This window comes from Streptomyces sp. NPDC001843 (assembly GCF_042891955.1).
Lineage (GTDB): Bacteria > Actinomycetota > Actinomycetes > Streptomycetales > Streptomycetaceae > Streptomyces.
Map to the genome: position 1 here is coordinate 340,848 of NZ_JBIATQ010000001.1, position 54,682 is coordinate 395,529.

Here is a 54,682-nt window from a genome sequence, read left to right on the forward strand (position 1 = left end):
TGCGCAGCGATCAGTGGTGGCCGTGGCCGCTCGTGATCTCCTTGTACTCCTCGACGGTCGGCTTCGGGATCTGGTTGTCCTCGCCGTAGTAGGCGTTGCTGAGCTTGGCGCGCAGCTTCTCGCCGCCCTTGATCTTCCGCTCGACGCCGTTCTCGTCGACGGCGGGGCCGATCTGGGCCGGCTCGTACTGGTGGTGGGCCGTGAGGGTGTGCAGCTGCTCCTGGCTGAGCGGCTCGTGGACCTCGATGAACTCACCGTGCGGCAGGCGCTTGATGATGCCGGTCTCCCGGCCGTGCAGCACCTTGTCGCGGTCGCGGCGCTGCAGTCCGAGGCAGATCCGCTTGGTGACGATGAACGCGACGACCGGTCCGACGAAGAAGCCGATCCGGACGAACCAGGTGACGGCGTTGATCGACAGGTGGAAGTGCGTGGCCCACAGGTCGTTGCCGCCGCCGACCAGACCGATCATGTACACCGTCACCCAGGCGACACCGAAACCGGTGCGCGTGGGGGCGTTGCGCGGGCGGTCCAGGATGTGGTGCTCGCTCTTGTCGCCGGTGACCCAGGACTCGATGAACGGGTAGACCGCGATCGCCGCCAGCACCAGGCCGAAGAGGACCAGCGGGATGAACACGCCCAGGACGAGCGTGTGACCCCAGAAGTTGATCTCCCAGCCGGGCATGTAGCGGACCAGACCCTCGGCGAAGCCCATGTACCAGTCGGGCTGGGCGCCGGTGGACACCTGGTCCGGGCGGTAGGGGCCCATGGCCCAGATCGGGTTGATCTGGGCGACCGCCGCGATGGCCGCGATGATGCCGAAGACCAGGAAGAAGAAGCCTCCGGCCTTGGCCATGTAGACCGGCAGCAGCGGCATGCCGACGACGTTGTTGTTCGTCTTGCCGGGGCCCGCGAACTGCGTGTGCTTGTGGTAGAAGACCAGGATCAGGTGGCCCACGACCAGGCCGAGCATGATGCCCGGCAGCAGCAGGATGTGGATCGAGTAGAACCGGGCCACGAAGTCGTGGCCGGGGAACTCGCCGCCGAAGAGGAAGAACGAGATGTACGTGCCGACGATCGGCATGGACAGGATCGCGCCCTCGGTGAAGCGCACACCCGTGCCGGACAGCAGGTCGTCCGGGAGCGAGTAACCGGTGAAGCCGGTGAACATGCCCAGGACGAACAGCAGGAAGCCGAACAGCCAGTTGATCTCACGCGGCTTGCGGAACGCGCCGGTGAAGAACACGCGCATCATGTGCACGAACATGCCGGCGAGGAAGATCAGCGCGGCCCAGTGGTGGATCTGCCGGACGAGCAGACCACCGCGCACGTCGAAGGAGATGTGCAGGGTCGAGCTGAACGCCTCACTCATCAGCTGTCCCTGCAGCGGGACGTAGCTGCCGTGGTACTCCACCTCGTTCATCGACGGGTGGAAGAACAGCGTCAGGTACACACCCGTGAGGATGATGATGATGAAGCTGTAGAGGCAGACCTCACCCAACATGAACGACCAGTGGTCGGGGAAGATCTTGCGCATGTTGGCCTTGGCCAGGGAGTAGATCCCGAGCCGGCCGTCGGCCCAGTCGGCGACGCGCTCGCCGGCCGGTGCCTTCCCGCGGGGGCGGGTCTGGTCGTTGGCTGCAGTACTCATCCGCGCTCCCAGAATGCAGGACCGACGGGCTCCTCGAAGTCGCCGAGCGCCTGGAGGTAGCCCTCGTCGTTCACGCCGATGCGGAGCTGGGGCAGGGCGTGACCGGCGGGGCCGAAGATCACTCGGGCACCGTCGGAGAGGTCGAAGGTGGACTGGTGGCACGGGCACAGCACGTGGTGCGTCTGCTGCTCGTACAGGGAGATCGGGCAACCGACGTGGGTGCAGATCTTCGAGTACGCGACGATGCCCTCGTGCGACCACTCGAGCTCGCGCTTGTCCTTGATGTTGTCCGGCTGGAGCCGGATGATCATCAGGGCCGCCTTGGCGATCTCGTTCTGGAAATCCTCCTGCGCCTCCTCCAGGCCCTCGGGCTTGGCGAAGGTGAGCGAACCGACCTGCACGTCCTCGGGACGCAGCGGCTGGTTGGTGTTCATGTTGACCAGCAGCTTGCCCTTGGACCACAGCGTGTGGCGGAGCTTGGTCTGGGGCAGCGGACCGAGGTCGCGCAGCAGGACGACACCGGAGAGCGGCACCAGGGTGAGCGCGCCGAGCATCGTGTTGCGGATCAGCTTGCGGCGGCCGATCACCGACTCCTTGGCGCCCTGCTTGAAGTCCGCGTGAACCTTCGCCCGGACCTCGGGCGAGGCCTCGATCGGGTGACGCTCGTCGGCGACCTCGACGTCGGACATCAGGGTGCGGGCCCAGTGGACCGCGCCCGCGCCGATGCAGAACAGCGCCGTGCCGAGACACAGGCCCAGCGCGAAGTTGAGCGCGCTGATGTGCCCGATCGGGAACACGAAGATGTTCTTGTCGGCCGGGATCGTCACGTAGGACGCGATGAAGCCGATGGTGGCCAGCATCGAGACCGTGAACAGCAGGGCGACGACGCGCTCGGACCGCTTGGCGGCCCGCTCGTCGATGTCCTGGATCCGGTGCTCGTGCGGGGGCAGCCCCGGGTCGGCGAACGGGTTCTGCTCGTCCGCTACGCCCACGGCGCCGTGCGTGGTGTCCTGCTCGGCGGGCAGGTTCTCTTCTGGAATGTCTTGGCTACTCATGACTTCTTGGCCTTTGCGGTCCGAGCGGCGACCCAGACGGCGACTGCGACAAGCACGCCGAGACCGAAGATCCACGCGAACAGGCCCTCGCTGACCGGCCCGAGGCCGCCCAGTTCCAGACCGCCGGGGTTCACCGTCTCATCGCCGTTGACCGCGTGCAGGTACGCGATGATGTCCTTCTTGTTCTTCTCCGTCAGCGTGGTGTCGGGGAAGGACGGCATGTTCTGCGGGCCGGTCTGCATGGCCTCGTAGATGTGCTTCGGGGCGACACCCTCCAGGGACGGGGCGAACTTGCCCTTGGTGAGCGCACCACCCTTGCCGGTGAAGTTGTGGCACTGTGCGCAGTTGGTGCGGAACAGCTCGCCGCCCTTGGCGATGTCCCCGTCGCTCGGGTCGTACTGCGACTTGGTCGGGACGTTCGGACCGGCACCCAGCGACGAGATGTACGCCGCGAGCTGGTCGATCTGGGCCTGGGTGTAGATGTTCTTCTTCTTCGGGACCTGCGCGCCCTGCGAGGTGGCGGCCGGCATACGGCCGGTGCTGACCTGGAAGTCGACGGCCGCGGCGCCCACGCCCACGAGGCTCGGCCCGTCCGAGGAGCCCTGGCCACCGGTGCCGTGGCAGCTGGCGCAACCGACCTCGTAGAGCTTCTTGCCCTCTTCGATGGTCAGGGACTGGGAGGACTCATCGGCCTGCGCCTTGCTCGCAGGCGCGAACGCGGCGTACAGCCCCCCAGTGGCCGCCAGCGCGAAGAGTAGGACGACGACTGCCGCCAGCGGATGGCGTCGTCGTGCGGAGAGCTTTTTCACGGATTACCCCGGTGTCAGGATCTTCTGCGTCGATGCTTCGGTGAGGTTCGGGAGCGGTCCCGGCTACTTGATCAAATAGATCGTGGCGAAGAGGCCGATCCAGACGACATCGACGAAGTGCCAGTAGTAGGACACGACGATCGCGGCGGTCGCCTGCTCGTGCGTGAACCTCTTCGCCGCGTAGGTGCGGCCGAGGACCAGCAGGAACGCGATCAGACCTCCCGTCACGTGCATGCCGTGGAAGCCGGTGGTCAGGTAGAACACCGAACCGTACGGGTCGGAGGAGAGCGAGAGCCCGTCCTTCTTCACCAGCTCGGTGTACTCGAAGATCTGGCCGCCGATGAAGATCGCACCCATGATGAAGGTGACGATGAACCAGCCCCGGAGCTTCTTCACATCACCGCGCTCGGCCGCGAAGACGCCGAGCTGGCAGGTGAGGGAGGAGAGCACCAGGATCGTGGTGTTCGTCGCCGAGAACGGAAGGTTCAGGCTGGAGGCCATCTCCTTCCAGTGCGCCGGACCCGTCACCGATCGCAGGGTGAAGTACATCGCGAAGAGGGCCGCGAAGAACATCAGCTCGGAACTCAGCCAGATGATGGTTCCGACGCTGGTGAGGTTCGGCCGGTTGACCGACGGGTGCGCGTGCCCGGTTTCTACTGTCGTTGCTGTCGCCACGACCGACATTATGTCGGTCGCTTATCCCGCCCTCACCCCCGGGGGTGCCGTTCGGAGTGTTCGCAGCCCGCGCGGGGGCCGGACGGCTCACCGAACGGTTCTCGCGAGTCCTGTCCGGCCCTGTGTTGACAGGGTGCGCAAGGGGGTAGCATCCGCCGCATCGGTCCTGTTCGTACGACGGTGTACGTCCCTGTGTATCGGAGGAACTATGCAGCCGACCGCAACGGTGCTGGTCTACAGCGACGACTCGGGCACCCGCGAGCAGGTGCGGCTGGCCACCGGACGCCGGCCGGCTCCGGACGCGCCTGTGGTGGAGTTCGTGGAGTGCGCGACCCCCGGTGCCGTCCTGCGGGAGCTGGACAGGGGCGGGATCGACGTCTGCGTCCTGGACGGCGAGGCCGTGCCCATGGGGGGCATGGGGATGTGCCGGCAGATCAAGGACGAGATCTTCGACTGCCCTCCGGTGCTGCTGCTGATCGGGCGGCCCCAGGACGCCTGGCTGGCCACCTGGAGCCGGGCCGACGCGGCCGTGACGCTGCCGGTGGACCCGGTGGAGTTCGCCGCCGCCCTCACTTCCCTGCTGCAGAAGAAGCGGCTGCTGAGCGCGTAGGGCACCCGGGGCGCGGGTTCCCCCGCGCCCCTCAGGGGTCCTACACGGCCGCCGGCTGGAGGCGTGGCGCGACCTGGGGCTCGGCCGCGTCCGGCGTGCCGTTCGCCAGCGCGCTGCCGGTGCGCCACTTGTTCCAGTCGACGTTCCAGTCGCCGAAACCGTTGCCGAACGGTTCCATCGGGTCGCCGTTGGAGTTGACAACCTTGACGATGTCACCCTGATGGATGGTGTCGAAGAACCATTCGGCGTTGGACGTGCTCATACCGGTGCAGCCGTGGCTGACGTTCGCGGAGCCCTGGGAGCCGACGGACCAGGGGGCGGCGTGCACGTACTCGCCGGACCAGGTGACGCGGGTCGCGTAGTAGACCGGCAGGTCGTAGGAGTCGGAGCTGCCCTCCGCGATGCCGACGGTGGTGCCGCGCATGCGTACGAAACTCTGCTTCTCCAGGACGACCTTGACGCCGTTGCGGGTCTCGAAGCCGGGCTTTCCGGTGGTGACGGGGATCTCGTTGATCACCGCTCCGTTCTTGTAGACGGTCATCTGGTGCGATGACGCGTCCGTGACGGCTTCGATCCGGTCGCCGGTGGTGATCTTCAGGGGCTTGGCGGTGCCGCCCCAGAGGCGGTCGCTGATCCTCACGCCGTCCAGGTTGCTGTGCACCTGGACGGTGGCGTGCGCGGGCCAGTACTCCCTGGGGCGGTAGTGGAGTTCCTTGCCGTCCACCCAGTACCAGGAGCCGACCACGGCCGGGAAGGAGTCGACCCTCAGGGCGCGCTCGACGACGGCCCGCTGGGCCTTGTCCTTGATCTCCTGGTTCAGCTTCGCCGTGATGGGCTGGCCGACCCCGAACACGCCCGAGCCGGGCCCGAAGGTGACGCCCAGGCGCTTGGTGATCTTCGGCTGGCTGGTGTCGAAGGTGACGGTGCGGCGGCCGGGGGCCCCGTCCTCGTCCTCCGTGCTGACCCGCACCGTGTAGTGAGCGTTGGCGGCCAGCGGGGCGGTGCTGTGCCAGCGGCTGCCGTCAGCGGCGAGCTCGCCCGCCACATGGCGTCCCGTGGCGTCCACGGCGGTGACGTCCGTGATGCGCCCGTCGCCCTGTGCGGTGACCTCGATGGGCTTGTCCGGGTCGGCCTTCTTGCCGTCGTCGGGGAGGCCGTTGAAGGAGATCTGGTCCGCCGCGTCGTACGGCTCGTCCGCCAGGGGGCTGCCATGTGATCCGCAGGCGGTGACGCCCGCGCCGAGGGCGGCCACCAGCAGGGCGCAGCTGATGACGGTGCGGGTGTGCGCAGAGGTGCTCATGAGCTCACGCTAAGGAGCGTCGTCAGCCCCGGCGCGCTGAGTGACCCCTACGGGGGAAGGGCCGTACGGCAAAGGGGGGAGCCCGGACCTCCTGACGGAGTGTCCGGGCTCCCGGTGCGCTCGGCGCTGCTACAGCATGTACGTACTACTGGGTGCGGTTCTCACCGCGGTAGTACTCGAACACCCAGCCGAACAGGCCGACCAGGATGATCGGTGCCGCGAAGTAGATCAGCCACCAGCCGACCGCGACACCGAGGAAGGCGATCGCCCCACCGGTGCCGAGGGCGAGCGGCTGCCAGCTGTGCGGGCTGAAGAAGCCCAGCTCCCCCGCGTCGTCCGCGACGTCGGCCTCCTTGTTGTCCTGGGCACCCGCGTCGACCCGCTGAGCGGTGAAGCTCAGGTAGAAGCCGATCATGATGCTCAGGCCGAAGGCCAGGAAGAGCGCCGTGGTGCCGGCCGGCTCCTTCGACCACACGCCGTACACGACGGCCATGATCAGGATGAAGAAGCTCAGCCAGATGAACATCCGGCCCTGGATCTTCACTTGCCGGCCTCCTTGCTGCCCGCGATGGCGCTGCCGCTGCCGTGACCGGCGTGCTCGAGCTGCTCAAGAGCGGCGATCTCGGGGTGGTGCAGGTCGAACGCCGGGGATTCGCTGCGGATCCGCGGCAGGGTGAGGAAGTTGTGCCGCGGCGGCGGGCAGGACGTCGCCCACTCGAGCGAGCGGCCGTAGCCCCACGGGTCGTCCACGCCGACCGGCTTGCCGTACTTGGCCGTCTTCCACACGTTGTAGAGGAACGGCAGGATCGACAGGCCGAGCACGAACGAGCTGATCGTCGACACCGTGTTCAGCGCGGTGAAGCCGTCGGCGGCCAGGTAGTCCGCGTAACGGCGCGGCATGCCCTCGGCACCCAGCCAGTGCTGGACCAGGAAGGTGCCGTGGAAGCCGACGAACAGCGTCCAGAAGGTGATCTTGCCGAGGCGCTCGTCCAGCATCTTGCCGGTGAACTTCGGCCACCAGAAGTGGAAGCCGGAGAACATCGCGAACACGACGGTGCCGAAGACGACGTAGTGGAAGTGCGCCACCACGAAGTACGAGTCCGAGACGTGGAAGTCCATCGGCGGCGAGGCCAGGATGACGCCGGTCAGACCACCGAACGTGAAGGTGATCAGGAAGCCGGTCGCCCAGAGCATCGGGGTCTCGAAACTCAGCGAGCCCTTCCACATGGTGCCGATCCAGTTGAAGAACTTCACACCGGTCGGGACCGCGATCAGGAAGGTCATGAAGGAGAAGAACGGCAGGAGCACGCCACCGGTGACGTACATGTGGTGCGCCCACACCGTCACGGACAGACCGGCGATCGAGATGGTCGCGGCGATCAGGCCCATGTAGCCGAACATCGGCTTGCGGGAGAAGACCGGGATGACCTCGGAGATGATGCCGAAGAACGGTAGCGCGATGATGTACACCTCTGGATGGCCGAAGAACCAGAAGAGGTGTTGCCACAGGAGTGATCCGCCGTTGGCGGCGTCGAAGACGTGGGCGCCGAACTTGCGGTCGGCCTCCAGGGCGAACAGCGCGGCGGCCAGGACCGGGAAGGCCAGCAGGACCAGGACACCGGTCAGCAGCACGTTCCAGGTGAAGATCGGCATGCGGAACATGGTCATGCCCGGGGCACGCATGCAGATGATCGTGGTGATGAAGTTGACCGAGCCGAGGATCGTGCCGAAGCCGGAGAAGGCCAGACCCATGATCCACATGTCGGCGCCGATGCCGGGGCTGCGGATGGCGTCCGACAGCGGGGCGTAGGCGAACCAGCCGAAGTCGGCCGCACCCTGCGGGGTGAGGAAGCCGGCCACCGCGATCAGCGAGCCGAACAGGTACAGCCAGTAGGCGAACATGTTCAGCCGGGGGAAGGCCACGTCCGGAGCGCCGATCTGCAGCGGCATGATCCAGTTCGTGAAGCCGGCGAACAGCGGCGTCGCGAACATCAGCAGCATGATCGTGCCGTGCATCGTGAACGCCTGGTTGAACTGCTCGTTCGACATGATCTGCAGGCCCGGACGGGCCAGCTCGGCACGCATGAGCAGTGCCATCACGCCGCCGATCAGGAAGAACGCGAACGACGTGACGAGGTAGAGCGTCCCGATCGTCTTGTGGTCGGTGGTCGTCAGCCACTTCACCACGACATTGCCGGGCTGCTTGCGCCTGACCGGCAGCTCGTTCTCGTAAGAGTCAGCCGCCGCGGCACCCTGGGGTTCGTTGAGGATGCTCACAGGTTGTTCGTCTCCCGGTTCTTCTCGTGGCTCGTCTGCGCGATGCCGGCGGGAATGTAACCGGTCTGCCCCTTCTTGACGAGGTCCTTGAGGTGCTGCTCATACGCTGCCGGGGAGACGACCTTCACGTTGAACAGCATCCGGGAGTGGTCGACGCCGCAGAGCTCGGCGCACTTGCCCCTGAAGGTGCCGTACGCGTTGGGAGTCACCTGGAAGGCGTTGGTGTGACCCGGGATGACGTCCTGCTTCATCAGGAACGGCAGCACCCAGAAGGAGTGGATGACGTCACGCGAGGTCAGGACGAAGCGGACCGTCTTGCCCTTGGGCAGCCACAGCGTCGGACCCGGGTTGCCGGTCTGCTGATTGCGGGTGCCCGGCGTACCGACGTCGTAGACACCGCCGGCGTTCGCCGGGAAGGCGTTCTTGTACCGGTCCGGGATCGCGTTCAGCTGCGGGTCGGTCTTCGCGTTGCCGGTGGAACCGGGAACGTTCTCGATGTAGTTGAAGCCCCAGCTCCACTGGAAGCCGACGACGTTGATCGTGACGTCGGGCTTCTTGGAGAGATCCAGGAGCTTCGACTCGTCCCGGGCCGTGAAGTAGAAGAGGACCGAGATGATGATGATCGGGACCACCGTGTACAGCGCCTCGATGGGCATGTTGTACCGGGTCTGCGGAGGTACCTCGACCTTGGTGCGGCTGCGCCGGTGGAACATGGCGCTCCACAGGATCAGGCCCCACACCAGCACGCCGACGGCGAGCGCGGCAGCCCAGGAGCCCTGCCACAGGGAGAGGATCCGCGGAGCCTCTTCCGTGGTCGGGGTGGGCATACCAAGGCGGGGGAAGTCCTTGTATGTGCAACCGGTCGCGGTCGCCAGGACCAGGCCCGCGGTCATTGCCTGCAGCAGCTTCCGCCGCATCGGGCGCCGCGGCGAGCGGTCGGAGCCGTTGGGACTCACGTAGCGCCTTCCCGAGAGTCTCGCCCGCGCTGTTGGCTGCGGCCTTCTCGCTGGTCGGTCGCCGCCCTGCGTCGGGCAGGGGTTTGATGTTTATGCGGACCAAACCCTACTGGACGCCTCCCGGCGGGTTGCGGGAGGGGTGCCTAGTGGGGGGAGGGGTTAGCTTGTTTGGCGGCTGCGGGTTTTGTGGCTGGTCGCGCCCACGCGGCGGAGCCGCATGTCGACACAGTCCCGCGCCCCTTTGGGGCGCTGCGCCAGGGGGCGTCATAGCGTTTGCGTATGCCCTATTTCGATGCCGCATCCTCCGCTCCTCTGCATCCCGTTGCCCGGCAGGCGTTGCTCGCTGCCCTGGATGAGGGGTGGGCCGATCCCGCTCGGTTGTACCGGGAGGGGCGGCGGGCCCGGATGCTGCTGGACGCCGCTCGGGAGGCGGCCGCGGAGGCCGTGGGGTGCCGGGTGGACGAACTGGCGTTCACCTCCTCCGGGACCCGGGCCGTGCACAGCGGGATCGCGGGGGCGCTGGCGGGGCGGCGGCGGGTCGGGCGCCACCTGATCGTGTCATCCGTCGAACACTCCTCGGTCCTTCATTCGGCGGAGGCGTTCGAGGCGGACGGCGGGTCGGTGACGCGGGTACCGGTGGGACGTACGGGGGCGGTGACCGCGGAAGCCTACGAGACCGTTCTGCGGCCCGACACCGCGCTCGCCTGTCTGCAGTCGGCCAACCACGAGGTCGGGACCCTGCAGCCGGTGGCCGAGGTGGCCGAGGTGTGCCGGGCGGCGGGCGTGCCGTTGCTGGTGGACGCGGCGCAGTCGCTGGGCTGGGGGCGGGTCGAGGGCGACTGGTCGTTGCTGACGGCCAGCGCCCACAAGTGGGGCGGCCCGTCCGGGGTCGGGCTGCTGGTGGTGCGCAAGGGGGTGCGGTTCGCGCCGCGGGGCCCCGTGGACGAACGGGAGTCGGGGCGGGCGGCGGGCTTCGAGAACATCCCGGCGATCGTGGCCGCGGCCGCCTCACTGCGGGCGGTGCGGGCGGAGGCCGACCGTGAGACGGTACGGCTGCGGGAGCTGACGCGGCGGATCCGCGAGCGGGTGGCTCAGTCGGTGCCGGACGTGGAGGTGGTGGGCGATCCGGAGCGGCGACTGCCCGGGATCGTCACGTTCTCGTGTCTCTATGTCGACGGGGAGACCCTGCTCCACGAGCTGGACCGGAGCGGCTTCTCCGTCTCCTCGGGCTCGTCGTGCACGAGCAGCACGCTGACGCCCAGCCATGTGCTGAGGGCGATGGGGGTGCTGAGCGAGGGCAACGTGCGGGTGTCGCTGCCGCCGGGTACGCCCGGGGAGGACGTGGAGCGGTTCCTGTCGGCGCTGCCTGACCTGGTGGCGGGGGTGCGGGAGAAGCTCGGTGCGCCGGTGCCCGCGGCGGCGGCGGTACGGGCGGACGAGGTGGTAGTCGACTCGCTGGGCAAGCGCTGCCCGATCCCGGTCATCGAGCTGGCGAAGGTCATCGGGGACGTGCCGGTGGGCGGCACGGTCCGGGTGCTGTCCGACGACGAGGCGGCCCGCCTGGACATCCCGGCGTGGTGCGAGATGCGCGGGCAGGAGTACGTCGGCGAGGAGCCGGCGGACCACGGTGCGGCGTACGTGGTCCGCCGGGTCGCGTGAGCTAGGGCCTGTCCGGCGCATCAGATCGCAGGAATCGGACGGTGCCTCATCGGCGCTGGTGAGCGGGGCCTGGGGCGTCCAGCTGCAAGGCGGAGGAGGGCGTCGACGCGGAGCGTCGACAACCGACGACAACGCCGCAGATGGGCGTGCCAAGCCCCGCGTCTGCGACATGGTCCGCCGGACAGGTCCTAGACGAGGTGCCGCTGGACCTCGGCGGCGGCCTCGTGGCCGTAGGCCTTGGTGAAGCGGTCCATGAAGTGGGCGCGGCGCAGCTGGTACTCCTGGGTGCCGACGGTCTCGATGACCAGGGTGGCGAGCATGCAGCCGACCTGGGCGGCACGCTCCGGAGTGACGCCCCAGGCCAGGCCGGAGAGGAAGCCGGCGCGGAAGGCGTCGCCGACGCCGGTGGGGTCGGCCTTGCGCTCCTCCTCCGGGCAGCCGACCTCGACCGGGTCCTCACCCTCCTGCTCGATGCGGACACCCCGTGAGCCCAGGGTGGTGACCCGCTGGCCGACCTTGCCGAGGATCTCCTCGTCGGTCCAGCCCGTCTTGGACTCGATGAGGCCCTTCTCGTACTCGTTCGAGAACAGGTACGTCGCACCGTCCAGCAGTATCCGGATCTCCTCGCCGTCCATGCGGGCGATCTGCTGGGAGAAGTCGGCGGCGAACGGGATGCCGCGCGTGCGGCACTCCTCGGTGTGGCGGAGCATCGCCTCCGGGTCGTCGGCGCCGATCAGCACCAGGTCGAGGCCGCCGACGCGGTCGGCGACGGTCTTCAGCTCGATCAGCCGGGCCTCGCTCATGGCGCCGGTGTAGAAGGAGCCGATCTGGTTGTGGTCGGTGTCGGTGGTGCACACGAAGCGGGCGGTGTGCAGGGTCTCGGAGATGCGGACGGACTCGGTGTCCACGCCGTGCCGCTCCAGCCAGGCCCGGTACTCGTCGAAGTCGAAGCCCGCGGCGCCGACCAGGACGGGGCGCGTGCCGAGCTGGCCCATGCCGAAGGCGATGTTCGCGCCGACGCCGCCGCGGCGGACGTCGAGGTTGTCCACCAGGAAGGAGAGGGAGACCGTGTGCAACTGGTCCGCGACCAGCTGGTCGGCGAAGCGGCCGGGGAAGGTCATGAGATGGTCGGTGGCGATGGAGCCGGTGACTGCGATGCGCACGGCGAGGACTCTCCTGCTGGACGGGAGGGCAGTTGACACTTCACGCTACCCGGTCGGGGCCGGGCCCAGGAGCGGGGAAACTACCCGATGGTAGATCTTTATTCGCCGACCCGGGCGTGCCTACGGTGCCGTCATGACGAACATCAAGCTCCACGCGCCCGTTCCGGCCGAGTTCGACGGCGGTCTGGCGGTGCTGCGCGGTGACTGCGCCCGGATGGCCCCGCACTGGGCGGTACCTGACCGGGACTCGTCCGTTCCGGTGCCCCCGTCGCTCATCCACGGCGTGACCGTTCCCTTGGCCTCGGCGCGACTGCTGGACGCCATGTCGGACTACGGCGACTGATTCGTCCGGTCCGGCTCAGGGAACCGCTCGCTCACCCGACGCGTCTCATCGCCGTCCCCCGAGGAGGGGATGCGGGATACGACGCAGCAAGGAGCGATGCGGTGAACACCGAGCGACCCGACAACGACGACGCGGCCGCGCACACCGCCGGGGAAGCCTCGGCGAAGCAGTCGACTCCGGAGCCCGTCCCGGAGCCGGAGGCCGGGTCCGAGGCGGAGGCCACGGCGGGCTCCGCACCCGAGCCGGAGGCCGCGCCCGAGCCCGAGGCCGCGTCGGAGGCCGCATCCGAGCCGGAGCCCGAGCCCGCACCGGAAGCCGCATCCGAGCCGGAGCCCCAGCCCGCGACGGAAGCCGCGTCCGAGCCGGAGCCCCAGCCCGCGACGGAAGCCGCGTCCGGACCGGAGCCCGCCCGCGAGCCGCAGGCCGTCTCCGAGGCCCGGACCGCTGCTGCCCCGGAAGCCGCCTCGGAGGTGCCCGTCGAGGAGGTTCCGCGGGAGCACGGCGAGGTCGACGACGAACGTCCCGCTCGCCGCCGCTCCCCCGTGGCCGCTGCCGCCGTCGCCGCCGCCGTGCTGCTCGTCGGCGGTGGCGGGGCGTACCTGACGGCCACCGCGAACGGAGCGTCGGACAGCGGTACGGGCTCCGCGTCCTCCGGCGGCACTCCCCCGCCGCTCGCGCTGGACGGCGGTTCGCAGGGCATCGCGCCCGGTGAGCCCAACCCGTACGGCGTCACCTACAAGGCCGAGGGCACGCTGCCCGGCGGCCCCGGCTCCGCGCCCGTGTACCGGGCGGGCGGGGAGGTCGCCAAGGACGACGTGGCCCGGCTGGCGAAGGCGCTGGGCCTGACCGGCACACCGGTGGCCGAGGGGCAGACCTGGCGGGTCGGGTCCGCGAAGGACGGGACGGGCTCGGTCCTGCAGGTCGGCAAGGAGGCGCCGGGCAACTGGACCTACAGCCGGTACGCGACCGGCACCGACAACTGCAGGAAGGTCATCTCCTGCGCTCAGGACCCCGCCCACCCGGCCGTCGACCAGGTGAGCGAGGCGGCCGCGAGGAAGGCGGCGGCGCCGGTGCTGAAGGCGCTGGGCCAGGACGACGCCAAGATCGACGCGAGCCGGATCGTGGGCGCCCAGCGGGTGGTGAACGCCGACCCGGTGGTGGGCGGACTGCCCACCTACGGTTGGACGACGGGTCTGACGGTCGGCGAGCGGGGCCAGGTGGTGGGCGGCCACGGTGAGCTGATGACACCGGTGAAGGGGGACACGTACCCCGTCCTGGGCGCGAAGAAGACGCTGGACCTGATGAACGCGACGCCTGTGGTCGGGAGCGGGAGCGGGAGCGACGACCACCGGATGGGCATCGGCGGTTGCGCCAGTCCCGTCCCGGAGAAGGACCGGCTGGAGCAGCCGTGCGGCACCTCGCCGTCGGGGACGGCCGGGTCGGCGCCGGCCCGGGAGACGGTCACCGTGCGGAAGGCGGTGTTCGGGCTGGCGGCGCACTCCGTCGACGGCCGCCAGGCTCTGGTGCCGTCGTGGCTGTTCCAGGTGCGGGGTGCGGCGGACGCCTACACGGTGACGTATCCGGCCGTCGACCCGAAGTACCTGGCGTCGTCGAGCACCCCGTCGGACGGCACCCCGTCGGCCCCGTCGACGTCGCCGTCCGAGCGGCCTGTGAAGGTCACGGGCTACAGCACCACGGGCAACAGCCTGACCGTGGCGTTCGAGGGCGGGGTGTGCGCCGACTACAAGGCCTCCGCGGCCGAGGACTCCGGCAAGGTGACCGTCACGGTGACCGAGACGCCGTGGAAGAACAAGGTCTGCATCCTGATCGCCAAGGTCTACCACCGGACCGTGCACCTGGACCGGCCGCTCGGCGACCGGAAGGTCGTCGGCTCGGACGGCCAGGAGGTCCCGAAGGAGCGGCCGGGCGCTCGCCTGCCGAAGTCCTCGTAGGCCCGACGAACGCGAGCCGCAGACACGCGAAGGCGGCGGCCCCTCGGAGGGGCCGCCGCCTTCATGTCGTGCGGGTCGTACGTCGCTCGGCTCAGCTGAAGGAGTCGCCGCAGGCGCAGGAGCCCGTCGCGTTCGGGTTGTCGATCGTGAAGCCCTGCTTCTCGATCGTGTCCACGAAGTCGATGGTGGCACCGCCCAGGTACGGCGCGCTCATGCGGTCGGTGACGACCTTGACCCCGTCGAAGTCCTTCTCGACGTCACCGTCGAGCGAACGCTCGTCGAAGAAGAGCTGGTAACGCAGGCCGGAGCAGCCGCCGGGCTGGACGGCGACGCGGAGGGCGAGGTCGTCACGGCCTTCCTGGTCGAGCAGGGCCTTGACCTTCGCCGCGGCGGCGTCGGTCAGGACGATGCCGTCGGTGACGGTGCTGGTCTCGTCCGATACGGACATCTACATCTCTCCCGGGTTGTACGGAGACTGCTTGCCGACGGTTCCAACCGGCGGGGCCGCGGATTCATTCCGGGCCGAGCTGTTTGTCTTGTCGTTCCCTCCTCATGCTCGCACATGCGGTTCGCAGCGGAAAACGCCTCACCGGCCGCCTCACCGGGATTCACGTCACATCGACGCGATGACCATCGTCAAAGTGACGTGAAGCGGGTTATGATAGATAGCGTCAATTCGACGAAAAGTGGAAAAGTAGAAAGGGTGCGTGTCGTGACCACCGCCCAAACCCCGGAGCTCGACGTACAGCCGTCGCCGCTCGCCCTGCTGCTGCTCGGCCGTGAGGCCGACCCGAAGAGCGAGCGGGGAGTCGAGTGCCCCGGCGACCTGCCCTCGCCGTCCGACCCCGACCTGGTCGAGCGCGCCCGCGCGGCCAAGGAGAAGCTCGGCGACAAGGTCTTCGTGCTCGGCCACCATTACCAGCGCGACGAGGTCATCCAGTTCGCGGACGTCACGGGCGACTCCTTCAAGCTGGCCCGGGACGCGGCCGCGCGCCCGGAGGCCGAGTACATCGTCTTCTGCGGTGTGCACTTCATGGCCGAGTCCGCGGACATCCTGACGTCCGACGCCCAGAAGGTCGTCCTGCCGGACCTCGCCGCCGGCTGTTCCATGGCCGACATGGCGACCGCCGAGCAGGTCGCTGAGTGCTGGGACGTGCTCACCGAGGCCGGCATCGCCGAGCAGGTCGTGCCCGTCTCGTACATGAACTCCTCCGCGGACATCAAGGCGTTCACCGGCAAGCACGGCGGCACGATCTGCACGTCGTCGAACGCGAAGCGGGCGCTTGACTGGGCCTTCGAGCAGGGCGAGAAGGTCCTGTTCCTCCCGGACCAGCACCTCGGCCGCAACACCGCCGTCCGCGACATGGGCATGTCCCTGGACGACTGCGTGGTCTACAACCCGCACAAGCCGAACGGCGGCCTGACCGCCGACGAGCTGCGCTCCGCCAAGATGATCCTGTGGCGCGGCCACTGCTCGGTCCACGGCCGCTTCAGCCTCGACTCGGTCAACGACGTGCGCGAGCGCATCCCCGGGGTGAACGTCCTGGTCCACCCGGAGTGCAAGCACGAGGTCGTCGCCGCCGCGGACTACGTCGGCTCGACGGAGTACATCATCAAGGCCCTGGAGGCCGCCCCGGCCGGCTCCAAGTGGGCCATCGGCACGGAGCTCAACCTGGTCCGCCGCCTGGCGAACCGTTTCGCGCCGGAGGGCAAGGAGATCGTCTTCCTCGACAAGACGGTCTGCTTCTGCTCCACCATGAACCGCATCGACCTCCCCCACCTCGTCTGGACCCTGGAGTCCCTCGCCGAGGGCAACCTCGTCAACCGCATCGAGGTCGACAAGGAGACGGAGACCTTCGCGAAGCTGGCGCTGGAGCGGATGCTGGCGCTGCCGTAGTCGCTCACAAAGGTGAGCGACCGTCGCGCTGATGCCAGTCGGTCCCCTGCCGGAAGAGGGCCGGCGCATGAGGTCCGTGCCTTGCCAGCGGCAGGAGTCGACAGATCGAGGCGGTCCCCGGTGGGCAAGTGCATCAGTCGTACCCGTGCGCGGGTGCGGCTGATCGGCCGCAGGCCAGGAATGCCGCGCCGGCCGGGGTCTTCGTGGTGAAAGGGCAGAAAGGGGTAGAAGCCGGCTGGCGATGCGGCAGGCCGTGTTGGTGTGGGTTCCGGATGGCCCGGCTGGCGCAGATGGAGTTCAGATAGCCGCTGATGCCGGCCATCGCGGTCTTTCGCCCGCTACCTCGGCATCCATCGCGGTGGCTCCTTCGCTCCCGACCGCCGCCCTTCGGTGTGCGGTGATCGAGCGAGCAGCGTGCCTGGGGCCCGCCGCAGGCGAGGACCCGGACAGCCTTCCGCTATTACGGTGCGCTGGCTTTGATCCAATCCTCGACGGCGACCACATCTGCCCACCGCGGGACCGGCTTTTCGGTGAGCATCCGGTGCACCTCGGCGTCGGTGTCGACAAAGGCATCCGCCAGGACGGCGAGGCCGAAGTCCATGTCGATGGCACGCCACAGGGTGGACAGCACCACAGCGCCCCGCATCCCGGCACCCCGTCTGTGAGGGTGCCTCCGTACGTCCCGGCTGCGCCGAGTGGTGGCAGCTGAGTGGTGACCGGTCAGGCGCACAGGATCGCGCAGCAGTAGGCGCAGTCCTTGTCGCAAGCCGGGGCCCAGGCCGCCCTCTCCGTGTGCGCCGACTGCCGCAGTTCGATACGCGCCGCCAGCACCGAGTACCTGACCGGGTGTCGGACGGGCTTCATCGGCAGCTTCGCCGCCATCCGCTGCGGGCAGGCACCGTGTCACTTCACCAGCGTTGTCCGGCTTCTGCCGAACCCGCCGTTCTCGTCCTCAGGCTCCCCTCAACGACCTTCACGGGATCGCCGCAACATCCGAGCAACCGTGTCCCAGGTCACGTCTGCTAACTCCCATTAAGGGTGAACGCCCCAGTAGCGAAGCCTTGTTGAGTGAACACGGCGGACCGTAGGAAGAACCAGGCGCGACATATCTGACCGTCCAGCCCTGCCCCCTGGCATACGCGGGCAGGGTCAGAAGGGACACGTCTTGTTAGGTAGATCCAGAAGAAAGCGCACGGTTTCACACATAGCCATCGGGGCGGCCATGCTGCTGCTCATGGGGGCCGGCGCGGCGAGTGCGGCCGACACGGGCCGCGCTTCGGGGCCGGACCCGAACGCGGCGCCTTCCAGCCGTCCCGCTGCGGGGCGCGAAACGAAGTCGGTTGCTGCTGCCGACTCCCGCCCGGTATCGGGCAAGAATCCGACGGCCGCGCCGTCGAAGAGGAAGGACGCTGCCGGGTTCCAGCAGGTCATCTCGCAGAAGGTGCAGCTGAAGAACACGGTGACCGACGCCGACGGTGACAAGTCCACGCTGACCTTCGAGGTGTGGACGGCGGATGCGGCAGGCAAGCCGAAGACGAAGGTGAAGCTCAACGACTCCGAGTACGGCGTGATCGTCTCCCCTTACGTGGCGTCAGGGTCGACCGTCACGGTGGACGTGCCGGCGGGCAAGCTGTCCATGAACACGAACTACGTCTTCCACACGTCCGCGTTCGACGGCAGCCTGTACGAGACGAGCTGGTCACCGTGGGCGCCGTTCCGAGTGGAGTTGCCCGTCGACCTGACGCTGCCCACCCCCGACTACACAGCGCCGGACCCCAGCGTGACGGTCATGAAGCCGACGGGAGTGCAGACGAGGCCACTCGGGAGCTCGGGGACGCCGCTGGTAGGCAAGTCCCCGAAGGCCGTCGAGCAGTGCAGCCCTGTCAACAGTGACGGACGGCAGGCGTGTTTCGGTACGCCGATCCCCAGGGACGAGGCTCCCAAGAAGGTCGCCAAGTCGATGGCTACCGCTCAGGAGAACGTCCCCTGGTGCAACACGGATTTCCCCAGCGTCCTTGCGACACGCAAGGACGAATGTGATGTGCGGGCCGTGCCCGTTGTGATCCGCACCGACGGCGTACCCGACGCCATCGCCTACTTCACGTTCCTGCGGCTGATCGAACTCGACGGAGCCAACAGCTTCACCGAGCACCTCACCATCGAACCGGCACAGCAGATTCCGCTGGACTTCGCCGAGATCGACCTGAAGATCGCCGAGCACCTGTGCCAGGGATCGTGCACGCCGGTCGAGCCCGGCCCCGACGCCTGGACCGAGAAGACATGGTGGACGCCTGGCGATATGCACTCGACGTCGCTGACGACGCCGTACACGTGGGACGCGTCAGTCTCCGGTCAGCAGTACCTGTACAAGCCTGATGTGAAGATCGACGCGGACATTCTGCCGTCCGACGGGAAAATCCGCCCGTTCCAGACCGGCTACCAGTGGTCGAAGGGCTACAGCGCCTCCACCGCCGACCTGGACCAGATCCGCTGCGACACCACGAATGCCGGACCCGGCACCGGTTGCGTGTTCGTCAACTCCGCACCGACGTACGCCTTCAACGCCAAGGCGTTCCCGCAGGCCGCCGCGCACGCGTGGCTGATCCAGACGTACACGCCCAAGCACCCGGGTTCTCTCTCCGCGCTCAAGCCGCTGTACTACATGGGCGACGAGGCGCAGAACAGCCGCAGCCGCAATCGGATCTGCCCCACCGGATGGGCCAAGGAGAACGGTGACGCCAGCGCCCTGGTCGACGCGGCCGACGCCCTGAACTGCGACGAGTTCGCGTTCGCGTCGTCGTACAACAGCGGGGGCATGTCGACGGCCGAGGGCGGCCTGAACCCTGCCCTGCTGCCCGGTGGTACCACCCCCACCGGCGCTGCGTGCATCGGCACCTACGCCAAGAAGCTGGGATCGGCCGTGCACCTGTTCAGCCTCAACGGCACCGACCCGACGTTCAAGGAGGTGTGCGGCCGGTCGGCCATCTCCGGCATGCACAACCAGGAATCCATGGGTAACCACTTCGCGAGCTTCATGCGCGAGATGCGGATCATGGACAAGGACGCGTACTGGCTGGACACCCGCATGACCCCGGGCAACACCTGCCTGTACGGCAGCGCAACACCCGTCATCTGCAAGCTGACGGCGCAGTAGCAGTCGTTGCACCCGGCAGGCACCGGCCCCCTCCCCCCCCCAACATGAGTGGCGGCCGGTGCCTGCTTGCCGTCACACCATGGGCAGCAGGAGCCCGGGAAGGTCACCGGCCTGAACGGCCTCCTGATCGATGACCAGGCCGCAATAATCGCCGACAGCGGTGAACACCGCCGCAGGCAGCCGGGGCCCGTGCTCCTCGTAGTACGCCACCACGGCGGCTTCCCCGACGTCGCCGATGGCCGGGAACACCGCGCCCGCCGCCTGGAGCGCCCCGTCCAGCCCGGAGGCCTCCCCGGTGTCCTCTCCGAATTCGGCCTGCCGGGCGCGCCCGTCACCTGGCACATGAATGATCCTCGGCGGCGGGCTCCAACGATTCATCGTCACGCAGACGATCTCCTCGTCCGGGCTCGGCCGCATCGACTCCACCTTTCGAAATCCGGTGTACCAGGTCGCCATGCCCCAGTCCTCCAGTACGTACACCCACTCCCCGTATGTGCCGTACATGGCGCGGTTCGCGTCAGGTGACTGATCACCTCGGCGTCTGGCCGGCACGGTGATGTCCCTGCATGGTGTGCGAGCGACCAGCTCGTCGAAATCGGCGCCCAGCGCGATGAGGAACTCATCCGCGTCCACGCCGCGGGCGCAGGTGAGCGATATCCCGCCGCGCATCCCAGGCAAAGCAGCGGATCTGTCGGTGGTGCTGTGTGCGCCAATCCAGGCGATCCCGTTAGACATACGCATCACACTACTGACCGGCATCGTGCGGGCCCGGCGTATCCGCTGCAGTGGGCACCCGCTGTATCGCGCGCCCTCTCGCCACGGCGGCAGCTGATGCGGACCCCGAGACCCGCAACCGCCTCGTCTCCGAACTGGTCACCCTCAGCACGCGCCACGGCCAGCAGCACATGGCGCACTGGATGCGGCTCATCCAGGCCCTCGCCCAACCGCGACCTGACCGTCAGCGCTCCGGCAGCCGAGCGCCCCGGCATTCCGCGATCCGCAGAGCGTCCTGCAACGCCTCGGCGAGCCGTACTCCCGCGAAGCGCAACTCCCGTGGCCCGGCGTTCGCTTCGGCGAGCAGTGGCTTGGCCTTCCGCAGCACAACCGCGGCCGAGGCGAGCAACTGGGCCTCCAGTTCGTCGGCCATCACCGAGAGCCGGCTGCCGGGGTCGTCCGTGCTGAGGTAACAGGGCGCACCCTCCGGTGTGGTCCAGGGCAGCAACCGCAGTGTTTTGCCGTATCCGTCCCGCATCATCGCGTCGACTCCTCCATGATTACCGTGTGCTTCACCATGGTCACTCTGTGATGCGGCAGCTCAACAGCGGCTCGTCGTCCCAGCGTTGAGAACGGGACGAACGATGACAAGGAAGGCGCGACCCATGACATTCCGGCCCCAGGCCCTGACCCCGTACCTGTCCGCCCGCCACTACTTCGGCGCCGAGCAGCGCCGGCATCGCGAGGTCGCGGGCCTGTCGCTCGTACAACTCGCCGGCATCGTGAACTCCAGCAAGAGCACGCTCGCCCGGATCGAGACGGCGGAGTTGATGCCGCCCCCGGACCTGCCGGACCGGCTGGACGTCGCGTTCGGGTCGGACAGGCACTTCCACGGGCTGTACCAACTGGCCAAGCGCGAGGCGCATCCGGACCAATACCGGCGCTACATGGACTTCGAAGGGCAGGCCAAGGTCATCGAGCAGTACGGGGCCCAGGCGCTGCCCGGTCTACTGCAGACCGAGGCATACGCACGGGCCTTGCTGCGCTGTCAGCAGGATCTAAGTGAAGAGCAGGTCGAGGAGCGAGTCACAGCCCGGATGTCGAGGCAGGAGAGGCAGCGCTCGGCCGAGCCCCCGCTCCGGTGGGCGATCATCGACGAGTCCGTTCTCCGACGCCCGGTAGGCGGACGGGAATGCATGTACGAGCAACTGGCCTTGCTACTCGACCAGGCGGATACTGCGGACAGTAAGGTGCAGGTCATGCCGTTCAGCGCGGGTCCGCACTCGCTGATGGGCGGAGCGTTGACCCTGCTGACACTGCCCGGCGGCTCAACGGTGGCTTACGAAGAGGGCATTGACGCCGGTCACCTCTACGAGGACGCGGAAGCGGCAAGCAAGTGGCGGCGGCAGTATGAAGTACTGCGTGCCAACGCTCTCTCGCTGCCCGAGTCAGTGCAGCTGATCCATAAGGCGATGGAGGACTACAGAACATGCGACACAGCGCCGAACTGAGTTCCGCCCGTTGGCGCAAGAGCAGCTACAGCAACACCAACGGCGGCGAATGCGTCGAGATCACCGACGACTTCCCCAGCATCGTCCCCGTCCGCGACAGCAAAACCCCCCGCGGCCCCGTACTCGTCGTCCCAGCCCCCGCCTGGGACGCCTTCGTCAGCGCCCTCAAGCGGTAGCAGAACCCGAAGGGGCCCGTCAGTCCCCCCTCGGCCGCACCAGCCCCGACTCGTAAGCGATCACCACGAGTTGCGCCCGGTCCCGCGCACCCAGCTTGGCCATCGCTCGGTTCACGTGGGTCTTCACGGTCAGCGGGCTGACCTCCAGCCGCTCGGCGATCTCGTCGTTGGAGTGGCCGCCGGCGACCTGCACCAGCACCTCCCGCTCTCGTCCGGTCAATGCCGCGAGGCGTTCCGCGCGAGCCGGGTCGCCGTCGCCCGCGTCGCCCTGGGCGAGGAAGCGGGTGATGAGGCCCTTGGTGGCCGTCGGGGAGAGCAGGGCCTCTCCCCCGGCGGCGATCCGGATGGCGTTCAGGAGTTCCTCCGGTTCCGAGCCCTTGCCGAGGAAGCCCGACGCTCCGGCCCGCAGGGCCTGCACCACGTAGTCGTCGACCTCGAAGGTCGTGAGGATGACCACGCGGACGTCGGCGAGCCTGGGGTCCGCGCTGATCAGCCGGGTGGCCGCCAGGCCGTCCGTGCCCGGCATGCGGATGTCCATGAGGACGACGTCGGCCCGGTGCTCCGTCGCCAGCCGCACGGCCTCCGCGCCGTCCGACGCCTCACCCACCACCTCCATGTCCGGCTCGGAGTCGACGAGCACCCGGAAGGCGCTGCGCAGCAGTGCCTGGTCGTCGGCGAGCAGGACACGGATGGTCATGCGGGATCTCCCGGTGCGGCGGTGGGCGTCTTGATCGGCAGGATGGCATGGACGCGGAAACCGACCCCGAAGCGGGGGCCGGTGGTGAGGGTGCCGCGCAGGGCGGTGACGCGTTCGCGCATGCCGAGCAGGCCGTGGCCACCGCCCGAAGCAACCGGCTCGTTCCCACCGGGCCGGCCGTCGTCCAGCACCGTGACCTCGATGTTCGGGCCCACGCGGACCACGCTGACCTCGGCCTTGGCGTCGGGTCCCGCGTGTTTCTGCACGTTGGTGAGGGCCTCCTGGATGATCCGGTACGCGGCCAGGTCGACGGCGGCCGGGAGTTCGGTGCCCTGGTCGGCGCGAGCGACCTCGACCCGGAGACCGGCGTTGCGGAAGGTGTCGGCGAGGTCTTCGAGGCCGCCCAGGCCGGGGGCGGGCTCGGTGGGGGCCTCCGGGTCGCCGGACTGGCGGAGCAGGCCGACGGTGGCGCGGAGTTCGTTCAGTGCGGAGCGGCTGGCCTCGCGGACGTGGGCGAGGGCTTCCTTGGCCTGGTCGGGGCGCTTGTCCATGACGTGGGCGACGACCCCGGCCTGGACGTTGACCAGGGCGATGTGGTGGGCGACGACATCGTGCAGGTCACGGGCTATGCGCAGGCGTTCCTCGGCGACCCGGCGGCGGGCCTCCTCCTCGCGGGTGCGCTCGGCCCGCTCGGCGCGCTCACGGATGGCCTGCACGACCGCGCGCCGGCTGCGGACGGCGTCCCCGGCGGTGGCTCCGATGCCGGTCCAGGCGAGGATGGCGAGGTTCTCCTGCGCGTACCAGGGCAGGGGGCCGGCGAGCATGGCGGCGCCGGTCAGCACGGTCATGGTGAGCAGGCCGGCGCGCCAGGTGGTGGCGCGGTCGGTGGTCGAGGCGACGGTGTAGAGGGCGACGACGGCGGACATGGCCACCGGGGCGCGGGGGTCGCCGGTGACGCACTCGATCAGGGAGACGGTGCCGGTGACGGCGAGGACCGTCTTGGGGACGCTGCGACGGAGGACGAGCGCACCCGCACCCACGGTGATGAGCAGCAGACTGAGCGGGTCGGGGCGGTGCACGCCCCAGTCGACGCCGTTCTCGCCCTGCGGGGTCACGAAGGACCCGACCACCATGCACACCAGCACGCCCGCCGCCAGCGCCGCGTCCAGGGCGAGGGGGTGCGCCTGCAGGCGGCAACGGGCGCGGTCGAGGGTGCTCACAGGTGCACAGTACGTTCCTGGGGGCTGTGCCCCCCAGCCCCTGTCAACCCGGAATCAGACCGTCGTCGCTCAGCAGTTCCCTGACCTCCTCCAGCGTCGCGTCGGGCGACGGCAGGATGAGGTCGGAGGGATCCAGGGAGTCGTCCGGGACGGGCTCGCCCAGGTCCCGGACCTTGGTCAGGAGGGCGTGGAGGGTGCGGCGGAAGCCGGGGCCGTCGCCGTTCTCCATCTCGGCCAGCAGCTCGTCGTCCAGCGTGTTCAGCTCGGTGAGGTGGCTGTCCGCCAGCCTCACCTGCCCCTCACCCATGATCCGTACGATCATGTCGGCCATGTCGCCCTCCAGGCTGTGGCTCTCCGCGCTCGGGCTACTGCTTGTCGAAGCGCGGGGTGTCCTGCGGCTGCTGCTGGGACTGCCCCTGGCCGGTGCCGCCCTCGATCGCCTGCTGGGGCGAGCCTCCGGCGAGTTCGGCCTTCATGCGCTGCAGTTCCAGCTCTACATCCGTACCACCGGAGATCCGGTCCAGCTCGGCCTGGAGATCGTCCTTGGCCGTGCCGGTGGGGTCGTCGAGGGCGCCGGAGGCGAGGAGCTCGTCGATGGCGCCGGCCCGGGCCTGGAGCTGCTGCGTCTTGTCCTCGGCGCGCTGGATGGCCAGGCCGACGTCGCCCATCTCCTCGGAGATGCCGGTGAAGGCCTCGCCGATCCGGGTCTGGGCCTGGGCGGCGGTGTAGGTGGCCTTGATGGTCTCCTTCTTCGTACGGAAGGCGTCGACCTTGGCCTGCAGCCGCTGGGCCGCGAGGGTGAGCTTCTCCTCCTCGCCCTGCAGGGTGGAGTGCTGCGTCTCCAGGTCCGTCACCTGCTGCTGGAGCGCGGCCCGGCGGGACAGGGCCTCGCGGGCCAGGTCCTCGCGGCCGAGCGCGAGCGCCTTGCGGCCCTGGTCCTCCAGCTTGCTCGACTGGGACTGGAGCTGGTTCAGCTGGAGTTCCAGACGCTTGCGCGAGGTGGCCACGTCGGCGACGCCGCGGCGGACCTTCTGCAGCAGCTCCAGCTGCTTCTGGTACGAGTAATCGAGGGTCTCGCGCGGGTCCTCGGCCCTGTCAAGGGCCTTGTTCGCCTTCGCGCGGAAGATCATCCCCATACGCTTCATGACACCGCTCATGGGCTTCGCGCGCCCCCTTCTGACGGACTCCAGCTCACAGATCCTGCTGCAAGACCCACAGTACGGGCCCTGCATCCATTACCGCACTGTTCGGGGACGGATGCGCTCATCCCCAAGGACGACTGCGGTCCGGCCTGCTCCGGCGTAGGGAGTAGGTGGGTCCCGGGGGTGCCCCGAGCGAACCGTCTGCAACGTCCCCTGTGTCCCCTTGGAGACGAATGGTGTTGCCCAATCGTTCCCGGCCGGGCTGGGGCTCACTCCCCTCCACCCCGTACCCTTGGGTTTTGTGTTCCGTAGCCGTGCCAAGGATGAGAAGGTCCCCGCCGACAAGGCGGTGCTGACCGACTCCAATCAGCCCCGTGACCCGCAGGCCAAGAAGGGCCGGCCCACGCCGAAGCGCAGTGAGGCCCAGGCCCAGCGCCGCAGCTTCGCCAGCACTCCGACGAACCGCAAGGACGCCGCCAAGCGGCAGCGTGAGGAGCGCCGCGCCCAGCTGGAGCGGCAGCGCCAGGCGCTGGCGAGCGGCGACGAGCGGTACCTGCCGGCCCGTGACAAGGGCCCGGTCCGCCGGTTCGCCCGCGACTGGGTCGACTCGCGGTTCAACATGGCGGAGTTCTTCCTGCCGCTGGCCGTGGTCATCCTGGTGCTGAGCGTGGTCCGGGTGCCCGCGCTGCAGAGCATCGCGCTGCTGCTGTGGCTGGTCGTGATCGTCCTGATCGTGCTCGACTCGGCCCTCAGCGGCTTCCGGCTGCGGGGGCGGCTGGCCGAGCGCTTCCCGGACCAGAACAGGAAGGGCGCGGTGGCCTACGCCCTCATGCGCTCCCTCCAGATGCGTCGGCTCCGGCTGCCCAAGCCGCAGGTCAAGCGCGGAGAGCGGCCCTGAGCGCGGACGCTTTCGAGGGGGGTGCGGCCGAGGCCTGGCTCAGCGAACTGGGCGGGCTCCGGGACGTCGTCCGGCAGGAGCTGGTCGCCCGGCAGCTCGACGAGCAGATAGCCGGGCGGTTCCCGGTCGGGCAGCGGCTGCGGGTGCTCGACGTCGGGATGGGCCAGGGCACGCAGGCGCTGCGGCTGGCCCGGGCCGGGCACAAGGTGACCGGTGTCGAGCAGGACGCGACGATGATCGCGGCGGCGCGTGAGGCGCTGTCCGGTCAGCCGGAGGGGATCCGCGACCGGATGCGGATCGTCCAGGGCGACGGGCGGGACACCGGCGTGCACTTCCTGCCGGGCAGTTTCGACGTGGTGCTGTGCCACGGGGTGCTGATGTACGTCGAGGAGCCCGATCCCCTGGTGGCCGGGCTGGCCCGGATGCTGGCCCCGGGCGGGCTGCTGTCGCTGCTGGTGCGCAACGGCGACGCGCTGGCCATGCGGCCAGGGCTGTCCGGTGACTGGGCGGGCGCGCTGGCCGCGTTCGACACGACCGCCTACCGGAACCGCCTCGGCCTCGACGTACGCGCGGACCGGCTCGCCACCCTGACGGCCACACTCGCCGGGATTGGGGCTCCGCTGCACACCTGGTACGGCGTGCGGGTCTTCACGGACACGGCACCGGACGGCGCGGAACTCCCGGCCGACCTGGACACCCTGCTGGCCGCCGAGGAGCGCGCCGGCCGAACCGACCCGTACCGGGGAGTCGCGGCGCTCCTGCACCTGTGCGGGGTACGGGGCTGAGGCTTGCCGCCGCGCCCGCCGCCGGCGGGGCGGTGGGCGCGGGTGCGGGCGCCAGGAGAGGCTGGGCGCGGAGTTTCTCGCCCCCGCCCCTACCCGTCCCGTCCCCAGGGGCTCCGCCCCTTCGACCCCGCCAGGGGGCTCCGCCCCTGAACCCCGCTGGGGGCTGCGCCCCCAGACCCCGCTTCGGCCTGAACGGCCTCGTCCTCAAACGCCGGACGGGCTGAGTGAGGCCGGGGCAGGTGCTCGTTCGGGTGAGTTCGGCGGGCCGGGTGATCAGTCCCTGGGGAGACTCGGGGCATGAATGCCTCGCGTGCTCGGATCGTCGGCGCCCTCCTGGCGCTCGCGCTCTGCACGGCGTTCGGCTCCGGCTGTTCCGCACCGGAGGCGTCGGCCGGGAAGGAGGAGGCCGCCGCCGCGGTCGCCGCGCCGGGGGCCGACCTGCAGAGCGCGTATCTGAAGGTGATCAAGGACGTGCTGCCGTCGGTGGTGCAGATCCGGGCGAGCGGCTCCCTCGGCTCCGGCGTGGTGTACGACGGCGACGGACACATCGTCACCAACGCCCATGTCGTCGGCGACGACAAGACGTTCAGGGTGACCACCGCCAACAGTCAGGACCCGCTGACCGCGTCCCTGGTGTACTCCTACCCGGAGCAGGACCTCGCGGTCATCAAGCTGGACGGGGTTCCGGGCGGGCTGAAGGCCGCGCGGTTCGGGGACTCCGAGAAGGTGCAGGTCGGACAGATCGTCCTGGCCATGGGCTCGCCGCTCGGACTGTCGTCCAGCGTGACGCAGGGCATCGTGTCGGCGACCGGACGGACCGTCAGCGAGGGGAGCGGGGGCGGGGGCACGGGCGCCACCATCGGAAACATGGTGCAGACGTCCGCGGCCATCAACCCGGGCAACAGCGGCGGGGCGCTGGTCGATCTGAGCGGGCAGGTCATCGGCATTCCCACGCTCGCCGCCGCCGATCCGGACCTCGGGGGCAGCGCGGCGCCCGGAATCGGGTTCGCGATCCCCGCGTCCATGGTGCGCACCGTCGCCGACCAGATCGTGAGGAACGGCAGGGTGACGGACTCCGGCCGGGCCGCGCTCGGCATCACCGGCCGGACCGTCCTCAACAGCTCGTTCCGGCCCGCGGGTGTGGCCGTGGTCGAGGTGCGGGGCGGGAGCCCGGCCGACCGGGCGGGTATCCGGCCCGGTGACGTCATCACCAGGCTGGGCGACACCGACATCACCACGATCACCTCGCTGTCCGAGGCACTGGCGGCGGACCGGCCGGGGCAGCGGATGCCGGTGGCCTTCGTCCGCGACGGCGGTCAGCGGACCGTGTACGTGACGCTGGGCGAGCAGTGAGCGGAGAAGAGGGCGGGTGAGTACCTGCCGCGGTACTCCCCGCCCCCGCGGGTCAGGACTCCTCGGCGTGCAGGCTCATCGGGCCGTAGATCTCCGTGGTGTCCTCGAACAGCCGTACCTGGTCCGCGCCGCCCTCGAGCAGGGCCTTGTAGTGCTCACCGACCCAGGACTCGGCATCGCCCTGGGTGGTGAACTCCTCCGGCTGCACCGCGGGCTGGACCTCCGTCCCGTCGGCCTTCTCGAACCGCCACGTCCAAGCCACCATGTACGCCTCCCTGGTGCGACCACGTGCAGAGCGAAAGCCGGATCTTGGTCCGGCTTCTGCCACGAGCCTAACCGGACGCGCAAGACCCGCGGCGACAAGCGAAAATCAGGTTCGTGGAAGTGACTCTGCTCGGCACCGGTGCCCCCGCGGGCCTGCCCCGCCCCGACTGCCCCTGCGCCGCCTGCGCCACCGCCCTCGGGCCGGACGCGCGGGCCGCCACCGCGCTGCTCGTCGACGGGCTGCTGCTGCTCGACCTGACACCCGGCGCGGCGTTCGCGGCGGCACGGGCCGGGCATTCGCTGGGCGGGGTGCGGCAGGTGGTGCTGTCCCATCCGCACGACGGACCGGCGATCGAGGTGCCGGACGGCCTGCCGCAACCCGTGCGGGTGCCGGACGGCCGGGAGTTGACGCTGCTGACGGGGCATCGGGTGCGGGCGCTGGCGATGGACGCGGGCGGCACCGGGTACGCGGTGACCGGGCCGGACGGGCAGCGGCTGCTGTACCTGCCGCCGGGCAGCGCGCCGGCCGGGCTGGAGAACGGGGCGGTGCACGGCGGGACGTACGACATGGTGCTGGCGGACGTCGTGGGGCGGCCGGACGCGCTGGCCAAGCTGCGGGCGGTGGGCGCGGTGGGGCCGACCACGGACGTCGTCGCCGTCCACCTCGACCACGACGTACCGCCCGGCGCGGAGCTGCGGCGGCGGCTGGCCGCGGCGGGGGCGCGTGCGGTGCCGGACGGGGCGACGCTGGCGGTGGGCGCGTACGAGGACGTGCCGGACGTCCCCCGGCGGACGCTGGTGCTGGGCGGTGCGCGGTCGGGGAAGTCGGTGGAGGCCGAGCGGCGCCTCGAGGCCTTTCCCGACGTGCTGTACGTGGCGACGGGCGGTTCGCGGAACGGGGACACCGAGTGGGCGGCGCGGGTTGCGGCGCACCGGGAGCGGCGGCCGGGTTCCTGGCGTACGGCGGAGACCTGCGACCTGGTGCCGTTGCTAGGGGAGGACGGGCCGCCGTTGCTGATCGACTGTCTGTCGCTGTGGCTGACGGACGCGATGGACTCCGCCGGGGCATGGGACGACGCGGAGTGGGCGTCCGGTGGGGAGCGGGCGCTGCGGGAGCGGGTGCGGGAGCTGACCGCGGCGGTGCGGGGGACGCGGCGGACCGTGGTCGCGGTGTCGAACGAGGTGGGGTCGGGGATCGTGCCGGCGACCTCTTCCGGCCGGCGGTACCGGGACGAGCTGGGGCGGCTGAACGCGGCGTTCGCGAGCGAGTGCGAGCAGGTGGTGCTGGTGGTGGCGGGGCAGGCGGTGGTGCTGCGGGGTTAGGGCGTGTCGCAGCGGTGGCCCGGGAGCTGCCGGCTCGTCACTTCTGGTGCAGCCTGGCCGGCCGGCGGGCGTTCTGGAACTCTGCGGGCAACTCGTCCTCCCCCGGATCGATCCCGCGGCGCTCCAGCTCCTCGAACCACCGGTCCCGCTGCGACTCGGGGAGGCGCCGCCCGCACCAGGGACAGAAGTCGATCGTGATGCTCGACGTGCCGCCGTCGTGGACGATCAGCCCGTACTCCTGGAACCGGGCGCTGAAGTCGACCAGCGCGTCCGGGCAGGCGAAGGGATCGTCGTGCTCGTCGCAGCGCGGGTTCACGCGGTTGGTCATCGTCTCGCAGCAGTGAGTCGTCATGACCTCGGCTCCTCCCTGACCGGCACCGTGACGGCCCGGGCCGGGACGGTGGCGTCGTCGGGGCGGCCGGCGTCGCCGCTCCGGCGGGCTGGAGTGGTCGGCCGCTCGCGTCCCCAGGCGGCCAGCGGCCCAAGGGCGTCGTTGAGGCGCATCCCGTCCTCGGTCAGCGAGTACTCGACACGGGGCGGCACCTCGTCGTAGGAGACGCGGTGCACGACGCCGTCCGCTTCCAGCTCACGCAGGTGAGAGGCCAGCACCTTCTCGGTGATCCCCGGAAGCAGCCGACGCAGCTCGCCGAAGCGACGGCAGGGGTGCTCGTGGAGCGCCCAGAGGATCAGCACCTTCCACTTGCCGCCGATCACCTCCATCGCGGCGTCGATCCCGCAGACGTGTCGCTCCGGTGCGCCCGGCCGGTTCAGCGTCGTCATGCCCGCGCCCTCCTGACGTGCTCGCTCACCCCGGGGTAACCACCCACAACCAAGTGCGTACTTGATCACCTCCGGCCCTGTGACCAGCCTAGTCGGCATGGCACACAACCCTGTTGAGAAGACTCCCGTCACCGTGCTGGGCCTCGGCGCGATGGGCACCGCGCTGGCTCGCACCTGGCTTGCCGCCGGCCACCCGCTCACCGTCTGGAACCGCACCCCGGCCCGGGCGGTGGCACTCGCCGCCGAGGGCGCAAGGGTCGCGGACACCGCCGCCGAGGCGGTCGCGGCGAATTCCCTTACCGTCGTCTGCCTGCTGGACGACACCTCGGTCGACGAGGTGCTGGCCGGCACCGATCTGGCCGGCAGGGACCTGGTCAACCTGACCACCAGCACCCCTGCCCAGGCCCGAGCCCGCGCCGAGTGGGCACGCGAGCGGGGCGCCCGCTACCTGGACGGCGGGATCATGGCCGTCCCACCGATGATCGGCGTCCCGGAAGCCGGCGGCTACGTCTTCTACAGCGGCTCGCGGGAGCTGTTCGAGCGGCACCGGGAGACCCTGGTGGTACCGGTCGGCACCACCTACGTCGGCGAGGACGCGGGCTTCGCGGCCCTGCACGACGTGGCCCTGCTCAGCGCCATGTACGGAATGTTCGCCGGTGCCGCGCACGCCTTCGCCCTGATCCGCAAGGAGGACATCGACCCCGCCTCGCTCGCCCCGCTGCTGGCCGACTGGCTCGTCGCGATGGTCCCGTCGGTCCACCAGACCGCCGACCGACTGCGCAGCGGCGACTACACCAAGGGCGTCGTCTCCAACCTCGCCATGCAGGTGGCCGGCACGCCGACCTTCCTGAGCACCGCCGAGCAGCAGGGCGTCAGCCCGGAACTGCTCAGCCCCTACTTCGAGCTGATGCGCCGCCGCCTGGCCGAGGGCGGCGGCGACGAGGACCTGACGGGTGTGATCGACCTGCTGGTGCGCTGAGCGCGCCGCGGGTTCTACGGTCTGTCCTTGCGGGCGACGAGGCGGTACGCGTTGGAGAAGCGGGTGCGGCGGAGCGCGGGGGCGAGGGTGTGGTCCAGGGCGGAGGCCGCCGCGGCCAGGGGCGTGGCCGCCGCTGTGAGCGCGGGGTGGGCTCGGGCCAGGGCCAGGTGGAGCGCCGCCGACAGGTCGTAGGGGATGTGGGGGGCGCTGCGGTCCGTGACGAGGATCGTGCAGCCCTGGGCCTGGAGTTCCGTGCGGAGGTTGCCCAGGGGCACGAGGTGCAGGTGGCGCGGCTGTCCGTGGGGCAGCCACCACCTGCCGAGCAGGGCGGCGAACACGCTGTGCGGATCGGGGACCTCGACGACGAGGTGGCCGCCGGGGCGCAGGACGGTGAGGGCGGCGCGGAGTTCGGCTCGCGGGTCGGGGGCGTTCGCCAAGTGGTGGAACATGGTGACCACGTCGTAGCGGGAGCGCAGGCGGGCCGGGTTCCCGGGGGTGGACAGGTAGCCGCGGTGGGCCTCCTCGACCCGTCCGGCCAGCAGGGCCTGCTCGACACGGGGCGTCGGGTCCAGGCCGTCGAAGCTGGTGTACGGGAAGAACTCCTTCGCCGCCTCGGGGAAACGGGCGTGTCCCGTGCCCACGTCCAGCCAGCTCTCCGGATCGGGCAGGGCCGACAGCGCGTGGGCGGCGGCGCGGTGCCGGCGGCGGACGGCGCGGGTGCTCAGGACGCGTTCGGTGAACTCCTCCAGGTGTCTTTGGTAGGCGTCCCGGTGGTAGAGGGCGATCCCCTCCGCCGTGAGCCGCGGGTTCTGGAAGACGTGGCCGCAGTCGCGACACTCGTCGACGACGAACGTGCCCGGCCGGTGGCGCAGCGGGTCGGGGGCGCACAGCCGGGTGCGCAGTCGCCGGGAGCCGCACCAGGGGCAGTCCGCGCGGCGCGGTTCCAGGAAGGGGTCCGTGGCCTGCGGGGCGCCCTGGGGGGTCGTCCGCGGGGTGTGGGGCGAGGGCTGCATGGGCGGCTCCCTGTGCGACATTCCGCTGCAAAGCGGAACGTATGGGATGCCGATCTTGGGTGCAAAGACATCGCGCGGGTGTGGTGGCGATGTGGCGCGGAACTGTTCGATCGCTGCCGGTACTGTTCGGCGAATGAGCTCGCTTAATCTCGACGACTTCACCGATCTGATCGAGCGTCCGGACGGGGGCGTACGCCGTGACGCCGAGGCCCGCCGGGAAGGCCGGATCGTGCCGCCCGGGTCCCTGGGTCGCCTCGACGACCTGGGTGAGTGGCTGGCCGCCGCACAGGGTGCCGTGCCGGTCCGGCCGGTCGAACGGCCGCGTGTCGTGCTCTTCGCCGGTGACCACGGCGTCGCCGAACTGGGTGTCTCCGCCCGGCCCGCGGGCAGTGCCGACCGGCTGGTCCGGGCGGTGCTGGAGGGCGCGAGCCCGGCGTCGGTGCTGGCCCGCAGGCTCGGGGTGCCGGTGCGGGTGGTGGACATGGCGCTGGACTGCGAGCCCGAGTCGCTGCCGGCGGAGGTCGTACGGCACCGGGTGCGGCGCGGCAGCGGACGCATCGACGTCGAGGACGCGCTGACCTTGGAGGAGGCCGAGGCGGCCTTCCGGGCGGGTGTCGCCGTGGCCGACGAGGAGGCCGACTCCGGTACGGACCTGGTGGTGCTCGGCGATGTGAGCGTCGGCGGGACCACAGCGGCCTCGGTGCTGGTGGCCGCGCTGTGCGGGACGGACGCGTCGGTGGTGACCGGGCGGGGCGGCGAGCCGATCGACGACCTGGCGTGGATGCGCAAGTGCGCCGCGATCCGGGACGCGCTGCGGCGGGCGCGGCCGGTGCTCGGCGACCAGTTGCAGCTGCTGGCGACGGTGGGCGGGGCCGACCTGGCGGCGATGACCGGGTTCCTGCTGCAGGCCGCGGTACGCAAGCTGCCGGTGATCCTGGACGGGGTGGTGGCGGCCGCGAGCGCGCTGGTCGCGCAGCGGATCGCGTTCCGGGCGCCGGACTGGTGGCTGGCCGGGCACGACAGCGGGGAGCCGGGGCAGGCGAAGGCGCTGGACCGGATGGCGCTGGAGCCGCTGCTCGAGCAGGGCGTGACCGTCGGGGAGGGAGCGGGGGCGCTGCTCGCCCTGCCGCTGGTCCAGGCGGCGGCCGCGCTGGCGGCGGAGCTTCCCGCGCGGGAGCCGGAGGAGAAGGCCGAGGAGAAGGCCGGGGAGAAGGAGTCCGACGGGCTCGGGGCCGGGCAGGTCGAGGCCGGGCCCGAGCGGGCGGAGTAACCGGCGGGAGGGCGGTCCGGCCGGGAAAGACACGGTTCGCCGCAGCGGCACCCATATGATCCTCCATCATGGGAGATGCCCGAATTGCCGCGGACCAGCAGGCCACCCCGGACCGGCCGGGTGAGAACGGGCGGCGGTCCACCGGGGCGTCCCGGCGGGCCGCGGCCCTCGCCGTCTGGTACCTGCGCGCGGTCGCCTTCGTCAACTTCCTCAGCGCCGTCTGGGTCTCCCTGGGTCAGGACGTGCGGCGGCACAACCAGGAGAACCTGTTCACGCCGTACCTGCTGACGGCCGGCTTCGCCTCGGGCGTGTTCACCACGTTCCTGGCGATCACCATGCGGCGCCGCAAGCGGGCCGCGTGGATCCTGAACCTGGTGCTCAGCGGCCTGTTCCTGGCCCTGTTCGCGTTCGCCATGGCGTTCCCGGAGATCCAGCGGTACGCGCAGAACTGGATCTCCCTGTTCCTGTCGGCCGCCTTCGTCGGCGCGCTGCTGGTGGGCCGCCGGGAGTTCTACGCCAAGGGCGACCGGTCCAACCCCAAGCTGGCCGTCACGGTCGCGGTCGGGGGCGGGATCGTCGCCTCGGTTCTGGCCGCGCTGCTGGTCACGGCCACCAACCAGGCCCCGGACGCCGGGCGTTCGACGTTCGCCGAGCGCTGGCACTACGGCACGCTCCGCCTGATCTCGGTCGCCGCCGACGAGGCGCGGTTCCCGGGGATCACCTCCCCGAACTGGGTCAACGTCGTCATCAACGTGATGAGCACGCTCCTCGTCCTGGCCGTGCTCTACGCCGCCTTCCGCTCCCGACGTGCCGTGGACCCGCTCACCGAGGACGACGAGAAACGGCTGCGGGCACTGCTGGACCGGCACGGCGAGCGGGACTCGCTCGGCTACTTCGCGCTGCGCCGGGAGAAGAGCGTGGTGTGGTCGCCGACCGGGAAGGCGGCGGTGGCCTACCGCGTGGTGGGCGGGGTGTCGCTGGCCTCCGGGGATCCGATCGGCGACCCGGAGGCCTGGCCGGGCGCGATCGTGCCGTGGCTGACCCAGGCGCGCGAGCACGGCTGGATCCCGGCCGTGATGGGGGCCGGCGAGGAGGCGGGCATCGTGTACGCGCGGCACGGCCTCGACGCGCTGGAGCTCGGCGACGAGGCGATCGTGGAGGTCGCCGACTTCACCCTGGAGGGGCGGGCCATGCGGACCGTCCGGCAGGCGTACAACCGGGTGCGGCGGGCCGGGTACACGGTGCGCATCCGGCGGCACGAGGACATCCCCGTCGATGACATGGCGTACCTGCTGCGGCGGGCGGACGACTGGCGCGACGGGGCGACCGAGCGCGGGTTCAGCATGGCGCTGGGGCGGCTCGGCGACCCCGGGGACGGGCAGTGCGTGATGCTCGAGTGCGCGGACGCGCGGGGCGAGTTGCGGGCGCTGCTGTCCTTCGTCCCCTGGGGGCCGCACGGCCTGTCCCTGGACCTCATGCGGCGCGACCGGGACTCGGACAACGGGCTGATGGAGTTCATGGTCATCGAACTCCTGCGCCGGGCCGCCGAAATCGGGATCACCCAGGTCTCACTCAACTTCGCCATGTTCCGTTCCGTCTTCGAACGTGGCGCACGCCTCGGCGCCGGGCCGGTGCTGAGGCTGTGGCGGTCGCTGCTCAGCTTCTTCTCCCGCTGGTGGCAGATCGAGTCGCTGTACCGCGCCAACGCGAAGTACCGGCCCATCTGGGAGCCCCGGTTCCTGCTCTTCGAGAAGAGCGCGGACCTGCTGCGCATCGGCCTCGCGTCGGCGCGGGCGGAGGGGTTCCTGGAAGCGCCGGGGTTGCCGAAGTGGTTACACCGGAAGCACTTGGAGGGCCGCAGATGAACCCGCTCGCCCGCTGGGTCCGCGTCGAATGGGGGCTGCTGTACGCCACCGTGCGCGAGCCGCTGCTGAAGCGGCGTCTGCGGGCGGTCCCGATGACGGTCGGGGCGGTGTGTCTGACGGCGGCGGTGCAGCTGGTGCAGAACCGGTCCTGGGGCTGCCGGCCGATACAGTCCGTGGGGGCCGTACGGGCGGCGGACCCCGTGTGGCTGGCGCTGCTGCGGACTCCGCTCTCCTTGTTCGTGCCGGCGCTGGACCTGCCGGTGTGGGGCGCGCTCGTCCAGATCCTGTTCGTGTTCGGCCTCGCCGAGATCTGTCTGGGCCGGCGGCGGACGCTGGCCATCGCGTACGTGGCCACGCTCGCCGGCACGCTGTACGCGCGCGTCGGCATCGCGCTGGGCCCGCACCACCTGCTGGGCTTACCCCCCACGGACGCCCAGGTCGTGGACACCGGCCCGTCGGCGGCCGTGGTGGGCCTCGCCGTGTACCTGGGGTGGCGCTACGGCGCGTACGTCACGGCGGGTGGCGTGGCCGCCGCGATGCTGGCGGAGGTCCTGGCGAAGGAGAACCTGGCGGGCAGGGAACACCTGGCGGCCCTGGCGGGCGTGGGGCTGCTGTGCGCGGCGGAGACCCTGCGGGAGGGTCAGCGCCGGTCAGGCACCCTCGACGGCGTCGGGTCCGGCCTTCCGCCGATCCAGTCCTGGAAGGCGAGACCCGGGCGCAGCCAGCGCCGGTCGTGGTGATAGTCCCGCAGTATCGAGCGGGCACGCGCCCGCGGTCGGCGGCGGTACAGGCGGCGGGCCCAGTAGGAGCCGGGCCGGGCCAGGCGCACCGCGCCGACCAGTGCGACGACCGGGACGATCACGCCGAAGATCGCGGTGCGGAGCTTGCCCTTGGTCAGGGCGACGAGGGAGAGGAGGAAGTTCCCGGCCACGGTGGAGATGACGGTGCCGCGGTCCTGGAGTTCGCCCTCGGTGAGGTCGTTGACGCCGAACGGGGAGAAGCCGACGAGGATCAGGCCGACGAGGGCGGCGGTGAGGACGACGACCTCGACGCTCTTGCGGCCGTCCTCGGTCCAGTAGACGTCATGGAGGTGCAGGATCAGCGCGAACTCGTCCAGGACGAGTCCCGCGCCGATGCCGAAGACGACGGCGAAGAGCCCTCCGCCGAAGGCGTGCCGGTCGCTGGCGACCAGCCCGAAACCGCCGACCACGGTGAGGACGACCCCGGGCACCACATGGTGGATGTGCAGCCCGCCCGCCCCCGTGACGTTGCCGAACGGCCCCTTGCCCGCCCGGATCAGGCGGGTGATCACGCGGGTGACCACGAAGGTCAGGACGAAGGCGCCGAGGGCGAGGAGCAGCGGCAGCTTGCCCGGCTCGACGATGTTCCGGTACCACCAATGTCCCATATGCGCACTTTAGCCCCGGGGTCGTGCCCGCCCGCGGGAGCGGCCGTACCGGCCCGTCCGAGCGCCGGGTAGCCTGCGCCGGTGCTCAAGACCCCCTGGCCGGACGGCCTGCGCTTCGCCTTCGGCACCCTCACCGTGCTCCCGGTCCGGGTGACCCGCTGGGATCGGGAGGCGGCGCGCGGCGGCATGCTGTGCGCCCCCTTGGCCGGCCTGGTGGTCGGGGCGTGCTCAGCCGCACTCGGTCTGCTGCTGCTCCTCCTCGGCGCGGGCCCGCTGCTCGCCGCCGTCGCCACCGCCGCCGTACCCGCCGCGCTCACCCGGGGCCTGCATCTCGACGGGCTGGCCGACACCGCGGACGGGCTGGGCAGCGGCAAGCCCGCCGAGGACGCGCTGCGGATCATGAAGCAGTCGGACATCGGGCCGTTCGGCGTGCTCACGCTGGTCTTCGCGCTCCTGGCCCAGGTGGCCGCGCTCGCCCAGGCCTACGGCGGCTCATGGGCGCGGGGCGCGCTCGCCGCCGTCGTCTCGGCCACGGCGGCCCGGCTGGCACTGACCCTCGCCGCCCGCCACGGGGTGCCGGCGGCCCGGCCGGAGGGGCTCGGGGCCGCGGTCGCCGGGGTGGTGCCGACCGGGGGCGCCCTGGCCGTCGCGGCCGGCGTCGTCACGCTGGCCGGGGCGGCGGGCGCCCTCCTCGACGCCTTCGACATCGCCCGCGCCGCGCTGGCCGTGGCAGGCGCCGTCGCGGTCGCCGAACTCCTGCTCCGGCACTGCACACGCCGCTTCGGCGGAGTCACCGGCGACGTGTTCGGCGCGCTGGCGGAGACCGCGGCGACAACGGCGCTCGTCGTCCTCGCCCTGGGCCGCTGATCGAAGGTCAGTTCCCGGCCGCGCCCAGGACCGAGGGCGAGTCGGCCGCGGGCCGATGCCGTCGACGGCCGTGTGGTAAACCCGGGGGGACCGGGCCGTGTACACCCGCAGGAATGAGTGAACGCGACGACGCGCGTAGGCTCGTCCCGGGTGTTCGCCGACAGGGTGAAGGCCCCGGTCGCAACGCGCCTCCCCAGCTCGGTGCCAGGGCGGTCGCTCCCCGGGCCCGGTCGACCCACCCGCATCGGCCACAGAACTTACATATCGGAAGCGAGATTTCACCACCGTGACTGCTCTCACTCTCAGCACCGCCGCGGTGCCCGGCCTGCGGGCCGACGCGATCGTGATCGGTGTCGCCAAGGGCACTGCGCCCAAGTCTGGGGACCTCGTCGTCGCGCCGGGCGCCGAGGCCGTGGACAAGGCGTACGACGGCAGGCTCGCCGACGTCCTGGACACCCTCGGTGCCTCGGGTGCCGAGGGCGAGCTGACGAAGCTGCCCGCCCCGGCCGGCTTCAAGACGCCGCTCGTCGTGGCGGTGGGCCTGGGGGCGGCGCCGGACAAGGACGGCTGGTACGACGCCGAGACCCTTCGCCGGGCCGCCGGTGTGGCCGCGCGTGCCCTCGGCGGTGCGAAGAAGGCCGCCTTCGCGCTGCCCGTCGGCGACGCCGGCGACATCGGCGCGATCGCGGAGGGCGTGCTGCTCGGCGCGTACTCCTTCGACGCGTACAAGGACAACGGCAAGGCCGACCGGTCGTCGAAGGCGAAGAACGGCAAGGGTCCCCTCGCCGAGGCGACGCTGCTCGGCGGCAAGCCGCGGGACGCGGCCCACAAGGGTGCCGTGGCACGTGCCGCCGCCGTCGCCGAGGAGCTCAACCGGGCCCGCGACCTGATCAACATGCCGCCGAACGACCTCACCCCCGAGGCGTTCGCCCAGGTCGCCGTGGCGGCGGCCAAGGAGCACGGCCTCAAGGTGCAGGTGCTCGACGAGAAGGCCCTGACCAAGGGCGGCTACGGCGGCATCCTCGGCGTCGGCGGCGGCTCGGCGGCCACGCCGCGCCTGGTGAAGCTGTCGTACACGTCCTCGAAGGCGAAGAAGCACCTGGCCCTCGTCGGCAAGGGCATCACGTACGACTCGGGCGGCATCTCGCTCAAGCCCGCCGGTCACAACGAGACGATGAAGTGCGACATGAGCGGCGCCGCCGCCGTGTTCGCCGCCGTCGTCGCCGCCGCCCGGCTGGGCCTGGAGGTCAACGTCACCGGCTGGCTGGCGCTCGCCGAGAACATGCCGTCGGGCACCGCGGTCCGCCCCGGTGACGTGCTGCGCATGTACAGCGGGAAGACCGTCGAGGTCCTCAACACCGACGCCGAGGGCCGCCTGGTCCTCGCCGACGCGCTGTGGGCGGCCTCGCTGGAGAAGCCGGACGCGATCGTCGACGTGGCGACGCTGACCGGTGCGATGGTGCTGGCGCTGGGCAACCGGACCTTCGGTGTCATGGCCAACGACGACGCGTTCCGCGCGGCGATCGTCGAGGCCGCCGAGGAGGTCGGCGAGGCGTCCTGGCCGATGCCGCTGCCGGAGCACCTGCGCAAGGGCATGGACTCCCCCACCGCCGACATCGCCAACATGGGCGAGCGGATGGGCGGCGGCCTGGTCGCCGGTCTCTTCCTGCGCGAGTTCGTCGGCGAGGGCATCACCTGGGCCCACCTCGACATCGCCGGCCCGGCCTTCAACGAGCAGGGGCCCTTCGGGTACACGCCCAAGGGCGGCACGGGCTCGGGTGTGCGGACGCTGGTGCGCTTGGCCGAGCTGGCGGCTTCGGGCGACCTCGGCTGATCCCCCGGGCGCGGGGGCTGCGGCGCCTTTCAGCTCGGTCCGCTCTGCCGTACGGCGACTGCGGGCCGTGGGTGGCCGGTCGCGCAGTTCCCCGCGCCCCTCGGGGCTGCGCCCCCGAGGGGCGCGCCTCCACCCCGTGCACATCTGAACGTGGGACGTCTCACACACCGGCCCGGCGTCTCGGACACGACTGACAAGTGCGAAGATGGGGCTCGGCAGGACAGGGCCCCCACCACAGGGCCGAAGAAGAGCGGCCGGACACCAGCCGCCGACCGGTCACCGACGACCGGCGTGGCGCACATGCATGGAGGACGTGACGTGGCGAACGACGCCAGCACCGTTTTCGACCTAGTGATCCTCGGCGGTGGTAGCGGTGGTTACGCCGCGGCCCTGCGCGGAGCGCAGCTGGGCCTGGACGTCGCCCTGATCGAGAAGGACAAGGTCGGCGGCACCTGCCTGCACCGGGGCTGCATCCCCACCAAGGCCCTGCTGCACGCGGGCGAGATCGCCGACCAGGCCCGCGAGAGCGAGCAGTTCGGCGTCAAGGCCACCCTCGAGGGCATCGACATCGCCGGGGTCCACAAGTACAAGGACGGCGTGATCTCCGGCCTGTACAAGGGCCTGCAGGGCCTCGTCGCCTCCCGCAAGGTGACCTACATCGAGGGTGAGGGCCGGCTGTCCTCCCCGACCTCCGTCGACGTGAACGGTCAGCGCGTCCAGGGCCGTCACGTCCTGCTGGCGACCGGCTCCGTGCCGAAGTCGCTGCCGGGCCTGGAGATCGACGGCGACCGCATCATCTCCTCCGACCACGCCCTCGTCCTGGACCGGGTGCCGAAGTCGGCGATCATCCTGGGCGGCGGTGTCATCGGCGTCGAGTTCGCCTCGGCGTGGAAGTCCTTCGGCTCGGACGTCACGGTCATCGAGGGCCTGAAGCACCTGGTCCCGGTCGAGGACGAGAACTCCTCCAAGCTCCTCGAGCGCGCGTTCCGCAAGCGCGGCATCAAGTTCAACCTGGGCACCTTCTTCCAGAAGGCCGAGTACACCCAGGACGGCGTCAAGGTCACCCTCGCCGACGGCAAGGAGTTCGAGGCGGAGATCCTCCTCGTCGCCGTCGGCCGCGGCCCGGTCTCGCAGGGCCTGGGCTACGAGGAGCAGGGTGTCGCCATGGACCGCGGCTACGTCCTGGTCGACGAGTACATGCGGACGAACGTCCCGACCATCTCCGCCGTCGGTGACCTGGTCCCGACGCTGCAGCTCGCGCACGTCGGCTTCGCCGAGGGCATTCTGGTGGCGGAGCGTCTGGCCGGTCTCAAGACCGTCCCGATCGACTACGACGGTGTCCCGCGGGTCACCTACTGCCACCCAGAGGTCGCCTCCGTCGGCATCACCGAGGCCAAGGCCAAGGAGATCTACGGCGCGGACAAGGTCGTCGCTCTGAAGTACAACCTGGCGGGCAACGGCAGGAGCAAGATCCTGAACACCTCGGGCGAGATCAAGCTCGTCCAGGTGAAGGACGGTGCCGTGGTCGGCGTCCACATGGTCGGCGACCGCATGGGCGAGCAGGTCGGCGAGGCCCAGCTGATCTACAACTGGGAGGCGCTGCCGGCCGAGGTGGCCCAGCTCATCCACGCCCACCCGACGCAGAACGAGGCGCTCGGCGAGGCCCACCTGGCCCTGGCCGGCAAGCCCCTCCACTCCCACGACTGAGCCTTCGGTCAACGGGCGCGCGACAACTCGCGACGACACAGACTTCCGCAATTCGTTAGGAGCAACCGAAACCATGGCGGTTTCCGTAACCCTTCCGGCGCTCGGTGAGAGCGTCACCGAGGGCACTGTCACCCGCTGGCTGAAGGCCGAGGGCGAACGCGTCGAGGCCGACGAGCCGCTGCTCGAGGTCTCGACCGACAAGGTCGACACCGAGATCCCCTCGCCCGCCGCCGGTGTGCTGGCCTCCATCAAGGTCGCCGAGGACGAGACCGTCGAGGTCGGCGCCGAGCTGGCCGTCATCGACGACGGCACCGGGGCCCCCGCTGCCGCTCCGGCCCCGGCCGCCGAGTCCGCCCCGGCCGCCGAGCCGGCGCCGACCCCCACGGCCGCTCCGGCCGCCCAGACCCCGGCCGCCCCCTCGACCGAGCAGGCCGCCCCGGCTCCTGCCCCGACCGCCGAGGCCACCGCCGGTGCCTCCGGTGCCGAGGGCACGGACGTGGTCCTGCCCGCGCTCGGTGAGTCCGTCACCGAGGGCACCGTCACCCGCTGGCTGAAGGAGGTCGGCGAGTCCGTCGAGGCCGACGAGCCGCTGCTCGAGGTCTCCACGGACAAGGTCGACACCGAGATCCCGGCGCCCACCTCCGGTGTGCTGCTGGAGATCGTGGTCGGCGAGGACGAGACCGCCGAGGTCGGCGCCAAGCTCGCCGTCATCGGCGCCCCGGGTGCCACCCCGGCCGCCGCTCCGGCTCCGGCCGCCCCGGCCCCGGCGCCCGCCGCCGAGGCCCCGGCTCCCGCCCCGGCCGCTCCGGCGCCCGCGCCCACTCCGGCCGCCCCGGCCCCGCAGGCGCCCACGGCTCCGGCCCCGCAGCAGGAGACCACCCCGGCCCCCGAGCCGGTGCCCTCCGCTCCGGCGCCCGCTCCCGCCCCGGCTCCGGCTCCGGTGACCCCGGCCACCGCGCCCACCGCGCCGACCGCCACCCAGGCGACCGACGAGGGCGCCTACGTGACGCCGCTGGTGCGCAAGCTCGCCGCCGAGAACGGCGTCGACCTGGCCACCGTCAAGGGCACCGGCGTCGGCGGCCGCATCCGCAAGCAGGACGTCATCACCGCCGCCGAGGCCGCGAAGGCCGCCGCCGCTGCCCCGGCCCCGGCCCCGGCCGCTGCCGCCGCTCCGGCCAAGAAGGCCCCGGCGCTCGAGGTCTCCCCGCTGCGCGGTCAGACCGTGAAGATGCCGCGGATCCGCAAGGTCATCGGCGACAACATGGTCAAGGCCCTGCACGAGCAGGCCCAGCTGTCCTCGGTCGTCGAGGTCGACGTCACCCGTCTGATGAAGCTGCGCGCCAAGGCGAAGGACTCCTTCGCGGCCCGCGAGGGCGTCAAGCTCTCCCCGATGCCGTTCTTCGTCAAGGCCGCGGCGCAGGCGCTGAAGGCCCACCCGGTCATCAACGCCAAGATCAACGAGGCCGAGGGCACGATCACCTACTTCGACTCCGAGAACGTCGGAATCGCGGTGGACTCCGAGAAGGGCCTGATGACCCCGGTCATCAAGCACGCGGGCGACCTCAACATCGCCGGCATCGCCAAGGCCACGGCGGAGCTGGCGGGCAAGGTCCGCGCCAACAAGATCACCCCGGACGAGCTGTCCGGCGCGACCTTCACCATCTCCAACACCGGCTCCCGTGGCGCGCTGTTCGACACGATCATCGTGCCGCCGGGCCAGGTCGCGATCCTCGGCATCGGCGCCACGGTCAAGCGTCCGGCCGTCATCGAGACCGAGGAGGGCACGGTCATCGGCGTCCGCGACATGACGTACCTGACCCTCTCCTACGACCACCGCCTGGTGGACGGCGCCGACGCCGCCCGCTACCTGACGGCGGTCAAGGCGATCCTGGAGGCAGGCGAGTTCGAGGTCGAGCTCGGCCTCTGACTCTCCTGATCAGGCAGTGCGGCACCCCGTCCGGGTCCTCCCGGGCGGGGTGTTCGTGTTTGTCGGGGTGCTCACCGTGTAAGGCTCGTCTCACCTGCGCAAAAGCGCCCCCATGCGACCTACCCGCGGAGCGAACCCGCCGTATTGTCTAATCGTCGAAGCCCCCGGGGGCCGCAGGACGGCCCCTCCCTAAGGAGCCCCCATGACCGCGCCCGTCGTCCACTCGCTGCGCGAGCAGATCCGCGAGCACATCGTGGAGGGGATCGTCAGCGGGCGCTGGCAGCCGGGCGAGCGGATCGTCGAGCGGCGGATCGCCACGGAGCTGGAGGTCAGCCAGACCCCCGTACGGGAGGCCCTGCGCGAGCTGGAATCGCTGCGCCTGATCGAGTCCGCGCCGAACAAGGGCGTACGGGTGCGCAATCTGACCGCGGCCGACCTGGAGGAGAGCTACCCGGTCCGGGCCGGGCTGGAGGCCATAGCGGCGGAACTGGCGGCCGGCCGGCTCGCCGAGGACTGCTCGGCCCTGGAGCCGCATGTCATCGCGCTCTACGACGCCGACCGCAACGCCGACGGCACGGGTCAGGTCCGCCACACGGTGGGCTTCCACCGTGAGTTGGTCCGGGCGGCGGGCAACTCGGTACTGCTGCACACCTGGGAGGGCCTCGGCATCGAGGTGTTCACCGCCCTCTCCATCCGCTGGCTGGGCACGGTCCAGCAGTCGTACGCGGAGGAGCACGAGGAGCTGGTGCAGGCCTTCAAGCGACGGGACCCGCGGATCGCGGAGCTGGTGAAGGCCCACGTGCTGGGCTGCGCTCCGCGCGCTTGAACCGCAGTCGAGCATCCCTGCGCTCACCTGCGAAAACGCCTCCCAGCGGCGACACTCGGTGCCCCTACTGAAGGCACCGCGTGCCGACTTTCTCGTAATCAAGAGGTTTTGCCACTCAACCCTTTGATCGATCATCGATCAGGGAGTTACAGTCCTCGACGGGCTTCCACCCCCGAAGCCTTCAGCCCTGTCCTGCCAAAGACCAAGGGCACCCCCGAACCCTTCACCGATGAGGGAACCCCCTTCGACTGAGGAAGGCGGCGACATGACCGACCCCAACGCCATCCAGCCGAGCGCGCTCGACCAGCTCCCGGACCGCGACCCGGAGGAGACCGCCGAGTGGCAGGCCTCCCTGGACGCCGTGGCCAGGGAGGCCGGGCCGCACCGCGCCGCGTACCTGATGCGGCGCACGCTGGAGCGTGCCGAGGCGGGCGGTGTCGCGCTGCCGAAGCTCCTCGAGACGGACTACGTCAACACCATCCCGACCGCCGCCGAACCGGCCGTCCCCGGTGACGAGGCGATGGAGTCCCGGATCACCGCGTGGAACCGCTGGAACGCGGCCGCCATGGTGACCCGGGGCAGCAAGCACGGCGTCGGCGGCCACATCGCCACCTTCGCCTCGGCGGCCTGGCTGTACGAGACCGGCTTCAACCACTTCTTCAAGGGCAAGGAGTCCGGCGACGCCACGGGCTCGGGCGACCAGCTCTACATCCAGGGCCACGCCTCCCCCGGTATCTACGCCCGCGCCTTCCTCGACGGCCGGCTGACCGAACAGCACCTGGACAACTTCCGTCAGGAGGCCGGCGGCAACGGCCTCCCGTCGTACCCGCACCCGCGGCGCCTGCCCTGGCTGTGGGAGTTCCCGACGGTGAGCATGGGCCTCGGGCCGCTCTCCGCCATCTACCAGGCCCGCTTCAACCGCTATCTGACGGCGCGCGGCATCAAGGACGTCTCCTCGTCCCACGTCTGGGCCTTCCTCGGCGACGGCGAGATGGACGAGCCGGAGTCCACGGCGGCGCTCGCGCTGGCCTCCCGTGAGGGCCTCGACAACCTCACCTTCGTCATCAACTGCAACCTGCAGCGCCTCGACGGCCCGGTCCGCGCCAACTTCAAGATCGTGCAGGAGCTGGAGGCCCAGTTCCGCGGCGCCGGCTGGAACGTCGTCAAGACCCTGTGGGGCTCGGCGTGGGACGAGCTGTTCCAGCTCGACACCACGGGCGCGCTCGTGCGCCGGCTCCGCGAGGTGCCGGACGCCCAGGTGCAGACGTACCAGACGCGTGACGCGGCCTACATCCGCCAGGACTTCTTCGGCAAGGACCCGGCGCTCGTCGAGATGGCGAAGCTGCTGAGCGACGACAAGATCCTCGAGTGCTTCCACCTCTCGCGCGGCGGTCACGAGGCCCGCAAGGTCTACGCCGCGTACAAGGCGGCCGTCGAGCACAAGGGCGCGCCGACCGTGATCCTGGCCCAGACGGTCAAGGGCCACACTCTCGGCGCGGGCTTCGCCTCGAAGAACGCCAACCACCAGATGAAGAAGCTGACGGTGGACGAGTTCAAGGCGATGCGCGACCTGCTCGACCTGCCGATCAAGGACAGCGACTTCACCGACGGAGTGGTCCCCTACGGCCACCCCGGCGCCGACTCCCCCGAGGTCCGCTACCTCCAGGAGCGCCGTGCGGCCCTCGGCGGCCTGGCCCCGGCCCGCCGTGTCCACCCGCTCGCGCCCCTGCCCGCCCCCGCCGAGAAGGCCTTCGCCTCCTTCGACAAGGGCTCCGGCTCCCAGAACGTGGCGACCACCATGGCCTTCGTCCGCCTGGTCAAGGATCTGGTCCGCGACAAGGAGACCGGTAAGCGCTGGGTGCCGATCGTCCCCGACGAGGCGCGCACCTTCGGCATGGAGAGCCTCTTCCCGTCCCTCGGCATCTACTCGCCCAAGGGCCAGACGTACGAGCCGGTCGACCGCGACCAGCTCATGTACTACAAGGAGGCCCAGAACGGCCAGATCCTCAACGAGGGGATCACCGAGGCCGGTTCGATGGCCGACTTCATCGCCGCTTCGACGTCGTACGCGACGCACGGCGAAGCGATGATCCCGTTCTACATCTTCTACTCGATGTTCGGCTGGCAGCGCACCGCCGACCAGATGTGGCAGCTCGGCGACCAGCTCGGCCGCGGCTTCCTCGTCGGCGCGACGGCGGGCCGCACCACACTGACCGGCGAGGGCCTGCAGCACGCCGACGGCCACTCCCCGGTGATCGCGGCGACGAACCCGGCGGCGCTGACGTACGACCCGGCGTTCGCGTACGAGGTCGCGGCGATCGTGAAGGACGGTCTGCGCCGCATGTACGGCGAGGCGGCCCCGGGTGAGGACCCGAACGTCTTCTACTACCTGACCGTCTACAACGAGCCCCTGCCGCAGCCGGCCAAGCCGTCGGTCCCCGGCATCGACGAGGGCATCGTCAAGGGCCTGTACCGCTTCAACACGGCCGAGTCGGCGGGCATCACCCCGGCCTCCCCCAAACTCTCGGCTTCGCTCGAGCCCGGGGGGACCCCCACCGCCCCCCGCATCCAGCTGCTGGGTTCCGGCACGGCGATCCACTGGGCGCTGAAGGCGCAGACGCTGCTCGCCGAGGACTGGGGCGTGGCGGCGGACGTCTGGTCGGCCACCTCCTGGACGGAGCTGCGCCGCGACGCGCTCGAGGCCGACGCGGCCCTGCTGCGCGGCGAGGAGCGGGTGCCGTACGTCCGCCAGGTGCTGCAGGGCGCCGAGGGCCCGGTGCTCGCGGTCTCCGACTACATGCGCCAGGTCCCCGACCAGATCGCGCAGTGGGTCGAGCAGGACTGGTCCTCGCTGGGCGCCGACGGCTTCGGTCTCTCGGACACCCGTGAGGCGGCCCGCCGCCACTTCGGCGTCGACGCGGAGTCGATCGTCGTCGCGGCCCTCGCCCAGCTCGCGAAGCGCGGCGAGGTCAAGGCGACGGCGGTGAAGGAAGCGCGGGAGAAGTACAGCCTGTAGCCAGTACGGCCCGTAGGCCGTCGCTGGACAAGAGGGGCACGGCGTGGTCGCCGTGCCCCTCTCGCTGTCCGTGGGCGCTGTCGGTGCCCTCCGGCATCATGAACGCATGCGTGCCGCCCGCCTGATCAAGATGGTGCTCCTGCTCCAGTCCCGTCCGGCCATGACCGCCGCCGAACTCGCCCGCGAGCTGGAGGTGTCGGAGCGGACGGTCACGCGGGACGCGCAGGCGCTGTCGGAGGCGGGGGTGCCGGTGTACGCGGACCGGGGCCGGGCCGGGGGCTACCGGCTGATCGGCGGCTACCGGACCCGGCTGACGGGCCTGGCCCGGACCGAGGCGGAGGCGCTGTTCCTGTCCGGCGTACCGGGGGCGCTCAGGGAGATGGGCCTGGAGGACGTGGCCTCGGCTGCCCGGCTGAAGGTGTCGGCGGCCCTGCTGCCCTCCCTGCGGGACGCCCCGCGCACGGCGGCGCAGCGCTTCCACATGGACGCGCCGGCCTGGTTCCGCGAGCCGGAGACACCGGCGCTGCTGCCCGTGATCGCCGAGGCGGTGTGGGACGACCGCCGTGTGACGGCGCGCTACCGGCGGGACGGTACGGAGGTGGAGCGGGCGCTGGAGCCGTACGGGCTGGTGCTGAAGGCGGGCGTCTGGTATTTGTGCGCGCGGATCCCCGAGGCCGGCGCCTTCCGCACGTACCGCATGGACCGCTTCACCGCCGCCGAGCCCTCGCAGACCCGCTTCGACCGGGACGAGGAGTTCGACCTCCCCGGTCACTGGGCGGAGCAGGCGGAGAGGTTCGCCCGCTCCATCCTGCGGGCCGAGGTGACGGTCCGGCTGTCGGCGGAGGGGATGCGGAGGCTGCCGTACGCGGTCGATCCGGTGTCCGTGCGGGACGCGACGCCGGTCGCGGGCGCGGCGGACGACGACGGCTGGGTGACGCTGACCCTGCGGGTGGAGTCCGAGGAGGTGGCGCACACCCAGCTCACCGCGCTCGGCCCGGAGGTGCAGGTGCTGGCGCCTCAGGCACTGCGGGCGCGTTTCGCACTGGACGCGAGGCGGCTGGCCGCGCTGTACTCCTGTCCGTAGCGATCCACCGCACTCCGCGTGCGTCCCTGTGCCGGAGGGCCGATGCTGGAGCCGTGATGGACGAGATGGAGTTCTGGGAGCTGGTGGACGCCACCCGCGACGCCGCCGAGGGCGACCCCGAGGAGCAGGCGGACCTGCTGGTGGACCGGCTCCTGACGCTGGACCCGGAGATGGTCCTGGACTTCGCTCGTCACTTCGAGGCGCGCTACAACCGCGCGTACACCTGGGACCTGTGGGGCGCCGCCTGGGTGCTCCTCGACGGGGCCAGCGACGACGCGTTCGACTTCTTCCGCTGCTGGCTGATCGGCCAGGGCCGCGAGGTCTACGAGGGCGCCGTGCACGCCCCTGACTCGCTGGCCGAGCTCCTGGACGACTTCGACGAGGAGATCGACGGCGACGGCGAGGAACTGGGCTACGCGGCGGACGAGGCGTACGAGCAGCTCACCGGCACGGTGGCACCGGACCTGGGCATCGCCCCCGCACCGGCGGAGCCGGAGGGCACACCGCTGGACTTCGAGGACGAGGGGGCGCTCGCCGAGCGCTACCCCCGTCTGTGGGCCCGCTTCAAGGAATAGGCCTCAGACGTCGGCACGGCGGCGGCCGGTGCTGTCCGACGGGATGTACGCCTGCGTCTGCTCTGCCCGCACCGCGTGGTGCATCGGCGCCTTGTTGGCCTGGTCGAGCGCGGAGGCGGTGACGGCGGCCGGCCCGAGGACGACCGTGGCGACGGCGCAGACGACGGTCCAGGCACTCTTCTTCGTCTCGGTGTTCATCTTGATCCCCACCTTCGGTCAGTGCGTGCCCCTGACGCTATGGCGGCCCGCTCAGGGGGATCAGTGAGCCGCCTGGGAGGAACCTTTGACTTCTCCCCTCCCCGAATGGGGAGGGGAGAACCTGGCTCAGGCTGCCTCCTGGAGCGGCGCTCCAGAAAGTCTTACGCCCTCATCGCCAGCCGGGGCCAGACCAGCCCGGACGAGCATCACATGCGCGGAGTTCTTGTCCTGGCAGGACACCGCTTCGCATGTGGTGCAGGTGTAGGTGCGTTGCGACAGCGGCAGGGCGTGCTTGGTTCTCGCTCCGCACCGTGCGCAGTCCATGGTGGTGTGCGCCGGATGCACCAGGCGCACGTCCCGGCCGTGCTTGCGGCCCATCTGCAGCAGCGCCGCCTTGGTGGCGCCGATCGCGGCGTCGGCGGCCTTGCGGGCCATGCTGGTCCTGGCGAGGAACTTCGGGCGGAAGTCCTCCACCGCGATGGCGTCGTGGTCGCGCACCACCTGCTTCGCCCACTTGCGGCCCGCGTCCTGCCGCTGCCGGGCGATCTTGGCGTAGGTCTTCGCCCGCCACCGCTTCGCCTCCCGGTACCCCTTCGAGGCGGCCTGCCCCTTCTTCGGTTTGCGGCGGGCCATCATCCGGTCGTACCGGAACAGCTTTTCCTTGGCCTTCCTGCCGTACTCGGGGTGGGGCAGGTCGTGTGCGTCGGAGGTGGTGGTGGCGATCTGTTTGACGCCCCAGTCGACGCCAAGCACCGCCCCCGCAGCGGGCAACGGCTGTACCTCGGCGGGGACGACGAAGGAGGCGTACCAGTGCCCGAGGCTGTCCCGGTAGATCCGCACCGAGGACGGCTCAACAGGCAGAGCGCGAGACCACACCACGCTCACGACGATCCCGCCCGCCAGATGCAGCCGCCCGTCCTTCAGCCGGAAGCCCCGCCGGGTGTAGTTCAGCGTGCGATCCGCCTCGTGCTTCTTCTTGTACCTCGGCATCCCGGCCCGCCGCCGCAACGGCAGCCGCGCCCTGATGTCCTTCACCGCCTTCGCGCGGGAGGCACCGAAGTCGCGGATGAGCTGCTGCTGCACCACCGAGGAACCCGCCGCCAGCCTCGGAATGACGGCGCGGGCGGCGGTCAGCATCCGGTCCAGCCGCGCTGGACCGCACTCCTCCCCCTGCATGTGGGCCTTCTTGGAACGGGCGACACACTCGTTCCACAGCCAGCGGCAGCGGTCCCACTCGGCCCCCAGCCTCGCGCGGGCCGTGGACGACACCCGCAGCCGGTAGGTGTACCGGGCATGCCCGACCCCATCCCCCTCCTTCACCTCGCTCACGGCCACACCCCCGCCCCATCCCGATCACATCAACCCGGCCAGACGACCGTACGTACGACCCCCGCACACCCGCAGCCCCCTGCGGTCACCGTCACCCCAACCAGCGGACACGGGCACAGGCGTTCGCCTTCCACTCGGCCAGCCGGGCAGGCCGTAGGTGCGCACCGCGCCCTGGCTACGACGCTCCGCGACGCCGCCACGGGAGGCGATTCCTCCCCGGCGTGAACACCAGGGCCACCTTGCGTCGGCCGGTGATGAACACATGGGCGCCCTCGGACGCCAGCCGCACGGCGGTGGCCAGGCCGATTCCGGTGCTGCCGCCGGTGACGACGGCGGTCTTGCCTTTCACCTGTCCCATTACTTTTCCTGACGGAGCTCGGGACGCCGTATCTTCCCGGCCGGCCGAGAGCTCTGGGAGGATCTCGCGGTGACCGGCACTGATGGCACCGCCCGACAGAGACTCGTCCGCCGTGGTCTCGCCTTGGAGTACACCACCCTCGGCTGGAACGTGATCGGCATCGGGGTGCTGTCCGTCGCCGCGATCTCGGCGAGGTCCGTGGCGCTGGCAGGGTTCGGCCTGGACTCTCTGATCGAGATCGGTGCTTCCACCGTGGTGATCTGGGAGCTGTCCGGCAGCGGCGAGGACCGCCGGCGCCGCGCGCTCCAGCTGATCGGGGTCGGCTTCGCACTGCTGGCGGTGTACCTGCTGGGGCAGTCCACCTGGGTCCTGGCCAGTGGTTTCCGGCCCCGCCACTCGCCCTTGGGCATCGGCTGGACGGCGGTGACGGCCGCGGTGATGTTCGCGCTCGCCGCCGGAAAGGCACGCACCGGTGCCGCGCTGGACGACCCGGTGCTGGAGACCGAGGGCCGGGTCACCCTGCTCGATGGCCTGTTGGCCGCCGCCGTGCTGCTCGGCCTCCTGCTGCATTCTCTCGCCGGCCTGTGGTGGGCCGACCCGGCCGCCGGGTACGTGCTGGTCTCTTACGCTCTGCGCGAGGTCAAGGAGATCTTCTTCGGCCCGCCGGACGAGCGGTGACCGCCGGCCGTGGGGCCGGGGCCGCGCGGGGACGCGGTGGCGGGGCGCAGTTCGATGCGGGCGTCGAGGCCGGTGCCGGGTGCGGGGTGGAGGGTGACGGTGCCGCCGGAGGCGTCGACGAGGTGGCGGACGATGGGCAGGCCCAGGCCGGTGCCGTCGTGGTGGGTGTCGGAGGCGCGCCAGAAGCGGTCGAAGGCACGGGCCCGGTCGGCTTCGTTCATGCCGGGGCCCTGGTCGATGACGTCGAGTCGGGTGCCGGGGGTGCGGTGGAGGGTGATGGTGGTGCTGGGCGGGGAGACGCGCAGGGCGTTGGCGAGCAGGTTGTCGATGATCTGTTCCAGGGCTCCGGGGATCGCCCAGACGTGGCCGACGGGAGCGCCGGTGATGTCGAGGGCGACGTACTGCTCGGCGGCCAGCGGCTCCCACATCGCCACGCGGTCGGCTAGTACGGCGTCGAGGTCGACCGGTTCGGGGGTGGTGGCGGTGTTCTCCAGCCGGGCCAGGGCGAGCAGGCCCTGCACCATGCGGCCGAGGCGTTCGACCTCGCCGACCGCCTCGTCCAGGCTGCCGTGGGCGCGCGGGTCGAGGTAGGGCTCGAAGTTCTCCAGCCGCAGCCGTAGCGCGGTCAGCGGGGTCTTCAGCTGGTGGGAGGCTTCCGAGGCGAACGCCTGCTGGGCTTTGAGCAGGTGCTGAAGCCGGGTGGCGGTACGGGTGAAGGACGCGGCGAGGCGGCGCAGTTCCGGTGGTCCGGTGGTGGTGTCGGGCGGGTTGGTGAGCTGTCCCCCGGCGAGCTGGCCGGTCGCGGCCTCCAGTGTCCGCAGGGGGCGGGTGATCCAGCGCGCCAGGCTGAAGGCGACCAGCGCGACGACGGCGAGGACGCAGGCTCCGGCCAGGGCGAGGGCACCCCAGATCCGGTGGACCCGGGCGCTGACCTGATCCATGGGGTAGGTCAGGCGCAGGGCGCCGCGGACGGTGGTGCCGGAGGAACCGGGCATGGTCGCGGACAGGGCGTCGCCACCGGCGCCGTCCGTCGTGGTGGTGACGGTGGGCCGGTTGCGCAGGGCACGGGCGATGTCCGGCTGCGCGGCGAGGCTGACGCCGGTGCGGCCGGCGGGGTCGGAGTCGGCCAGAACGATGCCCTGCCTGTCGGTGACGACGACATGGCCGCCGGTGCGGGCGGCGTAGTCGCCCACCACCTCGGGCAGGGCGTCGAGCCGGCCTTTCTCGATGTTCTCCTCGGTCACCTCGGCGAGCATGGAGGCGTCGCGTTCCACGCTCTGGGAGGCACGGGAGGTCTCGCCGCGGGCGTAGATGAAGCCGAGCGGGATCTCCAGTCCTGCCAGCACGAGCAGAGCCAGACCCAGGTAGCTGAACAGCAGGCGGCGGGTCATCCGGCCGCCTCGTCGGTGGCGGGTCCGCCGGGGACGGTCAGACGGAAGCCGACTCCGCGGGCGGTGGTGATCCAGCCCGGATGGCCCAGTTTGCGGCGCAGGGCGGCCACGTGCGCGTCGAGGGTCTTGGTGGGGCCGAAGAAGTGCGGGTCCCACACCGTGTCCATGATCTGCTGGCGCGAGTACACCGTGCCGGGATCCTCCGCGAGATAGGCGAGCAGGTCGAACTCCCGCGGTGTCAGGGCGACTTCGGAGCCGTCGAGGTGGACCTCGCGGGTGCGGCGGTTGACGGTCAGCGACCCCAGTGCCTGCGCTCCGGCAGCCGACGGGAGCGCCGCGGGCCCTTGCGCCGGCCCGGTCGGCTGGTACGCGGGCGCTCCGGCGCGCCGTGTCACCGCGCGGATGCGGGCGATCAGTTCCCGTACGCCGAAGGGCTTGGCGAGGTAGTCGTCGGCTCCGAGTTCTAGGCCGACGATGCGGTCGGCCTCCTCTCCCCGGGCGGTGATCATGATGATGGGGACGGCCGACCGGGCGCGCAGGCTGCGGCAGACGTCCAGGCCGTCCATGTCGGGCAGCCCGAGGTCGAGCAGTACCAGGTCGGGCGCGGCGGTGGCGTCGGCGAGGCCTGCGGCGCCGGTACGGACGTGGTCCACGGTGAACCCGTAGCGCCCCAGGCCCTCGGTCAGGGGTCCGGCGATTCGGTCGTCGTCTTCGATGAGCAGCAGCCGCATGGCGACAGGCTCGCACAGCCGTGCCGTGCGGCCGGTCGGTACCGGCTTCTTCACGTGCGAGGAGACCGGCCCCGCCCGTCAGCCGGCGTCCTCGTTCTCCTCGGTGCCTTCCTTCTTGGTGTCGGTGACCTTGTAGGACTTGTCGAGGTAGACCTCGATCGAGGTGCCGTCGGCCTGCTTCACCTCCACCGCGTACATGCCGGGCTTCTCCGCGTCCTCCTCCGACTTCACGACCGTGCCCGGGTACTTGGCGAGCGCGGCGGCCTCGGCCTTCTGCTTGATGTCGCCGGTCAGCGGCGGCTCGGTCTTGTCGTCGGCGTCACCGGCCTCGCCCGCCGCCCCGGCGCCGGCCGCGCCCTGGGCCTGCTGGGTGTCCGCGGCCTTCGCGTTGTCGGATCCGGAGTCGGAACCGCCGCAGGCGGCGAGCGCGAACATCAGCACGGCGGCGGGAGCGGCGAGCAGGGCACGGCGGGGCAGGGCACGCATCAGGGTGTCTCCAAACAGTGGACGCGACTTGCGAGTTCGGCGGTCCGTGGAACCGGACCTCCGGGGGGTGGCAACGACCCTAGGAACCCGCTGTCGAGAGACAGCCCAGCAAACGGAGAGCGGAGGACCAGCAGATTGCCAATCTTCCGCTCACGGACGAGTCAGGACGCCGCGGCCGTGCCGCCGCCGATGCCGGAGGGGTCCGTTCCGCCCGCGATGTGTGCTGTGCCACCTGGCGGAACCATCGTCCCGGTCCAGGACGTTTCCCCGGGTACACGCATCGTGGCCGGATCCGGGAGCGTCCGGCGCGTGCAACTGATCACTGGGCCCGTCCCACCCGTACTAGGGGGTCCGAGAGAAAGGCGGCTCCGTGGACTTGCTCGACCTCATGCTTGTGCTGGTCATCCTGGCCTACGCGGCGTCCGGTTACCGGCGTGGGCTGGTGGCCGGATGCGTTTCGCTGGCCGGGTTCGTGGGCGGCGCGGTCGTGGGGGTGTGGGTGCTGCCGTGGATCATGGACCTCGTCACACGGGGGACCCCGGCGGCGACCACCGCCGCGGTGCTGACGGTGCTGGTCCCGGGCGTGGTGGGGCACGAGCTGGCGGGGCGGCTGGCCCTGCGGCTGCGGCGGGAGCTGGACGAGGGGCCGCTGCGGGTGGCCGACGGGATAGGCGGGGCGGCGGCCAACTCGGTCGCCGTGCTGATCGTGGCGTGGGTGGCCGCGAGCGTGCTGGGCGCCTCCTCGTCCCAGATGGTCACGACGGCGATACGGGACTCGG

53 protein-coding genes and 2 pseudogenes (1 of these 55 running past the window's edge) are annotated in these 54,682 nt (G+C 70.7%); 26 read left to right on the forward strand and 29 right to left on the reverse strand.

The window, feature by feature from the left end; all coding sequences use genetic code 11:
- Positions 1 to 10: 10 nt before the first annotated feature.
- From ACFYZQ_RS01580 to ACFYZQ_RS01595, 4 genes are all read right to left on the reverse strand, one after another.
- Positions 11 to 1,648 carry a cytochrome bc complex cytochrome b subunit gene (locus ACFYZQ_RS01580; RefSeq protein ID WP_389140461.1) on the reverse strand — a complete coding sequence of 546 codons (1,638 nt, stop codon included), beginning with the start codon at positions 1,646 to 1,648 and terminating at the stop codon, positions 11 to 13.
- Positions 1,645 to 2,703: a Rieske 2Fe-2S domain-containing protein gene (locus ACFYZQ_RS01585; RefSeq protein WP_389140463.1), complete on the reverse strand. Its 1,059-nt coding sequence runs from the start codon at positions 2,701 to 2,703 to the stop codon at positions 1,645 to 1,647. The genes ACFYZQ_RS01580 and ACFYZQ_RS01585 overlap by 4 nt, the downstream gene beginning before the upstream one ends.
- A complete protein-coding gene (locus ACFYZQ_RS01590) occupies positions 2,700 to 3,512 on the reverse strand; it encodes a c-type cytochrome (protein ID WP_389140465.1) in 813 nt (270 codons plus the stop codon). The genes ACFYZQ_RS01585 and ACFYZQ_RS01590 overlap by 4 nt, the downstream gene beginning before the upstream one ends.
- 63 nt (positions 3,513 to 3,575) lie before the next feature.
- Positions 3,576 to 4,196, reverse strand: coding sequence for a heme-copper oxidase subunit III (locus ACFYZQ_RS01595; protein WP_389140467.1), 621 nt, complete (start codon positions 4,194 to 4,196; stop codon positions 3,576 to 3,578).
- Positions 4,197 to 4,395: 199 nt separating this feature from the next.
- On the opposite strand from ACFYZQ_RS01595, the gene ACFYZQ_RS01600 reads away from it, so the two are divergent.
- A complete protein-coding gene (locus ACFYZQ_RS01600; RefSeq protein ID WP_389140469.1) occupies positions 4,396 to 4,797 on the forward strand; it encodes a hypothetical protein in 402 nt (133 codons plus the stop codon).
- Between the two features lie 40 nt (positions 4,798 to 4,837).
- Here ACFYZQ_RS01600 and ACFYZQ_RS01605 read toward each other — a convergent pair whose 3' ends face one another.
- The 4 genes from ACFYZQ_RS01605 to coxB form a co-directional block, all read right to left on the reverse strand.
- A complete protein-coding gene (locus ACFYZQ_RS01605) occupies positions 4,838 to 6,097 on the reverse strand; it encodes an Ig-like domain-containing protein (protein WP_389140471.1) in 1,260 nt (419 codons plus the stop codon).
- Positions 6,098 to 6,242: 145 nt separating this feature from the next.
- Complete coding sequence (locus tag ACFYZQ_RS01610) at positions 6,243 to 6,641, reverse strand: cytochrome c oxidase subunit 4 (protein ID WP_389140473.1); 399 nt, start codon at positions 6,639 to 6,641, stop codon at positions 6,243 to 6,245.
- Positions 6,638 to 8,374 carry a cytochrome c oxidase subunit I gene (gene ctaD, locus ACFYZQ_RS01615; RefSeq protein ID WP_388788399.1) on the reverse strand — a complete coding sequence of 579 codons (1,737 nt, stop codon included), beginning with the start codon at positions 8,372 to 8,374 and terminating at the stop codon, positions 6,638 to 6,640. The genes ACFYZQ_RS01610 and ctaD overlap by 4 nt, the downstream gene beginning before the upstream one ends.
- A complete protein-coding gene (coxB, locus tag ACFYZQ_RS01620) occupies positions 8,371 to 9,330 on the reverse strand; it encodes a cytochrome c oxidase subunit II (RefSeq protein WP_389140475.1) in 960 nt (319 codons plus the stop codon). The genes ctaD and coxB overlap by 4 nt, the downstream gene beginning before the upstream one ends.
- Before the next feature lie 279 nt (positions 9,331 to 9,609).
- Here coxB and ACFYZQ_RS01625 point away from each other — a divergent pair, with 279 nt between their 5' ends.
- Positions 9,610 to 10,989, forward strand: coding sequence for a cysteine desulfurase/sulfurtransferase TusA family protein (locus ACFYZQ_RS01625; RefSeq protein ID WP_389140477.1), 1,380 nt, complete (start codon positions 9,610 to 9,612; stop codon positions 10,987 to 10,989).
- Positions 10,990 to 11,177: 188 nt separating this feature from the next.
- Here ACFYZQ_RS01625 and ACFYZQ_RS01630 read toward each other — a convergent pair whose 3' ends face one another.
- Positions 11,178 to 12,152 carry a carbohydrate kinase family protein gene (locus ACFYZQ_RS01630; RefSeq protein WP_389140479.1) on the reverse strand — a complete coding sequence of 325 codons (975 nt, stop codon included), beginning with the start codon at positions 12,150 to 12,152 and terminating at the stop codon, positions 11,178 to 11,180.
- A gap of 133 nt (positions 12,153 to 12,285) precedes the next feature.
- Here ACFYZQ_RS01630 and ACFYZQ_RS01635 point away from each other — a divergent pair, with 133 nt between their 5' ends.
- A complete protein-coding gene (locus ACFYZQ_RS01635; protein WP_389140481.1) occupies positions 12,286 to 12,495 on the forward strand; it encodes a hypothetical protein in 210 nt (69 codons plus the stop codon).
- A 101-nt stretch (positions 12,496 to 12,596) separates the two neighbouring features.
- Positions 12,597 to 14,447, forward strand: a complete 1,851-nt coding sequence (locus ACFYZQ_RS01640; protein ID WP_389140483.1) for a hypothetical protein — start codon at positions 12,597 to 12,599, stop codon at positions 14,445 to 14,447.
- 91 nt (positions 14,448 to 14,538) lie between these two features.
- Here ACFYZQ_RS01640 and erpA read toward each other — a convergent pair whose 3' ends face one another.
- On the reverse strand, positions 14,539 to 14,895 hold the full coding sequence (gene erpA, locus ACFYZQ_RS01645) for an iron-sulfur cluster insertion protein ErpA (protein WP_388788385.1): 357 nt from the start codon (positions 14,893 to 14,895) through the stop codon (positions 14,539 to 14,541).
- 264 nt (positions 14,896 to 15,159) lie between these two features.
- Here erpA and nadA point away from each other — a divergent pair, with 264 nt between their 5' ends.
- Complete coding sequence (gene nadA / locus ACFYZQ_RS01650; RefSeq protein WP_389140485.1) at positions 15,160 to 16,344, forward strand: quinolinate synthase NadA; 1,185 nt, start codon at positions 15,160 to 15,162, stop codon at positions 16,342 to 16,344.
- A 460-nt stretch (positions 16,345 to 16,804) separates the two neighbouring features.
- Here nadA and ACFYZQ_RS01655 read toward each other — a convergent pair.
- Positions 16,805 to 16,981 (reverse strand): annotated as a pseudogene (locus ACFYZQ_RS01655) (cysteine hydrolase); the annotation flags it as partial.
- A gap of 83 nt (positions 16,982 to 17,064) precedes the next feature.
- Entirely contained in the window at positions 17,065 to 17,208 is a 144-nt protein-coding gene (locus ACFYZQ_RS01660; RefSeq protein WP_389140487.1) for a hypothetical protein, read from the reverse strand.
- A 358-nt stretch (positions 17,209 to 17,566) separates the two neighbouring features.
- Between ACFYZQ_RS01660 and ACFYZQ_RS01665 the strand changes: the two genes are divergently transcribed.
- Positions 17,567 to 19,498: a hypothetical protein gene (locus tag ACFYZQ_RS01665; protein ID WP_389140489.1), complete on the forward strand. Its 1,932-nt coding sequence runs from the start codon at positions 17,567 to 17,569 to the stop codon at positions 19,496 to 19,498.
- A gap of 72 nt (positions 19,499 to 19,570) precedes the next feature.
- Here the strand turns inward: ACFYZQ_RS01665 and ACFYZQ_RS01670 are convergent, their stop codons facing one another.
- The gene (locus ACFYZQ_RS01670) at positions 19,571 to 20,167 is read right to left on the reverse strand and encodes a hypothetical protein (protein WP_389140491.1); all 597 of its coding nucleotides are present in this window, start codon (positions 20,165 to 20,167) and stop codon (positions 19,571 to 19,573) included.
- Positions 20,168 to 20,456: 289 nt separating this feature from the next.
- On the reverse strand, positions 20,457 to 20,753 hold the full coding sequence (locus tag ACFYZQ_RS01675; RefSeq protein ID WP_389140493.1) for a hypothetical protein: 297 nt from the start codon (positions 20,751 to 20,753) through the stop codon (positions 20,457 to 20,459).
- A gap of 124 nt (positions 20,754 to 20,877) precedes the next feature.
- Between ACFYZQ_RS01675 and ACFYZQ_RS01680 the strand changes: the two genes are divergently transcribed.
- Together ACFYZQ_RS01680 and ACFYZQ_RS01685 are read left to right on the forward strand one after the other, a co-directional pair.
- Positions 20,878 to 21,723 (forward strand): Scr1 family TA system antitoxin-like transcriptional regulator, encoded by an 846-nt coding sequence (locus ACFYZQ_RS01680; protein WP_389140495.1) that lies wholly within the window; start codon positions 20,878 to 20,880, stop codon positions 21,721 to 21,723.
- The gene (locus ACFYZQ_RS01685; protein WP_389140497.1) at positions 21,702 to 21,899 is read left to right on the forward strand and encodes a DUF397 domain-containing protein; all 198 of its coding nucleotides are present in this window, start codon (positions 21,702 to 21,704) and stop codon (positions 21,897 to 21,899) included. Before ACFYZQ_RS01680 ends, ACFYZQ_RS01685 begins: the two co-directional genes overlap by 22 nt.
- A gap of 19 nt (positions 21,900 to 21,918) precedes the next feature.
- Here the strand turns inward: ACFYZQ_RS01685 and ACFYZQ_RS01690 are convergent, their stop codons facing one another.
- From ACFYZQ_RS01690 to ACFYZQ_RS01705, 4 genes are read right to left on the reverse strand one after another with little or no spacing between them, the layout of a single operon-like run.
- Positions 21,919 to 22,596 (reverse strand): response regulator, encoded by a 678-nt coding sequence (locus tag ACFYZQ_RS01690; RefSeq protein ID WP_389140499.1) that lies wholly within the window; start codon positions 22,594 to 22,596, stop codon positions 21,919 to 21,921.
- On the reverse strand, positions 22,593 to 23,816 hold the full coding sequence (locus tag ACFYZQ_RS01695) for a sensor histidine kinase (protein ID WP_389140501.1): 1,224 nt from the start codon (positions 23,814 to 23,816) through the stop codon (positions 22,593 to 22,595). Before ACFYZQ_RS01695 ends, ACFYZQ_RS01690 begins: the two co-directional genes overlap by 4 nt.
- 43 nt (positions 23,817 to 23,859) lie before the next feature.
- Positions 23,860 to 24,138 carry a hypothetical protein gene (locus ACFYZQ_RS01700; RefSeq protein ID WP_389141839.1) on the reverse strand — a complete coding sequence of 93 codons (279 nt, stop codon included), beginning with the start codon at positions 24,136 to 24,138 and terminating at the stop codon, positions 23,860 to 23,862.
- Between the two features lie 43 nt (positions 24,139 to 24,181).
- On the reverse strand, positions 24,182 to 24,973 hold the full coding sequence (locus ACFYZQ_RS01705; RefSeq protein ID WP_389140503.1) for a PspA/IM30 family protein: 792 nt from the start codon (positions 24,971 to 24,973) through the stop codon (positions 24,182 to 24,184).
- Between the two features lie 286 nt (positions 24,974 to 25,259).
- Here ACFYZQ_RS01705 and ACFYZQ_RS01710 point away from each other — a divergent pair, with 286 nt between their 5' ends.
- From ACFYZQ_RS01710 to ACFYZQ_RS01720, 3 genes are all read left to right on the forward strand, one after another.
- Positions 25,260 to 25,856 carry a DUF3043 domain-containing protein gene (locus ACFYZQ_RS01710; RefSeq protein WP_389140505.1) on the forward strand — a complete coding sequence of 199 codons (597 nt, stop codon included), beginning with the start codon at positions 25,260 to 25,262 and terminating at the stop codon, positions 25,854 to 25,856.
- 80 nt (positions 25,857 to 25,936) lie between these two features.
- Positions 25,937 to 26,641 carry a class I SAM-dependent methyltransferase gene (locus ACFYZQ_RS01715; RefSeq protein WP_389141840.1) on the forward strand — a complete coding sequence of 235 codons (705 nt, stop codon included), beginning with the start codon at positions 25,937 to 25,939 and terminating at the stop codon, positions 26,639 to 26,641.
- Positions 26,642 to 26,938: 297 nt separating this feature from the next.
- Positions 26,939 to 27,994: a S1C family serine protease gene (locus ACFYZQ_RS01720; RefSeq protein WP_389140507.1), complete on the forward strand. Its 1,056-nt coding sequence runs from the start codon at positions 26,939 to 26,941 to the stop codon at positions 27,992 to 27,994.
- 52 nt (positions 27,995 to 28,046) lie between these two features.
- Here the strand turns inward: ACFYZQ_RS01720 and ACFYZQ_RS01725 are convergent, their stop codons facing one another.
- The gene (locus ACFYZQ_RS01725) at positions 28,047 to 28,259 is read right to left on the reverse strand and encodes a hypothetical protein (protein ID WP_388788357.1); all 213 of its coding nucleotides are present in this window, start codon (positions 28,257 to 28,259) and stop codon (positions 28,047 to 28,049) included.
- A 113-nt stretch (positions 28,260 to 28,372) separates the two neighbouring features.
- Between ACFYZQ_RS01725 and ACFYZQ_RS01730 the strand changes: the two genes are divergently transcribed.
- Entirely contained in the window at positions 28,373 to 29,581 is a 1,209-nt protein-coding gene (locus ACFYZQ_RS01730; protein WP_389140509.1) for a bifunctional adenosylcobinamide kinase/adenosylcobinamide-phosphate guanylyltransferase, read from the forward strand.
- 37 nt (positions 29,582 to 29,618) lie between these two features.
- Here the strand turns inward: ACFYZQ_RS01730 and ACFYZQ_RS01735 are convergent, their stop codons facing one another.
- Positions 29,619 to 29,933, reverse strand: coding sequence for a DUF6980 family protein (locus ACFYZQ_RS01735; protein ID WP_389140511.1), 315 nt, complete (start codon positions 29,931 to 29,933; stop codon positions 29,619 to 29,621).
- Positions 29,930 to 30,361, reverse strand: coding sequence for a winged helix-turn-helix transcriptional regulator (locus tag ACFYZQ_RS01740; RefSeq protein ID WP_389140513.1), 432 nt, complete (start codon positions 30,359 to 30,361; stop codon positions 29,930 to 29,932). Before ACFYZQ_RS01740 ends, ACFYZQ_RS01735 begins: the two co-directional genes overlap by 4 nt.
- Before the next feature lie 97 nt (positions 30,362 to 30,458).
- Between ACFYZQ_RS01740 and ACFYZQ_RS01745 the strand changes: the two genes are divergently transcribed.
- The gene (locus ACFYZQ_RS01745) at positions 30,459 to 31,340 is read left to right on the forward strand and encodes an NAD(P)-dependent oxidoreductase (RefSeq protein WP_389140515.1); all 882 of its coding nucleotides are present in this window, start codon (positions 30,459 to 30,461) and stop codon (positions 31,338 to 31,340) included.
- A 14-nt stretch (positions 31,341 to 31,354) separates the two neighbouring features.
- Here the strand turns inward: ACFYZQ_RS01745 and ACFYZQ_RS01750 are convergent, their stop codons facing one another.
- Positions 31,355 to 32,353 carry a class I SAM-dependent methyltransferase gene (locus ACFYZQ_RS01750; protein WP_389140517.1) on the reverse strand — a complete coding sequence of 333 codons (999 nt, stop codon included), beginning with the start codon at positions 32,351 to 32,353 and terminating at the stop codon, positions 31,355 to 31,357.
- Between the two features lie 133 nt (positions 32,354 to 32,486).
- Here ACFYZQ_RS01750 and cobT point away from each other — a divergent pair, with 133 nt between their 5' ends.
- The 3 genes from cobT (at position 32,487) to ACFYZQ_RS01765 (ending at position 36,228) form a co-directional block, all read left to right on the forward strand.
- Positions 32,487 to 33,623, forward strand: a complete 1,137-nt coding sequence (cobT, locus tag ACFYZQ_RS01755) for a nicotinate-nucleotide--dimethylbenzimidazole phosphoribosyltransferase (RefSeq protein WP_389140519.1) — start codon at positions 32,487 to 32,489, stop codon at positions 33,621 to 33,623.
- Positions 33,624 to 33,691: 68 nt separating this feature from the next.
- A complete protein-coding gene (locus tag ACFYZQ_RS01760) occupies positions 33,692 to 35,488 on the forward strand; it encodes a phosphatidylglycerol lysyltransferase domain-containing protein (RefSeq protein WP_389140521.1) in 1,797 nt (598 codons plus the stop codon).
- Entirely contained in the window at positions 35,485 to 36,228 is a 744-nt protein-coding gene (locus tag ACFYZQ_RS01765; RefSeq protein WP_389140523.1) for a hypothetical protein, read from the forward strand. The genes ACFYZQ_RS01760 and ACFYZQ_RS01765 overlap by 4 nt, the downstream gene beginning before the upstream one ends.
- Here the strand turns inward: ACFYZQ_RS01765 and ACFYZQ_RS01770 are convergent.
- Positions 36,129 to 36,896, reverse strand: coding sequence for a hypothetical protein (locus ACFYZQ_RS01770; RefSeq protein ID WP_389140525.1), 768 nt, complete (start codon positions 36,894 to 36,896; stop codon positions 36,129 to 36,131). The two genes, ACFYZQ_RS01765 and ACFYZQ_RS01770, sit on opposite strands and share 100 nt — an antisense overlap.
- A gap of 81 nt (positions 36,897 to 36,977) precedes the next feature.
- Between ACFYZQ_RS01770 and ACFYZQ_RS01775 the strand changes: the two genes are divergently transcribed.
- The 8 genes from ACFYZQ_RS01775 (at position 36,978) to ACFYZQ_RS01810 (ending at position 48,732) form a co-directional block, all read left to right on the forward strand.
- On the forward strand, positions 36,978 to 37,763 hold the full coding sequence (locus tag ACFYZQ_RS01775; protein ID WP_389140527.1) for an adenosylcobinamide-GDP ribazoletransferase: 786 nt from the start codon (positions 36,978 to 36,980) through the stop codon (positions 37,761 to 37,763).
- A gap of 286 nt (positions 37,764 to 38,049) precedes the next feature.
- Positions 38,050 to 39,597, forward strand: a complete 1,548-nt coding sequence (locus ACFYZQ_RS01780; protein WP_389140529.1) for a leucyl aminopeptidase — start codon at positions 38,050 to 38,052, stop codon at positions 39,595 to 39,597.
- A 318-nt stretch (positions 39,598 to 39,915) separates the two neighbouring features.
- Positions 39,916 to 41,304 carry a dihydrolipoyl dehydrogenase gene (gene lpdA, locus ACFYZQ_RS01785; RefSeq protein ID WP_388788325.1) on the forward strand — a complete coding sequence of 463 codons (1,389 nt, stop codon included), beginning with the start codon at positions 39,916 to 39,918 and terminating at the stop codon, positions 41,302 to 41,304.
- Between the two features lie 73 nt (positions 41,305 to 41,377).
- Entirely contained in the window at positions 41,378 to 43,231 is a 1,854-nt protein-coding gene (gene sucB / locus ACFYZQ_RS01790; protein WP_389140531.1) for a 2-oxoglutarate dehydrogenase, E2 component, dihydrolipoamide succinyltransferase, read from the forward strand.
- 202 nt (positions 43,232 to 43,433) lie between these two features.
- Positions 43,434 to 44,057: a GntR family transcriptional regulator gene (locus ACFYZQ_RS01795; RefSeq protein WP_389140533.1), complete on the forward strand. Its 624-nt coding sequence runs from the start codon at positions 43,434 to 43,436 to the stop codon at positions 44,055 to 44,057.
- A gap of 265 nt (positions 44,058 to 44,322) precedes the next feature.
- Positions 44,323 to 47,073, forward strand: a complete 2,751-nt coding sequence (gene aceE, locus ACFYZQ_RS01800) for a pyruvate dehydrogenase (acetyl-transferring), homodimeric type (protein WP_389140535.1) — start codon at positions 44,323 to 44,325, stop codon at positions 47,071 to 47,073.
- Positions 47,074 to 47,179: 106 nt separating this feature from the next.
- Positions 47,180 to 48,157: a helix-turn-helix transcriptional regulator gene (locus tag ACFYZQ_RS01805; RefSeq protein ID WP_389140537.1), complete on the forward strand. Its 978-nt coding sequence runs from the start codon at positions 47,180 to 47,182 to the stop codon at positions 48,155 to 48,157.
- A gap of 56 nt (positions 48,158 to 48,213) precedes the next feature.
- Positions 48,214 to 48,732 carry a DUF4240 domain-containing protein gene (locus tag ACFYZQ_RS01810; RefSeq protein WP_389140539.1) on the forward strand — a complete coding sequence of 173 codons (519 nt, stop codon included), beginning with the start codon at positions 48,214 to 48,216 and terminating at the stop codon, positions 48,730 to 48,732.
- Positions 48,733 to 48,735: 3 nt separating this feature from the next.
- On the opposite strand, the gene ACFYZQ_RS01815 is transcribed toward ACFYZQ_RS01810, so the two are convergent.
- The 3 genes and pseudogenes from ACFYZQ_RS01815 to ACFYZQ_RS01825 form a co-directional block, all read right to left on the reverse strand.
- Positions 48,736 to 48,930: a hypothetical protein gene (locus ACFYZQ_RS01815; protein ID WP_389140541.1), complete on the reverse strand. Its 195-nt coding sequence runs from the start codon at positions 48,928 to 48,930 to the stop codon at positions 48,736 to 48,738.
- A 126-nt stretch (positions 48,931 to 49,056) separates the two neighbouring features.
- Positions 49,057 to 50,259 carry an RNA-guided endonuclease InsQ/TnpB family protein gene (locus ACFYZQ_RS01820; RefSeq protein ID WP_389140543.1) on the reverse strand — a complete coding sequence of 401 codons (1,203 nt, stop codon included), beginning with the start codon at positions 50,257 to 50,259 and terminating at the stop codon, positions 49,057 to 49,059.
- A gap of 229 nt (positions 50,260 to 50,488) precedes the next feature.
- Positions 50,489 to 50,617 (reverse strand): annotated as a pseudogene (locus tag ACFYZQ_RS01825) (SDR family NAD(P)-dependent oxidoreductase); the annotation flags it as partial.
- A 69-nt stretch (positions 50,618 to 50,686) separates the two neighbouring features.
- Between ACFYZQ_RS01825 and ACFYZQ_RS01830 the strand changes: the two are divergent.
- Positions 50,687 to 51,295: a cation transporter gene (locus tag ACFYZQ_RS01830; protein WP_389140545.1), complete on the forward strand. Its 609-nt coding sequence runs from the start codon at positions 50,687 to 50,689 to the stop codon at positions 51,293 to 51,295.
- On the opposite strand, the gene ACFYZQ_RS01835 is transcribed toward ACFYZQ_RS01830, so the two are convergent.
- The 3 genes from ACFYZQ_RS01835 to ACFYZQ_RS01845 all read right to left on the reverse strand — a co-directional run bounded on the left by ACFYZQ_RS01835 (position 51,241) and on the right by ACFYZQ_RS01845 (position 53,903).
- Positions 51,241 to 52,686, reverse strand: coding sequence for an ATP-binding protein (locus ACFYZQ_RS01835; RefSeq protein WP_389140547.1), 1,446 nt, complete (start codon positions 52,684 to 52,686; stop codon positions 51,241 to 51,243). The genes ACFYZQ_RS01830 and ACFYZQ_RS01835 overlap by 55 nt on opposite strands.
- A complete protein-coding gene (locus ACFYZQ_RS01840; protein ID WP_389141842.1) occupies positions 52,683 to 53,417 on the reverse strand; it encodes a response regulator transcription factor in 735 nt (244 codons plus the stop codon). Before ACFYZQ_RS01840 ends, ACFYZQ_RS01835 begins: the two co-directional genes overlap by 4 nt.
- A gap of 78 nt (positions 53,418 to 53,495) precedes the next feature.
- Positions 53,496 to 53,903, reverse strand: coding sequence for a PepSY domain-containing protein (locus ACFYZQ_RS01845; protein ID WP_389140549.1), 408 nt, complete (start codon positions 53,901 to 53,903; stop codon positions 53,496 to 53,498).
- 370 nt (positions 53,904 to 54,273) lie between these two features.
- Between ACFYZQ_RS01845 and ACFYZQ_RS01850 the strand changes: the two genes are divergently transcribed.
- Positions 54,274 to 54,682, forward strand: the 5' portion of a protein-coding gene (locus ACFYZQ_RS01850) for a MarP family serine protease (RefSeq protein WP_389140551.1). It continues 776 nt past the right edge of the window; 409 of the gene's 1,185 nt are visible here — the first part of the coding sequence; the start codon lies at positions 54,274 to 54,276; the stop codon falls past the right edge of the window.

Bases quoted from the DNA above. Each gene is read 5' to 3' on its own strand.
- ACFYZQ_RS01580 (WP_389140461.1), bottom strand. From the start codon at position 1,648: ATGAGTACTGCAGCCAACGACCAGACCCGCCCCCGCGGGAAGGCACCG.
- ACFYZQ_RS01585 (WP_389140463.1), bottom strand. From the start codon at position 2,703: ATGAGTAGCCAAGACATTCCAGAAGAGAACCTGCCCGCCGAGCAGGAC.
- ACFYZQ_RS01595 (WP_389140467.1), bottom strand. From the start codon at position 4,196: ATGTCGGTCGTGGCGACAGCAACGACAGTAGAAACCGGGCACGCGCAC.
- ACFYZQ_RS01600 (WP_389140469.1), top strand. From the start codon at position 4,396: ATGCAGCCGACCGCAACGGTGCTGGTCTACAGCGACGACTCGGGCACC.
- ACFYZQ_RS01605 (WP_389140471.1), bottom strand. From the start codon at position 6,097: ATGAGCACCTCTGCGCACACCCGCACCGTCATCAGCTGCGCCCTGCTG.
- ACFYZQ_RS01625 (WP_389140477.1), top strand. From the start codon at position 9,610: ATGCCCTATTTCGATGCCGCATCCTCCGCTCCTCTGCATCCCGTTGCC.
- ACFYZQ_RS01635 (WP_389140481.1), top strand. From the start codon at position 12,286: ATGACGAACATCAAGCTCCACGCGCCCGTTCCGGCCGAGTTCGACGGC.
- erpA (WP_388788385.1), bottom strand. From the start codon at position 14,895: ATGTCCGTATCGGACGAGACCAGCACCGTCACCGACGGCATCGTCCTG.
- ACFYZQ_RS01660 (WP_389140487.1), bottom strand. From the start codon at position 17,208: ATGAAGCCCGTCCGACACCCGGTCAGGTACTCGGTGCTGGCGGCGCGT.
- ACFYZQ_RS01665 (WP_389140489.1), top strand. From the start codon at position 17,567: ATGCTGCTGCTCATGGGGGCCGGCGCGGCGAGTGCGGCCGACACGGGC.
- ACFYZQ_RS01670 (WP_389140491.1), bottom strand. From the start codon at position 20,167: ATGCGCGGCGGGATATCGCTCACCTGCGCCCGCGGCGTGGACGCGGAT.
- ACFYZQ_RS01675 (WP_389140493.1), bottom strand. From the start codon at position 20,753: ATGATGCGGGACGGATACGGCAAAACACTGCGGTTGCTGCCCTGGACC.
- ACFYZQ_RS01680 (WP_389140495.1), top strand. From the start codon at position 20,878: ATGACATTCCGGCCCCAGGCCCTGACCCCGTACCTGTCCGCCCGCCAC.
- ACFYZQ_RS01685 (WP_389140497.1), top strand. From the start codon at position 21,702: ATGCGACACAGCGCCGAACTGAGTTCCGCCCGTTGGCGCAAGAGCAGC.
- ACFYZQ_RS01690 (WP_389140499.1), bottom strand. From the start codon at position 22,596: ATGACCATCCGTGTCCTGCTCGCCGACGACCAGGCACTGCTGCGCAGC.
- ACFYZQ_RS01700 (WP_389141839.1), bottom strand. From the start codon at position 24,138: ATGATCGTACGGATCATGGGTGAGGGGCAGGTGAGGCTGGCGGACAGC.
- ACFYZQ_RS01705 (WP_389140503.1), bottom strand. From the start codon at position 24,973: ATGAGCGGTGTCATGAAGCGTATGGGGATGATCTTCCGCGCGAAGGCG.
- ACFYZQ_RS01720 (WP_389140507.1), top strand. From the start codon at position 26,939: ATGAATGCCTCGCGTGCTCGGATCGTCGGCGCCCTCCTGGCGCTCGCG.
- ACFYZQ_RS01725 (WP_388788357.1), bottom strand. From the start codon at position 28,259: ATGGTGGCTTGGACGTGGCGGTTCGAGAAGGCCGACGGGACGGAGGTC.
- ACFYZQ_RS01735 (WP_389140511.1), bottom strand. From the start codon at position 29,933: ATGACGACTCACTGCTGCGAGACGATGACCAACCGCGTGAACCCGCGC.
- ACFYZQ_RS01740 (WP_389140513.1), bottom strand. From the start codon at position 30,361: ATGACGACGCTGAACCGGCCGGGCGCACCGGAGCGACACGTCTGCGGG.
- ACFYZQ_RS01745 (WP_389140515.1), top strand. From the start codon at position 30,459: ATGGCACACAACCCTGTTGAGAAGACTCCCGTCACCGTGCTGGGCCTC.
- ACFYZQ_RS01750 (WP_389140517.1), bottom strand. From the start codon at position 32,353: ATGCAGCCCTCGCCCCACACCCCGCGGACGACCCCCCAGGGCGCCCCG.
- cobT (WP_389140519.1), top strand. From the start codon at position 32,487: ATGAGCTCGCTTAATCTCGACGACTTCACCGATCTGATCGAGCGTCCG.
- ACFYZQ_RS01760 (WP_389140521.1), top strand. From the start codon at position 33,692: ATGGGAGATGCCCGAATTGCCGCGGACCAGCAGGCCACCCCGGACCGG.
- ACFYZQ_RS01765 (WP_389140523.1), top strand. From the start codon at position 35,485: ATGAACCCGCTCGCCCGCTGGGTCCGCGTCGAATGGGGGCTGCTGTAC.
- ACFYZQ_RS01770 (WP_389140525.1), bottom strand. From the start codon at position 36,896: ATGGGACATTGGTGGTACCGGAACATCGTCGAGCCGGGCAAGCTGCCG.
- sucB (WP_389140531.1), top strand. From the start codon at position 41,378: ATGGCGGTTTCCGTAACCCTTCCGGCGCTCGGTGAGAGCGTCACCGAG.
- ACFYZQ_RS01795 (WP_389140533.1), top strand. From the start codon at position 43,434: ATGACCGCGCCCGTCGTCCACTCGCTGCGCGAGCAGATCCGCGAGCAC.
- aceE (WP_389140535.1), top strand. From the start codon at position 44,323: ATGACCGACCCCAACGCCATCCAGCCGAGCGCGCTCGACCAGCTCCCG.
- ACFYZQ_RS01805 (WP_389140537.1), top strand. From the start codon at position 47,180: ATGCGTGCCGCCCGCCTGATCAAGATGGTGCTCCTGCTCCAGTCCCGT.
- ACFYZQ_RS01810 (WP_389140539.1), top strand. From the start codon at position 48,214: ATGGACGAGATGGAGTTCTGGGAGCTGGTGGACGCCACCCGCGACGCC.
- ACFYZQ_RS01815 (WP_389140541.1), bottom strand. From the start codon at position 48,930: ATGAACACCGAGACGAAGAAGAGTGCCTGGACCGTCGTCTGCGCCGTC.
- ACFYZQ_RS01835 (WP_389140547.1), bottom strand. From the start codon at position 52,686: ATGACCCGCCGCCTGCTGTTCAGCTACCTGGGTCTGGCTCTGCTCGTG.
- ACFYZQ_RS01840 (WP_389141842.1), bottom strand. From the start codon at position 53,417: ATGCGGCTGCTGCTCATCGAAGACGACGACCGAATCGCCGGACCCCTG.
- ACFYZQ_RS01845 (WP_389140549.1), bottom strand. From the start codon at position 53,903: ATGCGTGCCCTGCCCCGCCGTGCCCTGCTCGCCGCTCCCGCCGCCGTG.